This window comes from Pseudoalteromonas sp. MB47 (genome assembly GCF_011319765.1).
GTDB lineage: Bacteria > Pseudomonadota > Gammaproteobacteria > Enterobacterales > Alteromonadaceae > Pseudoalteromonas > Pseudoalteromonas simplex.
In genome coordinates this window covers 1-52557 of the sequence record NZ_VFBD01000007.1, presented here as the reverse complement: position 1 = coordinate 52557, position 52557 = coordinate 1, and the positions used below count along the sequence as shown (strand labels likewise).

The 52557-nt window shown below is 42.2% G+C and carries 50 protein-coding genes; 19 read left to right on the top strand and 31 right to left on the bottom strand.

The features are described from left to right. Positions 1 to 276 (top strand): integrase core domain-containing protein (locus tag IMPJCBKJ_RS04040; RefSeq protein WP_166338917.1); only part of this gene is annotated, 276 nt, incomplete at its 5' end. Positions 277 to 476: 200 nt separating this feature from the next. On the opposite strand, the gene typA is transcribed toward IMPJCBKJ_RS04040, so the two are convergent. After that, entirely contained in the window at positions 477 to 2300 is a 1824-nt protein-coding gene (gene typA / locus IMPJCBKJ_RS04035; protein WP_054552393.1) for a translational GTPase TypA, read from the bottom strand. Positions 2301 to 2807: 507 nt separating this feature from the next. Between typA and glnA the strand changes: the two genes are divergently transcribed. From glnA to IMPJCBKJ_RS04010, 5 genes are all read left to right on the top strand, one after another. Beyond that, the gene (glnA, locus tag IMPJCBKJ_RS04030) at positions 2808 to 4214 is read left to right on the top strand and encodes a glutamate--ammonia ligase (protein ID WP_054552391.1); all 1407 of its coding nucleotides are present in this window, start codon (positions 2808 to 2810) and stop codon (positions 4212 to 4214) included. A gap of 133 nt (positions 4215 to 4347) precedes the next feature. Then, positions 4348 to 4869, top strand: coding sequence for a DUF4124 domain-containing protein (locus tag IMPJCBKJ_RS04025; protein WP_235372566.1), 522 nt, complete (start codon positions 4348 to 4350; stop codon positions 4867 to 4869). Positions 4870 to 4949: 80 nt separating this feature from the next. Beyond that, the gene (glnL, locus tag IMPJCBKJ_RS04020) at positions 4950 to 6020 is read left to right on the top strand and encodes a nitrogen regulation protein NR(II) (protein ID WP_054552389.1); all 1071 of its coding nucleotides are present in this window, start codon (positions 4950 to 4952) and stop codon (positions 6018 to 6020) included. 18 nt (positions 6021 to 6038) lie between these two features. Beyond that, positions 6039 to 7424, top strand: a complete 1386-nt coding sequence (ntrC, locus tag IMPJCBKJ_RS04015) for a nitrogen regulation protein NR(I) (protein ID WP_054552388.1) — start codon at positions 6039 to 6041, stop codon at positions 7422 to 7424. A gap of 24 nt (positions 7425 to 7448) precedes the next feature. Then, complete coding sequence (locus IMPJCBKJ_RS04010; RefSeq protein WP_138599054.1) at positions 7449 to 7907, top strand: cyclic nucleotide-binding domain-containing protein; 459 nt, start codon at positions 7449 to 7451, stop codon at positions 7905 to 7907. Here IMPJCBKJ_RS04010 and IMPJCBKJ_RS04005 read toward each other — a convergent pair. Together IMPJCBKJ_RS04005 and IMPJCBKJ_RS04000 are read right to left on the bottom strand one after the other, a co-directional pair. Next, positions 7904 to 8566: a hypothetical protein gene (locus IMPJCBKJ_RS04005; protein WP_054552386.1), complete on the bottom strand. Its 663-nt coding sequence runs from the start codon at positions 8564 to 8566 to the stop codon at positions 7904 to 7906. The genes IMPJCBKJ_RS04010 and IMPJCBKJ_RS04005 overlap by 4 nt on opposite strands. Before the next feature lie 57 nt (positions 8567 to 8623). Beyond that, positions 8624 to 8911, bottom strand: a complete 288-nt coding sequence (locus tag IMPJCBKJ_RS04000) for a hypothetical protein (protein WP_062566674.1) — start codon at positions 8909 to 8911, stop codon at positions 8624 to 8626. A 235-nt stretch (positions 8912 to 9146) separates the two neighbouring features. Between IMPJCBKJ_RS04000 and IMPJCBKJ_RS03995 the strand changes: the two genes are divergently transcribed. From IMPJCBKJ_RS03995 to IMPJCBKJ_RS03980, 4 genes are all read left to right on the top strand, one after another. Next, complete coding sequence (locus IMPJCBKJ_RS03995; RefSeq protein WP_138599152.1) at positions 9147 to 9521, top strand: RNA-binding S4 domain-containing protein; 375 nt, start codon at positions 9147 to 9149, stop codon at positions 9519 to 9521. A 70-nt stretch (positions 9522 to 9591) separates the two neighbouring features. Further along, on the top strand, positions 9592 to 10011 hold the full coding sequence (locus IMPJCBKJ_RS03990) for a hypothetical protein (protein WP_054552384.1): 420 nt from the start codon (positions 9592 to 9594) through the stop codon (positions 10009 to 10011). Positions 10012 to 10231: 220 nt separating this feature from the next. Beyond that, a complete protein-coding gene (gene acnA, locus IMPJCBKJ_RS03985) occupies positions 10232 to 12982 on the top strand; it encodes an aconitate hydratase AcnA (RefSeq protein ID WP_166338915.1) in 2751 nt (916 codons plus the stop codon). 386 nt (positions 12983 to 13368) lie between these two features. Next, positions 13369 to 13614 carry a hypothetical protein gene (locus IMPJCBKJ_RS03980; protein WP_054552382.1) on the top strand — a complete coding sequence of 82 codons (246 nt, stop codon included), beginning with the start codon at positions 13369 to 13371 and terminating at the stop codon, positions 13612 to 13614. On the opposite strand, the gene IMPJCBKJ_RS03975 is transcribed toward IMPJCBKJ_RS03980, so the two are convergent. The 5 genes from IMPJCBKJ_RS03975 to IMPJCBKJ_RS03955 form a co-directional block, all read right to left on the bottom strand. Further along, a complete protein-coding gene (locus IMPJCBKJ_RS03975; RefSeq protein WP_166338913.1) occupies positions 13611 to 14153 on the bottom strand; it encodes a DUF4124 domain-containing protein in 543 nt (180 codons plus the stop codon). The genes IMPJCBKJ_RS03980 and IMPJCBKJ_RS03975 overlap by 4 nt on opposite strands. A gap of 12 nt (positions 14154 to 14165) precedes the next feature. Further along, positions 14166 to 14894 (bottom strand): transporter substrate-binding domain-containing protein, encoded by a 729-nt coding sequence (locus IMPJCBKJ_RS03970; RefSeq protein ID WP_054552380.1) that lies wholly within the window; start codon positions 14892 to 14894, stop codon positions 14166 to 14168. Positions 14895 to 14994: 100 nt separating this feature from the next. Continuing rightward, complete coding sequence (locus IMPJCBKJ_RS03965) at positions 14995 to 15735, bottom strand: phosphoadenylyl-sulfate reductase (protein ID WP_166338911.1); 741 nt, start codon at positions 15733 to 15735, stop codon at positions 14995 to 14997. A 38-nt stretch (positions 15736 to 15773) separates the two neighbouring features. Beyond that, positions 15774 to 17471: an assimilatory sulfite reductase (NADPH) hemoprotein subunit gene (gene cysI / locus IMPJCBKJ_RS03960; RefSeq protein WP_138599061.1), complete on the bottom strand. Its 1698-nt coding sequence runs from the start codon at positions 17469 to 17471 to the stop codon at positions 15774 to 15776. Positions 17472 to 17518: 47 nt separating this feature from the next. Then, complete coding sequence (locus tag IMPJCBKJ_RS03955) at positions 17519 to 19333, bottom strand: assimilatory sulfite reductase (NADPH) flavoprotein subunit (protein WP_166338909.1); 1815 nt, start codon at positions 19331 to 19333, stop codon at positions 17519 to 17521. Positions 19334 to 19682: 349 nt separating this feature from the next. On the opposite strand from IMPJCBKJ_RS03955, the gene IMPJCBKJ_RS03950 reads away from it, so the two are divergent. Then, positions 19683 to 21323 (top strand): endonuclease, encoded by a 1641-nt coding sequence (locus tag IMPJCBKJ_RS03950; protein WP_166338907.1) that lies wholly within the window; start codon positions 19683 to 19685, stop codon positions 21321 to 21323. A 43-nt stretch (positions 21324 to 21366) separates the two neighbouring features. Here the strand turns inward: IMPJCBKJ_RS03950 and IMPJCBKJ_RS03945 are convergent, their stop codons facing one another. The 14 genes from IMPJCBKJ_RS03945 to rpsJ form a co-directional block, all read right to left on the bottom strand. Next, entirely contained in the window at positions 21367 to 21957 is a 591-nt protein-coding gene (locus IMPJCBKJ_RS03945; RefSeq protein WP_166338905.1) for a hypothetical protein, read from the bottom strand. A gap of 72 nt (positions 21958 to 22029) precedes the next feature. After that, the gene (locus tag IMPJCBKJ_RS03940; protein ID WP_166338903.1) at positions 22030 to 22320 is read right to left on the bottom strand and encodes a hypothetical protein; all 291 of its coding nucleotides are present in this window, start codon (positions 22318 to 22320) and stop codon (positions 22030 to 22032) included. A gap of 65 nt (positions 22321 to 22385) precedes the next feature. Further along, positions 22386 to 23021 carry a hypothetical protein gene (locus IMPJCBKJ_RS03935; RefSeq protein WP_166338901.1) on the bottom strand — a complete coding sequence of 212 codons (636 nt, stop codon included), beginning with the start codon at positions 23019 to 23021 and terminating at the stop codon, positions 22386 to 22388. Positions 23022 to 23244: 223 nt separating this feature from the next. Beyond that, the gene (rpsQ, locus tag IMPJCBKJ_RS03930; protein ID WP_054552372.1) at positions 23245 to 23502 is read right to left on the bottom strand and encodes a 30S ribosomal protein S17; all 258 of its coding nucleotides are present in this window, start codon (positions 23500 to 23502) and stop codon (positions 23245 to 23247) included. Beyond that, a complete protein-coding gene (gene rpmC / locus IMPJCBKJ_RS03925) occupies positions 23502 to 23693 on the bottom strand; it encodes a 50S ribosomal protein L29 (protein ID WP_054552371.1) in 192 nt (63 codons plus the stop codon). Before rpmC ends, rpsQ begins: the two co-directional genes overlap by 1 nt. Then, positions 23693 to 24106 (bottom strand): 50S ribosomal protein L16, encoded by a 414-nt coding sequence (gene rplP, locus IMPJCBKJ_RS03920; RefSeq protein WP_036974208.1) that lies wholly within the window; start codon positions 24104 to 24106, stop codon positions 23693 to 23695. The genes rpmC and rplP overlap by 1 nt, the downstream gene beginning before the upstream one ends. 12 nt (positions 24107 to 24118) lie before the next feature. Beyond that, positions 24119 to 24820, bottom strand: a complete 702-nt coding sequence (rpsC, locus tag IMPJCBKJ_RS03915; protein ID WP_166338899.1) for a 30S ribosomal protein S3 — start codon at positions 24818 to 24820, stop codon at positions 24119 to 24121. An 11-nt stretch (positions 24821 to 24831) separates the two neighbouring features. Beyond that, positions 24832 to 25164 carry a 50S ribosomal protein L22 gene (gene rplV / locus IMPJCBKJ_RS03910; protein ID WP_004588690.1) on the bottom strand — a complete coding sequence of 111 codons (333 nt, stop codon included), beginning with the start codon at positions 25162 to 25164 and terminating at the stop codon, positions 24832 to 24834. Positions 25165 to 25178: 14 nt separating this feature from the next. Further along, positions 25179 to 25457: a 30S ribosomal protein S19 gene (gene rpsS / locus IMPJCBKJ_RS03905; RefSeq protein WP_010376377.1), complete on the bottom strand. Its 279-nt coding sequence runs from the start codon at positions 25455 to 25457 to the stop codon at positions 25179 to 25181. A 16-nt stretch (positions 25458 to 25473) separates the two neighbouring features. Next, complete coding sequence (rplB, locus tag IMPJCBKJ_RS03900; RefSeq protein ID WP_054552369.1) at positions 25474 to 26298, bottom strand: 50S ribosomal protein L2; 825 nt, start codon at positions 26296 to 26298, stop codon at positions 25474 to 25476. Positions 26299 to 26315: 17 nt separating this feature from the next. Continuing rightward, positions 26316 to 26618 carry a 50S ribosomal protein L23 gene (rplW, locus tag IMPJCBKJ_RS03895; protein ID WP_054552368.1) on the bottom strand — a complete coding sequence of 101 codons (303 nt, stop codon included), beginning with the start codon at positions 26616 to 26618 and terminating at the stop codon, positions 26316 to 26318. Continuing rightward, positions 26615 to 27220, bottom strand: coding sequence for a 50S ribosomal protein L4 (gene rplD / locus IMPJCBKJ_RS03890; RefSeq protein WP_062568199.1), 606 nt, complete (start codon positions 27218 to 27220; stop codon positions 26615 to 26617). The genes rplW and rplD overlap by 4 nt, the downstream gene beginning before the upstream one ends. Before the next feature lie 17 nt (positions 27221 to 27237). Beyond that, positions 27238 to 27873, bottom strand: coding sequence for a 50S ribosomal protein L3 (gene rplC / locus IMPJCBKJ_RS03885; protein WP_036974218.1), 636 nt, complete (start codon positions 27871 to 27873; stop codon positions 27238 to 27240). A gap of 27 nt (positions 27874 to 27900) precedes the next feature. Beyond that, entirely contained in the window at positions 27901 to 28212 is a 312-nt protein-coding gene (gene rpsJ / locus IMPJCBKJ_RS03880) for a 30S ribosomal protein S10 (RefSeq protein ID WP_002957900.1), read from the bottom strand. A 431-nt stretch (positions 28213 to 28643) separates the two neighbouring features. On the opposite strand from rpsJ, the gene plsB reads away from it, so the two are divergent. Next, positions 28644 to 31094 (top strand): glycerol-3-phosphate 1-O-acyltransferase PlsB, encoded by a 2451-nt coding sequence (gene plsB, locus IMPJCBKJ_RS03875; RefSeq protein WP_166338897.1) that lies wholly within the window; start codon positions 28644 to 28646, stop codon positions 31092 to 31094. On the opposite strand, the gene tesB is transcribed toward plsB, so the two are convergent. Next, entirely contained in the window at positions 31091 to 31948 is an 858-nt protein-coding gene (tesB, locus tag IMPJCBKJ_RS03870) for an acyl-CoA thioesterase II (protein ID WP_054552365.1), read from the bottom strand. The two genes, plsB and tesB, sit on opposite strands and share 4 nt — an antisense overlap. Before the next feature lie 79 nt (positions 31949 to 32027). Here tesB and IMPJCBKJ_RS03865 point away from each other — a divergent pair, with 79 nt between their 5' ends. Beyond that, positions 32028 to 32489, top strand: coding sequence for an EVE domain-containing protein (locus IMPJCBKJ_RS03865; protein WP_166338895.1), 462 nt, complete (start codon positions 32028 to 32030; stop codon positions 32487 to 32489). An 85-nt stretch (positions 32490 to 32574) separates the two neighbouring features. After that, positions 32575 to 33606 carry a cytosolic protein gene (locus tag IMPJCBKJ_RS03860; RefSeq protein WP_166338893.1) on the top strand — a complete coding sequence of 344 codons (1032 nt, stop codon included), beginning with the start codon at positions 32575 to 32577 and terminating at the stop codon, positions 33604 to 33606. Between the two features lie 26 nt (positions 33607 to 33632). Here IMPJCBKJ_RS03860 and IMPJCBKJ_RS03855 read toward each other — a convergent pair whose 3' ends face one another. Further along, positions 33633 to 33845, bottom strand: a complete 213-nt coding sequence (locus IMPJCBKJ_RS03855; RefSeq protein WP_054563926.1) for a hypothetical protein — start codon at positions 33843 to 33845, stop codon at positions 33633 to 33635. A gap of 6 nt (positions 33846 to 33851) precedes the next feature. Next, positions 33852 to 34916, bottom strand: a complete 1065-nt coding sequence (locus IMPJCBKJ_RS03850; protein WP_138600963.1) for a potassium channel family protein — start codon at positions 34914 to 34916, stop codon at positions 33852 to 33854. A gap of 145 nt (positions 34917 to 35061) precedes the next feature. Between IMPJCBKJ_RS03850 and IMPJCBKJ_RS03845 the strand changes: the two genes are divergently transcribed. Both IMPJCBKJ_RS03845 and IMPJCBKJ_RS03840 read left to right on the top strand, forming a co-directional pair. Continuing rightward, positions 35062 to 36015 carry a chemotaxis protein CheV gene (locus tag IMPJCBKJ_RS03845; protein ID WP_054554500.1) on the top strand — a complete coding sequence of 318 codons (954 nt, stop codon included), beginning with the start codon at positions 35062 to 35064 and terminating at the stop codon, positions 36013 to 36015. 115 nt (positions 36016 to 36130) lie between these two features. Then, positions 36131 to 37444: a TIGR00366 family protein gene (locus IMPJCBKJ_RS03840; RefSeq protein ID WP_054554501.1), complete on the top strand. Its 1314-nt coding sequence runs from the start codon at positions 36131 to 36133 to the stop codon at positions 37442 to 37444. A 668-nt stretch (positions 37445 to 38112) separates the two neighbouring features. Here the strand turns inward: IMPJCBKJ_RS03840 and IMPJCBKJ_RS03835 are convergent. Next, positions 38113 to 39129, bottom strand: coding sequence for a site-2 protease family protein (locus tag IMPJCBKJ_RS03835; protein ID WP_166338891.1), 1017 nt, complete (start codon positions 39127 to 39129; stop codon positions 38113 to 38115). A 173-nt stretch (positions 39130 to 39302) separates the two neighbouring features. On the opposite strand from IMPJCBKJ_RS03835, the gene IMPJCBKJ_RS03830 reads away from it, so the two are divergent. After that, positions 39303 to 40523: an EAL domain-containing response regulator gene (locus tag IMPJCBKJ_RS03830; RefSeq protein WP_054554503.1), complete on the top strand. Its 1221-nt coding sequence runs from the start codon at positions 39303 to 39305 to the stop codon at positions 40521 to 40523. On the opposite strand, the gene IMPJCBKJ_RS03825 is transcribed toward IMPJCBKJ_RS03830, so the two are convergent. Continuing rightward, positions 40520 to 41584 (bottom strand): hemolysin family protein, encoded by a 1065-nt coding sequence (locus IMPJCBKJ_RS03825; protein ID WP_166338889.1) that lies wholly within the window; start codon positions 41582 to 41584, stop codon positions 40520 to 40522. The two genes, IMPJCBKJ_RS03830 and IMPJCBKJ_RS03825, sit on opposite strands and share 4 nt — an antisense overlap. 144 nt (positions 41585 to 41728) lie before the next feature. On the opposite strand from IMPJCBKJ_RS03825, the gene IMPJCBKJ_RS03820 reads away from it, so the two are divergent. Next, positions 41729 to 44224 carry a S9 family peptidase gene (locus IMPJCBKJ_RS03820; RefSeq protein ID WP_166338887.1) on the top strand — a complete coding sequence of 832 codons (2496 nt, stop codon included), beginning with the start codon at positions 41729 to 41731 and terminating at the stop codon, positions 44222 to 44224. Positions 44225 to 44389: 165 nt separating this feature from the next. Beyond that, positions 44390 to 45094, top strand: a complete 705-nt coding sequence (locus IMPJCBKJ_RS03815; protein ID WP_054554505.1) for a response regulator transcription factor — start codon at positions 44390 to 44392, stop codon at positions 45092 to 45094. 7 nt (positions 45095 to 45101) lie between these two features. On the opposite strand, the gene IMPJCBKJ_RS03810 is transcribed toward IMPJCBKJ_RS03815, so the two are convergent. The 4 genes from IMPJCBKJ_RS03810 to IMPJCBKJ_RS03795 form a co-directional block, all read right to left on the bottom strand. After that, a complete protein-coding gene (locus IMPJCBKJ_RS03810; protein WP_166338885.1) occupies positions 45102 to 46613 on the bottom strand; it encodes a YifB family Mg chelatase-like AAA ATPase in 1512 nt (503 codons plus the stop codon). Between the two features lie 39 nt (positions 46614 to 46652). Beyond that, a complete protein-coding gene (locus tag IMPJCBKJ_RS03805) occupies positions 46653 to 47267 on the bottom strand; it encodes a trimeric intracellular cation channel family protein (protein ID WP_138600951.1) in 615 nt (204 codons plus the stop codon). Between the two features lie 304 nt (positions 47268 to 47571). Next, positions 47572 to 51558, bottom strand: coding sequence for a two-component regulator propeller domain-containing protein (locus IMPJCBKJ_RS03800; RefSeq protein WP_166338883.1), 3987 nt, complete (start codon positions 51556 to 51558; stop codon positions 47572 to 47574). Positions 51559 to 51979: 421 nt separating this feature from the next. Further along, positions 51980 to 52557: EF-Tu/IF-2/RF-3 family GTPase (locus IMPJCBKJ_RS03795; protein ID WP_240920994.1), on the bottom strand; the 578-nt coding region annotated here is incomplete at its 5' end.

The following is a 52557-nucleotide window of genomic DNA, read 5'->3' as shown; positions in this document are numbered from 1 at the left end:
CAAGGAGCTCAGTATGTCGCAAAGGAAACAGTGAAGTGGTTAACGAATAGAGGTGTCACAGTGAGTATGTCTAGAAAAGGCAACTGCTGGGATAACGCGTGCTCAGAAAGCTTTTTCGCGCAGTATAAAAAGGAGTGGATAAAGAATTTAAATGAACTGAGTCGTAGTGAAATGACAACACAAACGTATTTTTATATTGAAAAATACTACAACTCAGTAAGAAGGCATGGCACCCTAGGGTATAAAAGTCCCATGCAGTACGAACAAGTTAATTAAACCCTGTGTCTACTTTATCGGGGTCAGATCAGACGGCTGACGGCTGACGGCTGACGGCTGACGGCTGACGGCTGACGGCTGACGGCTGACGGCTGACGGCTGACGGCTGACGGCTGACGGCTGACGGCTAATCATTACAACAAAAAACCGCCGTATTTTTCAATACGGCGGCTTCTATTTTGCAAAACTAAAAGACGTTTTTAGTCTTTAGCTGCACGGCTCGCACGCTTACGCTCACTTTCAGTTAAGTGACGCTTACGAATACGGATGTTCTCAGGTGTTACTTCCACTAACTCGTCATCATCGATGAACTCAATCGCTTGTTCAAGCGTGTAGTTTAGTGGTGGAACAAGCGTTTGTGCTTCATCTGTACCCGATGCACGAACGTTTGTAAGTTGCTTACCTTTAAGCGCGTTTACAGTTAGGTCGTTGTCACGGCTGTGGATACCGATAACCATACCTTCGTAAACTTCAACACCGTGACCGATGAATAACTTACCACGGTCTTGTAAGTTGAATAATGCGTTAGTAAGTGCTTTACCAGTTGCGTTTGCAATCATTACACCATTCTTACGAGCACCGATAGTACCGCCTTTATGTGGACCGTAGTGATCGAATGTGTGGTAAAGAAGACCAGAACCAGACGTTAATGTCATGAATTCAGTTTGGAAACCAATTAAGCCACGGCTTGGGATCATAAAGTCCATACGTACACGGCCTTTACCATCTGGAGACATGTCTGTTAGTTCACCCTTACGAAGACCAATTTGTTCCATGATAGAACCTTGGTGCTCTTCTTGACAGTCGATTGTAAGTGTTTCGTATGGCTCTTCTTTTTGGCCATCAACTTCACGAAGGATTACTTGTGGACGAGATACCGCAAGCTCGTAACCTTCACGACGCATGTTCTCGATTAAGATACCTAAGTGTAACTCACCACGACCAGAAACACGGAAGCTATCTGGGTTGTCAGTTTCTTCAACACGTAATGCAACGTTGTGAACAAGCTCAGCTTGTAAACGCTCAAGAATGTTACGTGACGTTACGAATTTACCTTCTTTACCAGCAAATGGTGATGTGTTTACAGAGAACGTCATTGTTACTGTAGGCTCATCAACGCTTAGTGGTGGTAATGCTTCAACGGTATTTACATCACAGATAGTGTCTGAGATTTTCAGCTCACCAAGACCAGTGATTGCAATGATGTCACCTGCGCCTGCAGATTCTGCTTCATGACGCTCAAGGCCTAAGTAACTCATTACTTGGCCAACTTTACCGTTACGCTTAGTACCGTCTGCGCTTACAACAGTCACCTGTTGGTTAGGACGAACAGTACCACGCTTGATACGACCTACACCGATAACACCGATGTATGAGTTGTAGTCAAGCTGAGAAATTTGCATTTGGAAAGCACCTTCAGGATCTGCATCCGGTGGAGATACTTCGTCAACGATCATCTGGAACATTGGTTCCATGTTATCTGATGGCTCGTCTAAATCCATTGTTGCCCAGCCGTTGATAGCTGATGCATAGATTACTTTAAAGTCTAACTGTTCGTCAGTTGCACCTAGGTTATCGAATAAATCGAAAACTTGGTCCATAACCCAGTCAGGACGTGCACCAGGTTTGTCGATTTTGTTGATAACAACAATCGGCGTTAAACCTTGTGCGAATGCTTTTTGCGTTACGAAACGCGTTTGCGGCATTGGACCTTCTTGAGCATCAACAAGTAGTAATACTGAGTCAGCCATCGAAAGTACGCGTTCTACTTCACCACCGAAGTCGGCGTGTCCTGGGGTGTCTACGATATTGATATGGTAGTCGTTCCAAGAGATAGCTGTGTTCTTAGCTAAAATGGTAATACCACGTTCTTTCTCAATGTCGTTTGAGTCCATTACGCGCTCTTCGTTACCGCCGCGCGTTTCTAATGTGCCTGATTGCTCAAGCAGTTTATCAACCAAAGTTGTTTTACCGTGGTCAACGTGGGCGATAATCGCTATATTTCTTAACTTTTCGATGCTCATATTTTTTCTCAGAGAAATTGAATCTCATTGATCCTGCAAGATCTACGCAGTCACCTGCGTTTTCACCAGATGTCCCAGCATAGGATTTAAAAGGGCGCATATTATCCCTTAATAATGGCATGGATGAAAGTTTATCCAATATAAATTTATAAACTTTCTTCAGGCTTTTTATAAGTATCTGTTTTATAAATGACAAATTTATGAAAATTAAAGTGAATCTGAGCTCAAAACTGGCGAAATTTTAGTTTTTGAACCATATTTTGGCACTAAATCGTGTTCATGACCGAAAAATTGGCACGCTCAATAATTGTGCAAAACAAGGTCGCACTTTTTACGCACCAGAATGATCTTTTTACGCACCAACTTAGTGCAACAAAAGTTAACAAAACGAAGCCCTGTTCACTTTTTACAAGCCTAAACAAGGTGTTAAAAACATGGCACGAAACCAGCTTATATAAGCGAAAAGCAATAATGCAGCAAAAATAAAACCCAACAATTGGAGGACACATGTCACAATCGGTTTTAGATTTTATCAAAGAAAATGACGTTAAGTTCATTGATTTACGCTTTACTGATACCAAAGGTAAAGAACAGCATGTTTCTATTCCTCATCATCAAATTGATGAAGATTTCTTCGAAGACGGCAAAATGTTTGACGGCTCTTCAATTGCTGGCTGGAAAGGTATCAACGAATCAGACATGGTACTTATGCCTGTTCCTGAGTCTGCTAAAATGGACCCGTTTTCTGAAGAAGCTACACTAATCGTACGTTGTGACGTCGTTGAGCCTTCAACACTTCAAGGTTACGAGCGTGATCCACGTTCTGTTGCAAAACGCGCTGAAGAGTACATGCGCTCTACTGGTATTGCTGACACTGTATTATTCGGTCCAGAGCCAGAATTCTTCCTTTTTGATGACGTTAAATACAAATCAGACATGTCTGGTTCTATGTACAAAATCGATTCTGTAGAAGCAGCTTGGAACTCAGATAAAGATTATGAAGGCGGCAACATGGGTCACCGTCCAGGTGTTAAAGGCGGTTACTTCCCGTGTTCACCTGTTGATTCATCACATGACTGGCGTTCAGCAACTTGTTTAGTTCTTGAAGAACTAGGTCAAGTAGTAGAAGCTCACCACCACGAAGTAGCAACTGCAGGTCAAAATGAGATCGCAACTCGCTTCAATACAATGGTATTAAAAGCTGACGAAATCCAAGAGATGAAATATGTTATCCATAACATGGCTCACTTATACGGAAAAACAGCGACATTCATGCCTAAACCAATCGTAGGTGATAACGGTTCTGGTATGCACTGTCACCAATCTCTAGGTAAAGATGGCGTAAACATCTTCGCTGGTGACAAATACGCAGGTCTTTCTGAAGAAGCACTTTACTACATCGGTGGTATCATCAAGCACGCTAAAGCAATCAACGCATTCGCTAACGCGTCAACGAACTCATACAAGCGTTTAGTACCAGGCTTCGAAGCTCCTGTAATGCTTGCATACTCTGCACGTAACCGTTCTGCTTCAATCCGTATCCCTGTGGTACCGTCTGCAAAAGCACGTCGTATCGAAGTACGTTTCCCTGATCCAACTGCGAACCCATACTTAGCATTCTCTGCAATGCTTATGGCTGGCCTAGACGGTATCAAGAACAAGATCCACCCTGGCGATGCAATGGACAAAGACTTATACGATCTACCTGCTGAAGAAGCAGCTGAGATCCCACAAGTTGCATCTTCTTTACAAGAAGCACTTGCATCATTAGACGCAGACCGTGAGTTCTTAACTCAAGGTGGCGTATTCACTGATGACCTAATCGATGCATACATCGCGCTTAAGAGCCAAGAAGTTGAAAAACTTAACATGACAACTCACCCAGTTGAGTTCGAAATGTACTACAGCGTGTAATACACGCTGTATCAGAATTATCTAAAAGATAATAAATGTGTGTTCTCAAGCCCGCTCTGCGGGCTTTTTTAATGGTAATTGAGCGGGTTCTACTCTACAGTTTTAGTTAAGTAAAAAAATGCAGGGTCGCAGGGTGAAAAGCACAACCTTATTGGTATTATCGTTATTATTTGCAAGCTTTTTTGGTTATACAGCAGCACAAAAAGTCTATTCTTGGAAAGATGAGAATGGTGTATTAGTATTTTCTGATACTCCTCGCCCCGGTGCTACTGAGGTCAAGTTAAATACCCAAAACCTTACAATGCCTGCAGCTGATACCAGTATTCTTGATACTGCTCCAAGTGCAGTCCCTGTTAACTTTAAAGTGTCAATTGCAGCCCCCGCAAATGAAGAAACTGTGAGAGAAAATACAGGTTCTGTTTATGTTACTACACGAATCAGCCCCCGTTTTGAAACTGGTTTCAAAGTTCAATTACTCGTTGATGGTTCACCTCATGGCGCACCAAGTAATAGCACGACCTTTGCTCTAAGAGAGGTCTTTCGAGGCGAACACACATTACAAGCGAAACTTTTTGATGCAAATAATAAACTCGTTTCAGTTAGCCCAGTCAGCACTTTTTTCATGCACAGAACTTCAATTAATAACGGAAATTAGAATTTTCGACATGATGTCTCGCAAAGCAAAAAGAGTATGCTAAGCTGCACTAAATTGAAACGCACTAAAATGGTGCAACCATGCTCAGAGATCTACATTTTAATTCTCAATTACTCGACAGTATTTGGAAAAATTTAAGTACTGCTGTTATTTTACTCGATCATGATTTTAAACTGGTTTACGCAAACGATAGCGCCAGTGAGCTTTTAGGTTTAGGCCCAAAACGTATCATCAACCAACCGTTCGACAACCTATTTAACTACCACTCGATAGATTTAAAACGTATTGCTCAGTATTCGTTGTTTGACGGTGTCGATTGCCACCAACATAGAGCTGACGTGGTGTTCGTCGATTCTCGCCATGCCAAGTTAACTATTAGCACACGCCGAATAAGTAGCAACGATGAAAATTATATCCTGTTCGAATGCCGCCAAATGGATGATGAAATTCGCCATGACCAAGCTTCGAATCAAATGCATCAATATCAAGCTGCCCGTAACCTTATTCGTGGTTTAGCACATGAAATTAAAAATCCTTTAGGTGGAATTCGCGGAGCGGCGCAATTATTGCAGTATGAGGTTGATCAGCAAGAACGTGATCAATGTGCCGAATTAATCATTGAACAAGCAGACCGTTTACGCGAGCTTGTCGACCGTTTACTTGGTCCGAATCAACTGCCACACAAATCCCATGGCAATATTCACCAAGCGTTAGAGTCGGTGATTAAACTGAGCATGTTAGACAACAATGCCAATATCACTTTAGTGAAAGACTATGATCCAAGTATACCGAGTGTATACATAGATCAGAGTAAAATTCAGCAAGTGGTACTGAACATTATTCGTAATGCACAACAGGCACTTGTTGATGGTGGCGAGATAAGGATAAAAACTCGCATCAATCATCAACACAGGCGCCCGGGTAAGGCACCGAAAAAAACCTTGCTGATCCAAATTTCGGATAACGGCCCAGGTATAGACAAGAGCTTACGTGAAACCTTGTTCTACCCAATGATCACCAACAAAGAAAATGGATCAGGGCTTGGTTTATCGATAGCGCAAACCTTGGTTGACCAACATGACGGCCACATTGATTGTGACAGTTGGCCAGGCCATACAGAATTTAATATCTATTTGCCTTTTACGGATTAATGGTTTTTTGGAGTAGTCATGAAAACAGTCTGGTTAGTTGATGATGATGCCTCAATTCGCTTTGTATTGGAAAAAGCGTTGGCACGTGCAGGATTTGACACTGAAAGCTATGCAAACGCACAAGATGTGCTTAACGCATTAAAGTTTAGCCAGCCCACGGTATTGGTATCTGATGTGCGTATGCCTGGCATGGACGGCATGGCGTTACTCGAAACAATTGCCGAGCAAAATCCTGGCTTACCTGTTATTATCATGACAGCTCACTCGGATTTAGATTCGGCGGTAAATGCCTTCCAAAAAGGGGCGTTTGAGTACCTCGCCAAACCGTTTGACTTAGACGAAGCCGTGGCACTGGTAGAAAGCGCATGTCGCGCTAACTCAACGAAGAAAACTAAACGCAAACAAGCACCACAAACCAATGCGCATATCATCGGTGAAGCACCTGCAATGCAAGAGGTGTTTCGCGCGATCGGTAAATTATCAGCATCAAGTATGAGCGTGCTGATTAATGGTGAGTCAGGGACAGGTAAAGAGCTAGTTGCAAGCGCCCTGCATAACCACAGCCCACGCAAAGAAAACCAATTTATAGCTCTGAATATGGCTGCCATTCCTAAAGAATTAGTTGAGTCAGAGTTATTTGGCCACGAAAAAGGCGCATTTACTGGAGCCGACAGCATTCGTAAAGGCCGTTTTGAACAAGCGAATGGCGGCACCTTATTTTTAGATGAAATTGGTGATATGCCACTCGACGTTCAAACACGTTTATTACGCGTGTTAGCCGATGGTGAGTTTTACCGCGTGGGCGGCCATCAAAGTATTAAAGTTGATGTACGTATTATTGCTGCAACGCACCAAAACCTCGAAGACTTGGTAAAACAAGGTAAGTTTCGTGACGACTTATTCCACCGCTTAAACGTAGTGCGTTTACGCTTACCCGCGCTGCGTGAGCGTACGGAAGATATTGAACGACTAGCACAACACTTTTTACATAAAAGTGCCAAAGAGCTGCAAGTTGACAGCAAAATTTTAAGCCCAAAAGCCACTGAGCAACTACGCCTATTTAACTGGCCAGGTAACGTGCGCCAATTAGAAAACACCTGCCGTTGGTTAACCGTTATGGCGCCGGGTGAACTTATTAGTGAACAAGATTTACCACCTGAAATCGTCGCAGTTACACCAATCGAGCAAGAAGGCGACTGGCTAGATGCATTTCAACAATGGCTTAACCTTGAACTTAAACAAGGTAAAGAGAATATTTGGCCTGCCATTCAAGCACAACTCGAGACTCGCTTGATTAAAACTGCTCTTGCCAACTGTGCTGGGCACAAGCAAGAAGCCGCAGTGAAGATCGGCTGGGGTCGTAATACATTGACCCGCAAGCTAAAAGAGCGCAATATTAGCTAATTTCGCGCAACCCAATGTGAGTCAATGAATTTAATCGAGCACATTCCACTAATTAAACAAATGGAAATTATTAACAGATTACCATTTTTTAGAGAGTTCACATTAAGCGAACGACAAGTGTTATTAGAGTCATTTAGCCATTTATATTTGGTCAAGCAGGGCCGCGCTGTTTTCAAACAATACGATACTGATAAGCGGCTTTATATTGTGCTAAGCGGCTCACTGATGGTATTCAAACAAAGCCATCTTCTTGAACTTGGCACGATTGAGCCTGGCGAATTTATCGGTGAAGGTGCTTTTATCAATAACCGCGAGCACAGTACGAGTGCGCGCGCAAAAGTTGATACCATTTTGTTAGCTATCACCCCTGAAGCACTTACCCGCTTGCCGAATGTGATCCGCGAGAAAATTAAAGATCGCATAATCGAAGGTATGAGTGAACGTATTACTAAGTTAAGCACTTACCTTGAGTCACGTAGCTAGTCCATATACACAATTTGAAATGAGCAATTTAACCAACTTGGGCTATTAACGCGAGCCGTGTAACGGTAAGTGTCTGATGGTTTCATACCAAAAGGGGTACTCACTTCTGGCGTTAAATGGCTGTAACTTTGCGAATAGTTTTTATAATAAATGACTAGGTGGCCGTATAAGTATTCCCAATCAAGAGTAACTTTACTACCGCCAGCAAGAGTAAAGTGAGCTTGCTTATCACTGAATGTAACAACAAGATCATTATACTTGTCTTCAACACATCCTGTGGTGAGTACACGAGCCGGCATAGTAAAATTAGTGGTAGTATTTTTAGCTTTTAAATAAAAGCCAATATTGCCATGATTGTAAAAGTGGTTGGCATCTGTGGTGTATTTGATTTCAACTTCATAACCCAATCCTTGCATAATTTCAGCAAGTTGCTCAGTTTCATGAGTGAGGATTTTATCACTCGATAACATTAAGGTTGCATCCGCAAACTCTCTTGGCACTGGGAGCTGAGTGTATTCATAGGGTAAGCTTTGCTTATTTAATGCTTGCTCTAATGATTGCAACTGCGACTGATCAAGATTTTCTGTGTATACGTAGACTGTAGCTTGCTGACAACCAGCCAAAATTAAAAATATGGCTGCCGAAATTATCCTTTTCATATTCTTTCTCACTTTAGATTACAAATGTAGTCTAAAGTGAGAAAAACAATAAATCAATTAATTAAGATGTTTTTTTAGCCAACTATTAACACTTTGACGGGTATATAAAATATCTTTAAATAAACGGTGAGTTTGATGCTGAAGCAGTTTTTCTTTATTTGTTTCCCCTGAACTCAGCTGGCTATGGTTATCATTAAAACGCGAAATTAACGCAAAACCTTGTTCTGACTTTTCAGGCTGAGATTTAATTGTTTGCGTTAACAAAGCTCGCACATCATCTGCAGCAAGCAATGACGAATCTTGCAAACCCATTAACTCTTTTCTTAGCGCTGATCTTACGCCCATTACAACTTCTCCTGAACGAATAAAAAATGAAACGGACATGCATTTAGCAATTTGTACACCAATTCCGAACGCGCGCAGTGTACCCAGTAAATACTGCAGTTTTTTTACTGTTTATAAAAATGTCAGATTTTTTATTGCTGTAAATTTTAACCGCCTGAAGAGCTTAAAAATTTAATCTTGGTTCAATTGAGTGCTAGGCTTTATAATGGCTGCGATTGAATTAAGAGAGACCAACATGAACGAAGATTTCATCGAAATTGAACTAGAAGAAGAGCCAATAGAGTTATGCAACTTGTTAAAAGTGCTCGACCTAGTCGAAACTGGTGGCCAAGCAAAAGCCTTAATTGGTGAAGGTTATGTTGGGGTTAACTATGAAATTTGTACAATAAAACGGAAAAAATTATACAGTGGTGACGTGTTGGCTTTCGATGGTGAGTTGTTCCAACTTACTTTAAGCGAAGATGCAACACCGAATCCTCGCCCACCGGAACCTGTACAAAAAGCACAACCACAAAGCACTGAAGAAGCGCCAAAAAAATCGAAGCGTAAACGTACTAAAAAACCAAAAGTAGACGAAAAAACCGGTCGCCGCCCTATCTCTTTTGGTTAACTAGAGCTTGCTTAGTTAGCATAAATCACCTTTAATTGAACCAGATAATAACAACAATAAAAGGTGATTTATGAATCCTCCAGCTTGGCTCAAGCCACTTGCTTGGGCAGCCCTTGTTTGGAATCTTTTAGGTGTCATTGCGTTTATAATGCAACTGTTGATCACACCCGAAATGATTAACCAACTCCCCGAAGCACAACAAGCCGCATACCGCGACATACCGCTCTGGTCAACGGCTGCCTTTGCGATAGCCGTGTTTGCAGCAAGCTTCGCGAGCATCTTATTACTGGTAAAAAAAGCCCTTGCGCGCGAGTTATTTTTAATCTCGTTTATCGCCGTATTAGTCCAGCAATATTATAATTTTGTGGTGATAGATAGCCTTGCTATGTTTGGTACTAGCGCATTAGCAATGCCATTGTGCGTGATCGTTATTGGTTTACTATTATTGTTTATTAGCCATAAAGGTAAACAACAAAACTGGCTTAACTAAAAACACTTATTTCTGAGGGTAGTTTAAAGTGACTACCCTTTTTATCTGCCCCCTTCCCTTGAAATAAATCACATCAGCAGCAACTATATTAGGTAGCATATTTTTTCATCAGCTAGATGAATTTCTCAGCTGGTATTAAGTTTGCAATAACACTGTGTCTATTTCGAAAAGGAAACAACAAAGCAAGCCAAATTGCTTGCTCAAACCACAGGGGCAAATAATGAATAACAGTTTTGATACCCAAAAGCAGCTTACGATTAATGGTGAGCAATATCATATTCACTCTTTACAAGGTTTAGGCGACAAAGCAAAACGTCTACCATTCTCTCTAAAAATCTTACTTGAAAACCTGTTGCGCAATGAAGATGGCGTTAATATTAAAAAGCAAGATATCGATGCCTTATTAAACTGGGCCCCTCAAGCGAAACCATCAGCAGAAGTCGCATTTACGCCTGCTCGCGTTGTAATGCAAGATTTTACCGGCGTACCCGCCATTGTCGATTTAGCCGCGATGCGTGATGCCATGGAAAAACTTGGCGGCGACCCTGCGAAGATTAATCCGCTGTCGCCTGCTGAGCTTGTTATTGACCACTCAGTACAAGTTGACGGCTACGGTGAAGATGGTTCATTCGACTTAAATGCAAAACTTGAATATGAGCGTAACAAAGAGCGTTACGAATTTTTACGCTGGGGGCAAACTGCCTTCGATAACTTGAAAGTCGTGCCACCAGCAACCGGCATCGTACACCAAGTTAATTTAGAATATTTAGCCCGCGTGGTATTTAACGATAGTAAAAATGGTAAATCACTCGCCTACCCAGATACCCTAGTCGGAACCGATTCGCACACCACCATGATCAATGGTCTTGGGGTACTAGGCTGGGGTGTCGGTGGTATTGAAGCCGAAGCCGCAATGCTTGGTCAACCGATTAGCTTACTCATTCCACAAGTGGTTGGCTTTAAGCTCAATGGTCGCCTGCCAGAAGGCACAACTGCAACCGACCTTGTACTAACCGTGACAGAAATGCTGCGTAAGCATGGCGTAGTAGGTAAATTTGTTGAGTTTTATGGTGATGGTCTTGCTGATTTACCGCTTGCAGACCGTGCAACTATTGCAAACATGGCGCCTGAGTATGGTGCAACCTGCGGTATTTTCCCAATTGATGATGAAACCATCAACTACCTACGTTTAACTAACCGCGATGACAAACAACTTAAACTCATCGAGGACTATGCTAAGCACCAAGGTTTATGGCGTAACCCTGGCGATGAAGCTCATTATACCGACACACTAGAGTTATCACTTGACGATGTTGTGCCAAGCCTTGCTGGACCTAAGCGCCCGCAAGATAGAATTGCCCTTGATAAAGCAGGTAGCATCATTGGTGAGCATTTAAAATGCTTTCAAGAAGAACGTATGCAACATCGCGATAAAAGCGATGTTCAAGAAGCGCGCATTGAAGACGAGGGCCCAACCACTAACCCTGATGAGCCAGTAAACGAAGCACAGTTTATGGGCGCAGCTAAGGTTAACTTTAAAGGCGAAGAGTTTGAGCTTAATGATGGTGCTTGTGTCATTGCTGCAATTACAAGTTGTACAAACACGTCAAACCCAAGTGTTATTTTAGCTGCTGGCCTAGTGGCTAAAAAAGCCAAACAATTAGGATTAAAGGTTAAGCCATGGGTTAAAACCTCACTTGCTCCTGGCTCACAAGTTGTGACTGATTACTTGAAAAAAGCCGACTTAATGGATGATTTAGATTCGTTAGGCTTTAACCTTGTCGGTTATGGTTGTACAACCTGTATCGGTAACTCAGGGCCTTTAGCTGATGAAATCAGTGAAGCTATTCAAAAGCATAAACTAGTTGTAAGCTCTATTTTATCGGGTAACCGTAACTTTGAAGGCCGTATTCACCAAGATGTGAAAATGAACTTTTTAGCGTCACCACCGCTTGTGGTTGCATACGCAATTGCGGGTCGTACAGATATAGACGTGTATAACGAGCCGCTTGCGCAAGACCCTAATGGTAATGACATTTATCTAAAAAATATCTGGCCAAGTGTTAGTGAGGTAAACGAACTCGTCCGCGAGACCGTGACCAAAGAAATGTTCGCATCAAGCTATGGCAATGTGTATAAAGGTGATGATCGTTGGCAGAAAATTCAAATTCCTGATGGCAAACTTTATGATTGGGATGATGCGTCAACCTACATCAAAAAAGCGCCATTCTTTGATGGTATGGAGATTGAGCCTCCTGGTATTCCGAGCATTAGTGGTGCGCGCTGTTTAGCAAAATTAGGTGACTCAGTTACCACTGACCACATTTCGCCAGCAGGTGCGATTAAAGCAGATGCCCCAGCAGGTCTTTACTTGCAAGAGCACGGTGTGCAAAAAGCGCAATTTAACTCGTATGGTTCGCGTCGTGGTAACCACGAAGTGATGATGCGCGGTACCTTTGCTAATGTGCGTTTACGTAATCTATTAGCACCGGGTACCGAAGGTGGTGTGACCCGTATGCAACCAAGTGATGAGCTCGCCAGTATTTATGATGCAGCGATGCAATATCAGCAAGATGGTACGCCACTGATTATTTTAGCGGGCGCGGAATATGGCACAGGCTCATCACGCGACTGGGCTGCTAAAGGTTCACTTTTACTTGGTGTTAAAGCCGTTATTGCACAAAGTTATGAGCGTATTCACCGTTCAAATCTGATTGGTATGGGTGTTTTACCCCTACAATTTAAAGAAGGTGAGAGCTATGAGTCACTCGGTTTAACCGGCCAAGAGTCGTTCGATTTTGAAGGCTTATACGACAAAACCAATGAAGTCAGTGTGATTGCCACTAACAGCGAAGGCAAACAAATTAGCTTTAGTGTTGATGTACGTATAGATACCCCGAAAGAATGGGACTACTACAAACATGGCGGTATTTTACAGTATGTTCTGCGTAATATGCTGGCTGAGCAGTAATTGCTTTTAAGTTAACTAAGGGGCTGAATTTTCAGCCCCTTTTTTGTTTAGAACACCAGTAATACCAATCCGCAATAATACTTAATCATTTTGAGGGATTAAACCTGTCGCTACCTGCGTTAAAAATTTCTGATTTAGAACAAACTAAATAACGAAATTTTTGCCTTGTTATCAACGAGGTTTTATTGCCTCAAAATAGACCACTTAATTAAGCGAATTGGTATAAATTACAGTTTAGAGCAACACACTTATTTACAAAAAATGAAAAGCGCATAAAAACCAGCGCGTTAAAATTAGACAAATAACCGACACTTGCTTGATTTAGAACAATCCTCTTAATGACAACAGTACCTACACTTTAATTAAGGCTAAAGTGAGGTGCTTGTATGACTGAACAAACCATCATTCGAATCTTAAAAACCTTTATTATTTTAGGTATTTGTCTAATCATTTTGGGGCATTCTTTATTAGCCGGCAATTACTTAAGTGATAGCATGGGTATACATGGCATTATGATAAGCGCAGCGTGTATTGCTGTTGGTGTGCTGTTCTCGTTACCCACCAAAATTTATCTCACTATTTTACTGATGAAAATGGAAAGCGATCTCACAGCTCAAAACAAACAAAGCTAATTCCCACCTTGCTCTTTGAGCTGCTGCTCAAGTTGCTTGTTACGTTGCTCCATAAGCTGTTTTACTTGCTCAGCATCTTGCATCATCTTTTGTACATTTTTAGGGTCGTATATCCCAAGCGCTGAAGGTACTTCGTCAGTTTTAACTGTTGCAGCTTGCTTTTCATCAGCTTGAAAAGTCTCTGCAGGTAACACAGTTATATCGTTCGGATCCAAAGTTACTGTAGTACTAACGTAATTAGGGTGAGGGGTATCAGCATAGTGCCACTGACCATGTTCATCTTGCCATTTATACACGACGACAGGTGCATCCGCGTTTTTGCTAAAGCTCAACGTCTCAGTGAGCTTTTTTGCTTGGCTGGTCAGTGTATCGGCACCTTGCGAAGCAAAATCACTCACATCACCACTTACTTTTTCTGCGTAACGCTCGAACATGCTCAGCTCTAGGTAAGGTTTACCGTCTGGCTTTTTAATGTAAAACAGCAGGGCAACACTGGTCAGTAGCAACATAACCGCAAGATAACAAAAACGCTTAATCATTCCATTTACCGATTATTGGTAGTTACTCTCAATCTTAGCAAATTCACCGGATGATTTAAGATTTTTCATAAATTCGTTAAATTGCTCGCTCATATGCTTACCTTTTTCATTGTATGTAAACTGTAATTGCATCGGCGCTCTACCCACACTGTAATCACTTACCGTGAATTTCTTAAAGACATGATTTCTTGAGGCATACCACTGCAATGTGTTTTTTGAGATGACGGCAACACGTTGATTTTGCTGCATATCGACTAAAGCATTCAACATATCTATTTCAGAGTAAAAATCTTCACGATGCAACTTGCCAGCTGCAAACAATGCTTCAAATTGCGGGTAAGTGTAACCAAAGCGAGCCATCAACACATAGCCGCCGAGCTCATCAATCGCTGGAATATGACAACCTCTGGGCATAACTAAAATATCTTCAACAATCGCAATACTATCACTCCAATAATATTGATTATCTCCACGATACCATTGCTCAGACTCTAAACGAACGTCAACCTGACCCTCATCAAGTAAATGCTGCGAACGCACTTCTGGTACCAGCATGTACTGAAGATCATAATTATATTTTTCGGCAAAGCGGCTTAATAGGTCAGCGACTAGGCCTTTTTGACCGCTATCAACAAAATGATAAGGTGGGTAATCCGTGTCATACAACGCAACACGTAAAGTTTCTGCTCGCACTAAAGGCGTAATTAATAGCAATAATAAAAAAACAACGGCACGACTCATAATTTTCTCTCATAAAATTGAGCCAGGGATTGTATATAAATAGCACAAAAAAAGCGCAGGCTAAGCTGCGCTTTGAGAAAATTCTGATAGGAATTTAGGATTAGATACCGTCACCATCAATATGTAAGCCACATTCACGGTTTAAACCGAAGAAACGCGTTTCTTCTTCTGTCATGCCAGGCTCAAGTTTACGGGTGGTGTGAACATCACCCATAGACACATAACCTTGCTCCCAAAGCGGGTGATACGGCAAATCATGCTTAGTTAGATACTGATAAATATCGCGGTTATTCCACTCGATAAGTGGGTACACTTTCACTGTGCCACGGCTAATTTCAACAATTTGCTTATCAGCACGGCTTGATGACTGATCACGGCGCAAACCACTAAACCAGGTGCCTGCTTCCAGCTCGTTTAAAGCGCGAGTCATTGGCTCAACTTTATTCAGTTGATTGTATTGCTTAATACCTTCTTCACCTTGCTCCCAAAGTTTACCAAACTTTGCTTCTTGCCACGCTGGGCTAAGCTGTGCTTTATAAACTTTCAGATTAAGCGAAAGTCGCTCCGTCATTTGTTCAATGAACTGATAAGTCTCAGGGAACAAATAGCCCGTGTCAGTCAGTACCACAGGAATATCTGGCTGCTTTGATGTCACTAAGTGCAACATCACAGCCGCTTGAATACCAAAGCTAGACGACAAAAAGTGCGTGCTTGGTAAGTTTTCAAGTGCCCACGCAACACGCTCTTCTGCGCTTTTATCAGTCAGAAGACCATTAATATCAGCCAGCATGGCTGTTTGGTCTTCTTTGCTCATCGTTAAGATGTCTTTAAATTCACTCATGGTTAATTCCAAACCTTAAAGCGGTGTCGCTTATAAAATTATGCGTGAAAATCGGTTACTGAAACTTTAACTTCAGCAACAATGCCTTTGCGAATTACAAAATCACCAAAACACTCGCCTTCATTACGCTCACTTGCCCATTGGCCAATTAGCTTATCGAATGCGTCTAGGTATACGTCTTCGCCGACATTTTCTAAATACAATTTTGGAATACGCGTGCCTTCGCGGTTACCGCCTAAGTACACGTTGTATTTACCCGGACCTTTACCAACCAGACCCGCTTCTGCCAACATGGCGCGGCCACAGCCATTCGGACAACCCACGACACGCATAATGATGTTGTCATCGCTAATGCCGTGCTTAGCTAATAGCGCTTCTGTTTTCTCAATTAAGCTTGGTAAATAACGCTCTGCCTCAGCCATCGCTAGCGGACAGGTTGGTAATGCCACACACGCCATTGAGTTTTTACGCTGCTCTGTATGGCTGTCATCAATTAAGCCATGGTTGCGAGCAATTTCTTCGATTACCGCTTTTTGATCAGCCGGAACACCTGCGATGATCAAGTTTTGGTTTGCAGTCATGCGGAAATCACCTTGGTGAATTTCAGCAATTTTACGACAGCCTGTTTTAAGTGGTTGGTTTGGGTAATCTAAAATACGGCCACTTTGGATAAACAGCGTTAAGTGGTGCTTACCATCAATACCTTCAACCCAACCGATACGGTCACCACGGTGAGTGAACTCATACGGGCGGCTCTGCTGAAATTGAACACCGGCACGTTTTTCAACTTCAGCTTTAAATACATCAGAACCTACACGGTCTAGTGTGTATTTAGTTTTCGCATTTTTACGATTTGAGCGGTTACCCCAATCACGCTGTACAGACACCACGTGCTCAGCAATTTTTAACGTGTGCTCAAGTGGAATGAAACCAAAGTCATCTGCTTTACGAGGATACGTTGCTGTATCACCGTGAGTCATCGCAAGACCACCACCCACTAACACGTTAAAACCAACTAACTTGCCGTTTTCTGCAATTGCCACGAAGTTTAAGTCGTTCGCATGCACATCCACTTCATTGTTCGGTGGAATTGTCACTGTGGTTTTAAACTTACGCGGTAAGTAAGTTGAACCTAAAATTGGCTCTTCAGTGGTTTCACTCTTTTCACCATTTAGCCAAATTTCAGCGTATGCTTTGGTTTTTGGTAATAGGTGCTCAGAGATCTTCGCTGCCCACTCGTACGCTTCTTGGTGAAGCTCAGATTCAACTGGGTTCGTTGTACATAATACGTTTCGGTTTACATCGCCCGCCGTTGCAATTGAGTCAATGCCCACGCTATTGAGCATTTGATGCATGCCTTTAATATTTGGCTTAAGTACACCATGGAACTGGAACGTTTGACGCGTGGTTAAACGAATACTGCCATAGCTGGTTTTCTCTTCAGCAAACTTATCAATCGCTAACCATTGCTCTGGCTTGATGATACCGCCAGGCATACGAGCACGTAACATTACGTTATGTAACGGCTCTAATTTTTGTTTAGCGCGCTCAGGGCGAATATCACGGTCATCTTGCTGGTACATGCCGTGGAAACGGATCAGTTGGAAGTTATCAGCAGTGAAACCACCGGTGATCTCGTCTTTTAAGTCTTGCTCAATGGTGCCACGTAAAAAGTTACTTTCTCTTTTCAAACGCTCGTTATCAGAAAGCTTTACGTTTTTGTCTTGTTCGCTCATGGTATTTCCTAAATTTGTTACAGTGACGGCTGTTAGCTTTAACGTGATTAGTACACGTCTTTCTGATAGCGATTTGCGCTACGTAAATCTTTTAAATATTGCTCAGCTTGTTCATCATCTTTGCCGCTATTTTCTTTGATAATGTCTACAAGCGCCTGATGAACATCTTTCGCCATACGGTTTGCATCACCACAGATATAGAAATGAGCACCCGCTTCTAACCAAGCAAATACTTCTTGGCTGTTTTTACGAAGTTTGTCTTGAACATATACTTTTTCCGCTTGGTCACGGCTAAACGCCACATCCACTTTAGTCAGTAAACCTGACTTCAAGTAACCTTGAATTTCTACTTGATATAAAAAGTCTTGGGTAAAGTGTGGGTTACCAAAGAATAACCAGTTTTTACCGCTTGCTTCACGGGCATCACGCTCTTGTAAAAACGCACGGAAAGGTGCAATACCCGTACCCGGACCTACCATGATAATTGGCGTTTCATCGTTAGCCGGTAAACGGAAGTTATCGTTATGCTCGCTGAATACTTTTACTTTGCAGCCTTCCTCAGCACGACGTGCTAAATAGCCAGAACAACCACCTAAGTGCTCGCTGCCGAATGCATCAAACTCAACCAGACCCACCGTTAAGTGAACTTCTTCTTCAACTTCTGCTTGGCTAGATGCAATCGAATATAAACGTGCTTGTAGTTTACGTAAGCAGTCTACTAAGGTTTGTGCTTCAAGCTGAGCTGGGTTTTGACGAATAATATCGAAGATTTGGCGAGGCTCAATGTACTCACGCATTGCCGCTTTATCTTCAACTAACTTTAATAAATCAGGGTTGCCCGTTGCTGTTGCATATTTTTCAACAAAGCCAGGGTATGACTGAGTTAATTCTAATTTTTCGATTAATGCATCACGAATACTTAGTTCTTCGTCGCCGAGTTTAACCGTACTAGATGCATCGATTTGTGTAAGCGTAAGTACTTCATCAACAAGCGCTTCGTCATTTAAGAAGTAAACGCCTAGCGAATCACCCGGTGTATAGGTGATGTCTGAACCTTCTAATGAAATTTCAACATGACGCACATCTTTGGTTGAATCACGACCGGTAATTTTTTGCACAACGCTTAGCTCTGCAGCAAATGGGTTTTGCTTGGTGTATTGGCTTTCTGCTGGTGCCGCGGCACCAAATGGCATCGCCACAACTTGACCACCACTTGCTTGCTGCTGCGCTTTAAGATCAGGTTCAAACGCATCAAGTGCACCGTCAATCCACTTAGCAGCTTCATCATCGTAATCAACATCTAAGTCAGCACGCTGGAAAATAGTTTCTGCGCCAAGCTTGTTAAAACGCTCTTCAAAATCTTTTGCTGTTTGGCAGAAGAACTCGTAGCTTGAATCACCTAAGCCGATCACAGCCACTTTAACACCATCTAGTTTTGGTGCTTTTTTAGTCGTTAAGAATTCATGCAGACTTTCAGCGTCTTCTGGTGGTTCACCCTCACCGTAAGTTGAAACAACAACCGTGATGAACTTTTCTTTTTTCAGGGCAGTTGGTTTGTAGTCAGCCATGTTTACTAACTTAACCGTTAGACCGCGCGACTCTGCTTGCTCTTTTAACTTACTTGCCACGCCTTTTGCGTTACCCGTTTGAGAGCCGTATAAAATAGTTAGCGGCTGTGCATCACCTGCAGCTGGAGCGGCTGCAACACCACCGGTTAATGCACCTGCGTTGGCATTTGCAGCTAAGTAACCACTTACCCACGCTTGCTGAATTGGATTAAGTTCAGCCACTAAGCCTTGCAGCTTTTGTACTTGCTCTTGCGATAGCGGGCTCGCCGCTGCATTTAGTTGACTTAACAACATGAATTTATTCCTCGTAACCCTGAAAAGTTAACTGCGAAACGAACTTGCTACTGTCATTTCGCGAACAATTTTTTCGACTTTAAAGACCTAATAAAAACGCTTTAAAGGTTTATCTGAGCGTGAAGAATAACGAGGTCTGAGGCGATTAAAAAAGAATAGAATCTGCTTTGATATTCCATTTAGTTATTAATTTAGTATTTATCCAAAAAAAACATGTTAAAAGCAAAAATTCCCAAATAAGAAACTTTTGTTAATTAACATTATTGCAACATAAGACAATTAGCCTATACTCGCTGTGTTCATTTTAAGAACAGCAATAACTATTAAAAAATATGAAAAGGAAAATACAATGTCACACGGGACATGTAAAAAATATATGCTAGCCAGTGGCTTGCTGTGCCTAGCGAGTTCAGCATTGGCAAATGTTAATAACGCCAGCTTCGAAAGCTGGTCAGCAAACACCCCTGCAAGCTGGAGCACCATAGATAGCGGTATTAGCCTTAGCGCTAATAGTAATGTGGTTTACTCAGGTAGTTACTCAGCGCAAGTCGTGGTTAATACTGGCACGCAAAGTAATACCGATTTACAGCAGCTAGTTGATGTAGTGGCGGGTGAAACTTATGAGTTTTCAGCTTGGGTTTACCATACAGAAGGCGGCGTAAAAGCTCGCTTAGTGGTTGATGGCTATCAAGGCTATTCTAATTCAGCATTAACTAATCAATGGCAACAAATCAGTTATCAGTACACAGCCTCTGCTACCACATCAATTAATGTTGGCCTGCGCTTTTACGACGTAACTGGTTTTGATGGCAGCGAAGTAGTTTATGTAGATAACTTTGCACCAAGCACTGGCGCAACCCCACCACCTTCGGGCAGCTGCGCCTATAACCAAGTGTCTTTAACCCTCACTACCGATAACTATGGAGAAGAAACCAGCTGGCAAATCACCAATAGCCAAGGTAGTGCAGTAGCATCAGGCGGCAGCTATGCAGCAAATACTCAGTACAGTGAGCAAGCATGTTTAACGGATGGTGACTATAGCTTTACTATTTTTGATAGTTATGGTGATGGCATATGCTGCTCATTCGGCAATGGCAGTTACAGCCTTTCATTAGGTCAAACAGTACTTGCCAGTGGTGCAAGCTTCCAAAGCTCAGAAGCAACGCCGTTTAGCCTAGGCGATAGCTCAGGCGGCGGTGACGGTGGTGGTACAACCCCAACAGAGCCATCGGGATACTATGTTACAACGCAAGGCCTTAGTGGTTATGCACTAAAAACAGAGTTATACAACATCATTAAAGATCACAACTCACAAGGCTATTCTGCGATTTGGAGCTTTTACGATGTTGCTTCACGCGATAAGTATTTTGAAAACGACAACTCTATTTTAGATCGTTATTCAGAAAACCCTGCAGGCCAAGACAGCTACAACTATGTTGCTGTGAGCGACCAATGTGGGACATACAACAGCGAAGCAGACTGCTACAACCGTGAGCATTCTTTCCCGAAAAGTTGGTTTGGTGGAACAATTGAGCCAATGAATTCAGACGTACATCATATTTTTGCCACTGACGGTTATGTCAATTCAAAACGCAGTAACTACCCATTTGGTGAAGTAGCTAGTGCAAACTATACCTCTAGTAACGGCAGCAAAGTAGGTAGTGCAGCCAGCTCATTAAATTACTCAGGAACGGTTTTTGAACCAATTGATGAATTTAAAGGTGACTTTGCAAGAGCGTACTTCTATATGGCAACACGCTATGAAAACGTGATTGGCTCATGGCAAAACAACACAACCTACAGTAACGCTGTACTGAATGGTTCATCTAATCAGGTCTTTGAGAGCTGGGTCGTTACTATGTTATTAAAGTGGCATAACGAGGATCCCGTTAGCCAATTAGAGCTTGACCGTAACCAAGCCGCTTATGAACATCAAGGTAACCGCAACCCATTTGTGGATCACCCAGAATTTGTAGAAATGATTTGGTAACTTCGTTAAGCCAAGGCGCTTAGTTTCGGCTAAGTGCCTTTTTTCAGTCAAGCATAATGACTTTGTTTTCGTGAATTAACTCTGATACATAGCGTTTTTCTAAATGCCACGGATGACGCTTCCAGCCCTGAAAACCAAAACCTGCTATATGCACTTTTGAAAACAATTTAAGGTAGTGAACAATCGCTAAAGTTCCTGAACTTGGGCAATATGGCTTATGTATTGTTGGCCCTAACGTTAATAGATACTCAAGGACTGATTGGCGAAATTGCTGGGTTAACCTTTCTTGCTGCAAGCCTGTGCCATAGTGCTTAAACAAAGCGTCACCATGATCAAGTCGGCCATGACGACGGATCAGTTTGAATAGTTGCTGCATGAATAAGTTTGGCGCAGGATCAGTGACCATAATCTTGTTAAGTCCTTCAAGCGGCATAACAAGTGGCTCTTCAAGTAAACTTTGCGCCTGCCTCCCTCGCCCCAATAACCATAGATCTGTGCAACGCTTACCTAGGTGCGCAGGCATTGCTGCACAGCGATTAAAACGCACAACAGATGGACAATTATCGACCTGCTCAGCAAGCTCGGTATTTATTGGGCCATTACCTATAATAATTATCTGTGGCTGCTCATGCATGATGCAGAAACTCCGTTTCAATCCTTAAAACAGTATTATTTCACCCCACCTTTGTGACCTAATAATGACAGCTCATAATAATTCTAACGAATGTGAAAAGCGCTTATGCGCAACAAGTAAATTATTACCGACTTGAGATTGGGCACTATAGCCAAGAAACTGTAACACCTGCTTTAACAGTGCTTGATGCTGCTGTTGTTTTGAATGGTTTACTACTTCTAATACCTCCAGCATGGCCAGTGCATAGCTAGAGCCTGATTGGAGTGATTGCCAAATACGCGTTTGTATTTCAATAACTTGATAAATTGAAGTTTTATAAGTATTAATCTGCAAACTTAATAGATAGTTTTCTAATGGATTCATTGTAGCGCCCTTTTAAAAACGCCACTTTAAAAGCTCAAGTTAGGTTGAGGTAAAGTGTTTTTTTATTAGTTTTTACTCCACTTATTCATTATTTCTTTAAATAATCTAGCATCCTTGTCTTCACAAGGTCTGGGCGAACCGCTTGGCACTCCAGATTTACCAAACACCGAATTAAAATCGATGCCATAACACATACCATTTAGCACCTCGATGCGCTTGCTGCCATCACCACTCTGCCAAACGACTTTTGCCTTATCTGATACTGTTAATTGCACAGGTACAGAAATCCTGCCTACAGACGAATTATTATTTGCGGCGTTCACCTGACCAAATAGCGATGCATTAGAAGAGTCATTTTCAAACTTAAGCTCTGGAATTGGCGCATACGGGTTGAGCTTTTTAAAGGGTACTTCGGTTGTTTTTGAGTGTTCAGGTGCCTGATCAGGCTTTTCGACCTCAGTTGTCACTTCTTGGGATTCACTAACTGAGTATTCAACAACCCTATCATCGCTTTTCTGCTTAGGACTGCTATGAGGGGTTTCCTTTCTTAGCGGCAAAGCCTTCGCTTCATCAACTGTTTCTGGCGGCTGATCCGATAAAGGTTTGTCTTGAGTCTTCTGCATACTTGGTAGCTTTGTTAAATCGACACTCACATACGCGTTGATTACCTTGGGCGGTTCTGCGACGGCGGGAAGTTTCACAGACTTTCCATATCGAGCTAGTAACAACAAAAGCACAGTATGTAGCGATATCGAGATGATCCATGCTTTGTAATTCCCTTTTAACACCCAAGCGCCTCATTTTTATTTTTAAGAGTGTCAGATGAGTGAAATAGTTCATCAGAAAATGGCGGTAAGCGGTATTTTAAAAACAAAAAGCCCCAGCAGATGCCGGGGCTTTTTAGTAAGGAAACTTAATTAAAAATTAAGCTTTCTTTGGACGCTCAACAACGTCTACTAAAGTCCAAGACTTAGTCTTAGAAATAGGAGCGCACTCAGAAATAGTAACTACGTCACCAGTTTGAGCTGTGTTGTTTTCGTCATGTACGTGTAGTTTAGTCGTACGTTTGATGAATTTTCCATATACTGGATGCTTCACGTAACGTGCGATAGCAACAGTGAAAGATTTATCCATCTTGTCGCTGATTACACGGCCTTGAAGAGTACGGATTTTATCGCTCATTATTGACCTGCCTTCTGGTTAATAACTGTTTTTACACGCGCGATATCGCGACGTACTGTTCTTAGCGTGTGTGTCTGAGCTAACTGACCAGTGCTTGCTTGCATGCGCAGGTTGAACTGCTCACGAAGAAGTCCTAGAAGTTCAGCATTTAGCTCTTCTACGCTTTTGTCTTTTAGTTCGCTAGCTTTCATTACATCACCGTCCGAGTTACGAAAGTTGTTGTGAATGGTAATTTACGCGCTGCAAGGTTAAATGCTTCACGAGCAAGCTCTTCAGAAACACCTTCCATTTCGTAAAGTACTTTACCAGGTTGAATTTCAGCAACCCAATATTCAACAGAACCTTTACCTTTACCCATACGAACTTCTAATGGTTTGTTCGTAATTGGCTTATCTGGGAATACACGAATCCAGATTTTACCTTGACGCTTTACGTGACGTGTCATAGCACGACGAGCTGCTTCGATTTGACGAGCAGTCATACGGCCACGGCCAGTAGCTTTCAAACCGAAAGTACCGAAGCTTACTTTGTTACCGTTTTGCGCTAAACCGCGGTTGCGGCCTTTGTGCATTTTACGGAATTTTGTACGTTTTGGCTGTAACATTACTCGCTACCTCTACTTAGCACTTTTTTTGGCTTTCTTTGGCGCGCGTTTAGCTGGCTTCTCTTGCTCTTGTACTAGTGGTAAACCACCAATAACTTCGCCTTTGAAGATCCAAACTTTAACACCAATGATACCATAAGTGGTTAAGGCTTCAGAAGTTGCGTAGTCGATATCAGCACGAAGAGTATGTAGAGGTACACGACCTTCACGATACCATTCTGAACGTGCGATCTCAGCACCGCCAAGACGACCGCTAACTTCAACTTTGATACCCTTTGCACCAATGCGCATTGCATTTTGTACCGAACGCTTCATAGCGCGACGGAACATAACACGACGCTCTAGCTGTGACGCAATACCGTCAGCTACTAGTTGTGCATCAAGTTCAGGCTTACGAACTTCAGCGATATTAATCTGAGCCGGAACACCTGCAATCTTAGTTACTGCTTGACGTAGTTTTTCAACGTCTTCGCCTTTTTTACCGATAACAACACCAGGACGAGCTGTGTGAATTGTTACACGGATAGATTTAGCTGGACGCTCGATAACGATTTTAGACACAGAAGCCGCTTTTAATTCCTTAGTAAGGAATGCACGTACTTTGTGATCGCCAAAAAGCTGATCAGAGAAATCTTTTGAATTCGCGTACCAGGTAGAAACCCAAGGTTTAGAGATACCTAGGCGAATACCAGTAGGATGAACTTTTTGTCCCATTACTTATACTCCTAGCTATCTGAAACCACAACAGTGATGTGGCTTGTACGCTTAAGGATGCGGTCAGCGCGTCCTTTAGCACGTGGCATAATACGCTTCATTGTAGGACCATCGTCCACAAAGATCGTAGTTACACGAAGCTCATCAATGTCAGCACCTTCGTTATGCTCTGCGTTAGCAATAGCAGACTCAAGTACTTTCTTAACTAATACAGCCGCTTTTTTAGGGCTGTACGCCAGGATTTCTAGAGCGCGATCAACCGGAAGTCCGCGGATCTGATCTGCAACTAGACGTGCTTTTTGCGCCGAACCAGAGGCGAATTTATGTTTAGCTAATGCTTGCATTTATCATTCCCCTCTTAACGTTTCTTCGCTTTCTTATCCGCAGCGTGACCGCGGTAAGTACGAGTTGGTGCAAATTCACCTAGTTTGTGACCGATCATTTCGTCTGTGATGAACACAGGAACGTGCTGACGACCATTATGGACAGCGATGGTCAATCCGATCATGTTAGGTATGATCATTGAACGACGGCTCCAAGTTTTAATTGGCTTCTTGTCACCGCTTTCCAACGCTTTCTCTACCTTCTTCAGCAAGTGTAGGTCAATAAAAGGACCTTTCTTGAGAGAACGTGGCATGGCTATTCCTCAACTATTATTTAGTACGACGACGTACGATAAATTTATCTGTACGCTTGTTCTTACGTGTCTTAGCACCTTTAGTCGGTTTACCCCATGGAGACACAGGATGACGACCACCAGATGTACGACCTTCACCACCACCGTGCGGGTGATCTACCGGGTTCATGGCAACACCACGAACTGTCGGACGGATACCACGCCAGCGATTTGCACCAGCTTTACCTAGTGAACGAAGCATATGCTCAGCATTACCTACTTCACCAAGTGTTGCGCGACAGTCAGCTGGAACTTTACGAACTTCGCCAGAACGAAGACGTAGAGTTACGTATTGACCTTCACGAGCAAGGATTTGAACGTATGCACCAGCAGAACGTGCGATTTGCGCGCCTTTACCTGGTTTTAATTCTACGTTGTGAACAGTCGAACCTACAGGCATGTTACGCATTGGTAACGTGTTACCAGCCTTGATTGGTGCATCAATACCAGATTGGATTGAATCACCAGCTTTTAAGCCTTTAGGTGCAATAATGTAACGACGCTCACCGTCTGCATATAATACAAGAGCGATGTTTGCGCTACGGTTTGGATCATACTCTAGACGCTCAACAACAGCTGGAATGCCATCTTTAGTGCGTTTAAAGTCGATTACACGGTAATGATGCTTATGACCACCACCGATGTGACGAACCGTGATACGACCTTTGTTATTACGACCACCAGACTTAGAGTTTTTCTCTAGTAGTGGTGCGTAAGGTTTACCCTTATGTAGATCTGGGTTAACCACTTTAACCAGGTGACGACGACCCGCAGAAGTTGGTTTACACTTTTGAAGTGCCATAATTCTAACTCCCCTTATTACTCGGCGCCGCCGACAAAGTCTAGCTCGCTACCTTCTTTAAGAGTAACGTAAGCTTTCTTCCAGTCTGAACGACGACCGAAACGCATGCCAGTACGTTTTGTTTTACCCTTAACGTTTAGTGTGCGAACACCAGTTACTTCTACTTCAAAAAGCTTTTCTGCTGCAGCTTTGATTTCAGCTTTAGTTGCATCAGAAGCTACTTTGAAAACAATCGTGTTGTTCTCTTCAGCAGCGATAGTGCTTTTCTCAGAGATGTGTGGAGCAAGGATCACTTTTAAAAGACGTTCTTCACGGATCATGCTAGCGCCTCCTCAAGTTGCTTAACAGCAGCAGCTGTAATAAGTACCTTATCGAAAGCGATTAGGCTTACAGGATCGATACCAGCTACATCACGCGTGTCAACCTTGTATAGGTTACGTGCCGATAAGAAAAGATTCTCATCTACTTCTTCAGTCACGATTAGAACATCTTTAAGCTCAAGTTCTTTAAGCTTAGCAACTAGTTCTTTAGTTTTTGGTGCTTCAAGACCAAACTGTTCAACAACGATTAAACGCTCTTGACGAACTAATTCAGATAAGATGCTTTTGATCGCACCGCGGTACATTTTACGGTTTACTTTTTGGCTGTGATCTTGTGGTTTAGCTGCGAAGCTAACGCCACCTGAACGCCAAATTGGGCTACGAATTGTACCAGCACGTGCACGGCCAGTACCTTTTTGAGACCATGGTTTTTTACCACCACCGCTTACTTCAGAACGTGTCTTCTGAGCACGAGTACCTTGACGAGCACCTGCTGCGTAAGCAACAACTACTTGGTGTACTAATGCTTCGTTAAACTCACGTCCAAAAGTAGCTTCAGAAACTTCAAGAGCGCCAGAAGCGTCTTTAATTGCTAATTCCATCACTAAATCTCCAGGACTTATGCTTTAACAGCTGGTTTAACGATAACGTCACCGCCGATAGCGCCAGGTACTGCACCTTTAACTAAAAGCAAGTTACGCTCAGCGTCAACGCGAACTAGTTCTAAGTTTTGAGTCGTTACACGCTCAGCACCCATGTGACCGGCCATTTTCTTACCTTTAAACACCTTACCAGGTGATTGGTTTTGACCGATTGAACCAGGAGCACGGTGAGATAGAGAGTTACCGTGAGTAGCGTCTTGCATGCTGAAGTTCCAGCGCTTAACACCACCTTGGAAACCTTTACCTTTAGAAGTACCGGTTACGTCAACTTTGTTGATTTCGTTGAATAACTCAACAGTAAGCTCAGCGCCTACTTCAAAATCGCCTTCACCACCATTTAGGCGGAATTCCCACAGACCGCGACCCGCTTCAACACCAGCTTTAGCGAAGTGACCCGCTGCTGCTTTGTTTACACGGCTTGCTTTTTTAGTGCCTGCGGTTACTTGAAGCGCGTTATAACCGTCAGTTGCTTCAGATTTGATCTGAGCAATGCGGTTAGGTGTCGCTTCGATAACTGTCACAGGGATAGATACACCATCTTCAGTGAAGATACGTGTCATACCCACTTTACGACCGACTAGACCTAATGCCATTTTCCTAAAACCTCTCTAATCTTCCGATTAACCCAGGCTGATTTGAACATCAACACCAGCAGCAAGATCTAAACGCATAAGAGCGTCAACAGTCTTGTCAGTTGGTTCTACGATGTCGATCAGACGTTTATGGGTGCGGATTTCGTACTGATCACGCGCGTCTTTGTTAACGTGCGGTGAAGTTAGTACAGTAAAACGTTCAAAGCGTGTAGGTAGTGGGATTGGACCACGTACTTGAGCGCCAGTGCGTTTCGCAGTTTCCACGATTTCCGCCGTTGATTGGTCAATCAAACGGTGGTCAAAAGCTTTTAGGCGAATACGAATGCGTTGATTTGACATTCTTAAACCTCAATATAAAGAGCATTTAAAAAGAGCATAAAAAAACGACCGAAACAATCTTAATAACTAAGATGTCGGCTGCTTTCTTATATCTACGATGAATTCCAAATCGGAATTCCTGTTTATTAGCTTGAAATCCAAGCTTAATCTTTCCTTCCAAGTTCCCGAGGGAATTTTGAAAGCCTGCGTATTATAGATAGATTGGTGATAAATGCAACAACTATTTTGAAAATCTCAAAGGTCTAAATTAAATTTTGTTTAATTTTCGAACTTTATCAATAACATTAGCGTCTTTAAATTATACTTGTGCGAGTAAAGAGGCTAGAAAATCGCTTTTAAATGGTCAGTCCAGTTAATAATTGTTATTCTATGCCGCTTATTTTTGACCAGACTCGGTCTATTTAATATCTACTAATAACTTTGGTGAGTTGATGCGTATCATTAATCGTTGTTTAAATTTCATTTCTGCCGGTATGAACCGCTTGTTTGTAAAAAGTAAGGTGCTGCCAGAGAATCCGATTGAACAATACAATCTAAACCCAGCCAACCCTACTTTTTATATTGTTAGGCTAAATGCACGCTCTGATTTAGCAGCACTGGCAAGGGTATGTAAAAAATACGGCTTACCTAACCCGACCGAAGAGCAGTTATTAGGTAATGCAGAACTTAATCGCTTTATCGGTATTCAAAACCCACCACCGCTATTTGGTAACAAAAGCAAACCAAGCAATGCCCTGCAGCAAGGCAAACAAATTATTGACCACCTGATGCAATCAGGTGAGAAAAACGTCCAAGTGATCCCGGTGACTATTTTATGGGGCCGCAACCCAGGCAAAGAAAAGCCAGGTTTAGGTACTTTGGTGTCTCATTCATTAACACCCAGCTGGTTTCGTAAATTCTTTGTGTTGCTATTCTCAGGGCGCGATAACTTTATCCGTTTTAGCCAACCGCTCGACTTATCGTTATTGGTGAATGAAAAAGCCGATGTTGATGAACTACCTCATAAGCTTTTACGTGTAGCCCGCGTGCACTTTCGTCGCCAAAAATTGGCAGCGACAGGCCCGAAAATGCCATCACGTGAGCAGTTATTTAATTCGCTACTTGCCTCACCAACAATAAAAAAAGCAATTCAAATAGAAGCGAAAGAAAAAAACATCAGTCAAGAGCAAGCGCGCCAAAATGCGCTGAAGCTACTTGATGAGATTGCCGCCAATTATAGCGATGCCACCATTCGTGTTGCAGACCGTATTTTAACGTGGCTGTGGAATAAGCTTTATAACGGGATTGATATTAAGTTTTCAGAACAAGTGCATGAGCTCACAGATAAAGGCCACGAGATTATTTATATGCCATGCCACCGCTCGCATATGGATTACTTATTACTGACCTATTCTATTTACCATTTAGGCTTAGTTCCGCCTCATATCGCTGCGGGTATCAACTTAAACTTCTTCCCAGCAGGGGGGATTTTCCGTCGCAGTGGTGCTTTCTTTATTCGCCGCTCATTCGCGGGCAATAAGTTATATTCAGCTGTATTTAAAGAGTACCTGAGCCAGTTATTTATCAAAGGCTATTCAGTAAAGTTTTACACTGAAGGTGGTCGTAGCCGAACTGGTCGCTTGCTACCGCCAAAAACAGGTATGCTCGCCATGACATTACAAGCCATGTTACGTGGCATTGATCGCCCTATTTCAATTGTGCCTGTATACATTGGCTATGAGCACGTAATGGAAATTAATACCTACTTAAAAGAGCTTGCCGGTAACGATAAAAAAGGTGAGTCGGTATTAGGGATTTTTAAGGCGATTAAAAACCTGAAAAACTATGGTCGTGGTTATTTAAACTTTGGCGACCCTATTTCGATAAACCAATACCTCAATGACCAACAACCTGACTGGCGCGAGTCTATTCACCCAACCGACGTGCAAAAGCCACAATGGCTTGGTCCCCAGGTTGCCAACCTTGCTGATAAAGTCATGGTTAATATTAATAGCGCCGCTGCACTCAATGCGGTGAATCTACTTGCGATGATATTACTGGTAAATGATAAACACGCATTAAGTAAACCTAAGCTGATTGCTCAGCTTGAGTTTTATCTACATTTACAGAGTAGCGCCAGCTACAGTGAAAAGGTGACCACACCAGACGAAAGCGCCGAGCAGCTACTAGAGCATGCCCTTAAACTTAATAAGTTTGATGTGATCAGTGACGAGTTTGGCGAAATTATCGCTATTAACGATAAAGAAAAAACACTGTTCAACTACTACCGTAATAACGTGTTGCACTTGTTTGCAGTACCGAGCTTATTGGCGCTGCATTTATTCAAAGCACATCAAACTACCATGGCAGATTGCCAAGCCTTAATTGCACGTTTTTACCCGCTATTTGCCAAAGAGTGGTTCTTGCATGAGTTAGATGAAAACTACATTACGCGCGTACTTGCAAGCTTCGTTGATCAGGACCTGATTGAAATTGATGGCGATAATATCAAGATCACTAACAGCAATGACTGCTTAGCGAAACTCGAAATGCTAGGTCGTGCCTTAAGCTTAACATTACAACGCTACGCTATCGTGGTTGGCTTTATTCAAACTAGCAGTGGTATTGAGCGTGAAGAACTTGAACACGAAAGCCAAGTATTAGCAGAGCGCTTGGGCACCTTGCATGGCATTAAAACTCCTGAGTTCTTCGACAAAAAAGTACTTATTGGTTTTATTTCAAGCTTGCGAGAGCAAAAGCTAATTACCGAAACAGAGCAAGGCTTAACGGGTAGCAATGAGCTATGTGAAGTGTATTTATATCTTAAAGCATTGCTGCCAGCACGGGTCTGGCAGTCAATTGACGATATAGTGCAAAGCCAAGCTCAGCACACAAAAGATTAACGCTGACGCATAACCCCTTCTTGGATCGTTGAGGCAACCAAATTGCCTTGGCGGTCAAAGAACTGACCTCGCACCAAACCACGACCAGAGCTCGCACTTGGGCTATCAATCGAATATAAAATCCAATCGTCTAGTCTAAACGGGCGGTGGAACCACATTGCATGGTCAATCGTCGCAACCTGCATATTCGGCTGCATAAACGATACGCCGTGCGGCTGTAATGCAGTCGGTAAAAATTCAAAGTCAGATGCGTACGCAAGTAAGTAATTATGAATACGCTGATCGTCAGGCATCTCACCATTAGCTTTAAACCAAATATGCTTAACTGGCTCCATCACTTGTGGTTTGAATGGGTTATGAAAAGTCACAGGGCGCATTTCAATAGGCACTTCACGAATGAACTTATTCCGAATTGGTTCGGGAATAAGCTCTGCATTTGCTTGGTAAAATTCAAGCGATGACTTTAATTCTTCAGGCTGAGGGACATCAGGCATCTGCGCTTGGTGTGATAAGCCTTCTTCTTCACCTTGGAAAGAAGCGGTCATGTAAAAAATTGGCTTACCATATTGAATTGCTTTTACACGGCGAGTACTAAAACTTTTACCATCACGGATATTCTCTACATCATAGACAATCGGCTTTGCAGCATCACCTGGACGCAAGAAGTAAGAGTGTAAAGAGTGAACAATACGCCCTTGTGGTAATGTTTCTTTTGCGGCAGATAGGGCTTGGCCCATTACTTGGCCACCGAAAACCGCTCTAAATCCTAAATCTTGGCTTTGCCCGCGATACAAGCCTTGCTCAATCTCTTCTAACGACATTAATGACAGTAGGTCATCTAATACTTGGCTCATTTATTTATCCTCAATCCCGACAAGCGTTTAATGATACTATAGACTAATTGGAAGTAAATCTTTGTAAGAGCACCTCATTATGGCTTATTGGCTTTTTAAAACCGAACCCGATGCATTTTCAATTGATGATCTAAAAAACGCACCTGAGCAAACCTCTATGTGGGATGGCGTGCGTAATTATCAAGCCCGCAACTTTCTGCGCGATGGTATCAAGCAAGGTGACTTGGTGATGATTTATCATTCAAGTTGCAAACAGGTGGGTGTTGCAGGTATCGCTACGGTAACTCGCGAAGCTTATGCCGACCCAACACAGTTTGATTTAAATAGCGATTACTACGACGCCAAAGCAACCGCTGATAACCCGCGCTGGTTTGTGGTCGATGTGCAATATCAAGCACACCTTAAAAAGCTAGTGAGCCTGCAGGCGATTAAAGCCAATGATGCAATCACCGAAATCGCCCTTAAAAAAGGCGGCCGATTGTCAGTAATGCCTGTCACCGAACATGACTGGCAACAGATCATCGCAATGAGCGAGGGCTAAGCGTATAAAGTAGCGGCCATTTTTAATGAGCTGCTATTTTTGCTATAATTTCGCCCCTTTATTTTAGAGGTACTAAGGGGGATGTATGAAATTACTGTATTGGTTAGAGGAATGGACCAACCTCCCACGCGATGAGCAACAAAGCCGTGTTCCTATGACTGGCGGTGATTTGCTCGGCGATGTTTATGTAAAATACCATATCATTGATGCCAATAAACCCCTGCTAATTACCTTCTCTCCTGCTGGAACAAATTATCAAGAATATGATATCAATGATGATTTTTCGCCTTGGGCTTATAAGCTCGCGAAAAAGCAAGATGTGAATATTATCGCCTTTCAACATTTAGGCATTAGCAACTGGTTTAGGCACCGTAATCTGTTGTTTTTCATTGAGCAGCTAGCACCACTGATTGGCGGATTCAAAGAGCGGTTAGGTTATGGTTTGAGTCGAGGAGGCTTTGCCGTTGGCGCCTTTGCCAACCTATTAAAGCTTGATAAAGTTTTACTCTTTCACCCTGTTAGCACAAAAAACAAAGAAAAAGCACCATGGGATGACCGTTCAAGCACCGACATCGCGCAAAAATTCTATTGGAACGGTGACTACCACGATTTAGATTTAGGCCATGCAAAGGGTTATATTATTTACGACCCAACTAATCGTATCGACCGAGCTCATGCTAAACGTTACCCACAACTCACCCATTTACGCGTGTTTGGTATGGGCCATAGTGTTCATGCAACATATTTAAATAAGTTTGGCTTTTATAAAGATGTTGCTGTTGACTTTATTAGCCACCAGCAAGTTGATATAGCTCAGTTCCGCCAGCAAACCAGAACGCTACGCTTTAAAGAAGACTATTATCGTCGTCTAAATAAGGCAAACAAGAGTTCGCCACATCGTTTAGCCTTACTAAGCACCGCCCACACAATTTTAGCTGAAGAAAAAGCCGAGCACATGCAAGAGCAAAAAGATGCGATTGATGTGCAACCGCTGATTGATGTTGCAATCAAACATCAAGATGAGCACCCAAACGATGCAATTAAGGTCTTACAAGTGGCTCAGCAACTTTCACCGGATGATCCTGTGATAGACCATAAACTAAAACAGTTGAAGTGATAAAGCAGCTGTAAGCTTAAGGTAAGTTAACCCTTGGGTTTTACTTTACGGTGCTTTTTAACTCGCCCGTGTTTAGGGATGATTGTTAAGTACATTACTAAAGCTAACCACGAAAAGAAGATGATGCCGATTAACCAAGCATTCTTTTCGTGGCCTTGTGTGCGTTTACTATTGAGCACAATGACCACAGGTAAAATGTAGGCACTGAGTACAATAATTAAAAACACAACTTCATTCATAGATCATCATACCAACGCAGACCAATCAACTTCGTCGCTCAAAACTCGTTCAGCAGCGATATAATGCAAAATATCTCCCTCACTCACCACGTAATCAAGCGGCGGGTTTAAGTCCATATTTTTTGCACTCAAATTATGTGCGACACCCAGTAATATAGCATCGTGACTATATTTAAAGTGATGAAACAGTTTGCCAAATTCCATTGCTTGCACGCCTTTTGGAATTGGTAAACTAAATTGAGTATCACCGTGCAATGTCGATAGTAACTCTTCTTGCACGCGACTTGAACCTGGGTCTTGCATTGAACGCACTAATATCTCGGCTGATTTAGCACTGCTACATTCTACATTGTGGCAATGCTCATGTAGCATTTCGATTTTCGTTTCATCAGTAAAGTGTGCACTAATGTGGCACTGTTCATTTACCAACTTGCTAATACGTAATGCCGTTGTAAACGTTTGGTCATCATCTTGGCCATCAATAATAATTTTATCGGCCCGGCCAATCGCAATTCGGTTCAACTCATCTAGGTCAGTAAAGCTAGTTAAGCGTGCAAAATCAACCATCGGGTTTGCTAAAAATGGATGCTCCATTTGCTCCGTAACGGCCAATAAAATACGACGATCTAAACGTTTATGATCGGCCAAGATATAATCGACCATCTTCTTAGTACGTGTATCATGCCAACCAAAGATAATAATGTGATTGTTTATATGTGCGAAGCTTTTATCACCCGTCATAGCGCGCCTAATTAAATAAGTTACTGTTTGCCCTGTTTTTCCTAACAGAACGCCAAATAATGCTAAACCAAAAGGTATTTGCAGTAATGCCACAATCCAACGGCCAAGCTCAGTGCTCGCACTAAAGTCGCCATAGCCAACTGTTGACGTAGTTACTACATAATAATAAAAATAAGTGCCAAGAGGTGTAAGAGCTTGCTCTCCTGCAAGCATAAGCAGCCACCAAATTAGTAGCATATGCAAAAGCGTGGTAAGCACCACAGCCTGCCAACTTACTTGATCAATATGGCTGCGAATAAGAACTACTATTCGATTAAAAAAATAGTGCATGATCCTTGCAATCTATCGTGGGGGAAATTATCGATACGGTACTGTAATGCAGGATATTTAGCAACAGGCGCTAAATTGAACATACATGTCGATGAAAAATAATAGTAGACTATACTATCTCTGTATTAGGTGTTTAGGGTGAAATATGTCAGGTGTTCTTGCTTCTGTTGATAAGCGTACGCAACTGGTCGGTGAAAACCGCTTAGAGCTTTTGCTATTTTACCTTCACAGCCGTCACTTATTTGCTCTAAATGTGTTTAAAGTTAAAGAAGTAGTAAAGCTGCCACCAATTAGCAAGATCCCTCATGCGCACCCAAAAGTATCGGGGGTAGTCAATATACGCGGTGAATCAATTCCGGTTATTGACTTACGCAAGGCGATTAATATGCCTGAAGCTAAAAACATCGAAGATACAAACCTAGTTATCACTGAATACAACCGCACTGTGCAAGGCTTTTTAATTGGTAAAGTTGATCAGATCATTAATATGACATGGTCAGATATCATGCCACCGCCAACCGCAATTGGTAAAAATCACTACCTAACAGCCTTAACTAAAGTAAAACGCGATGGCCAAGAACATCTAGTTGAAATTATCGATGTAGAAAAAGTGCTCGCCGAAATCGTTGAGTATGAAGTACAAATATCTAATGACATTCTTGATAAAAGTATCGTGAATGAATTTGCAGGCCGCAAAATTCTTCATGCCGATGATTCGCCAACGGCTCGTAAACAAGTAAGCGATACCTTGTCGCAACTTGGCATCGAAATCATACCTGCTCGTAACGGACTTGAAGCACTCGAAATGTTAAAAGGCTGGGCTGATCAAGGCAAAGATGTTGAGAAAGAATTACTCATGGTGATCACCGATGCAGAAATGCCGGCAATGGATGGCTACCGCTTAACACACGAAATTCGTAACGACAGCCGCATGAAAAACCTATATATCGTGCTTAACACATCTTTGAGTGGTAGCTTTAATCAAGCTTTAGTTGAGAAGGTTGGTTGTAATGCGTTTTTATCAAAGTTCCAGCCAATACTGCTAGTCGAAGAAGTTCAGGCTCGCTTAAAAGCGGTGCTTGAGCAAGATTCACAGTAATTAATTTTAGCATTTGTTTTTGAAGGCATAAGCTCAAGCAACGACGTCGCAATTTGCCAATCATCGTTATTCATGATTTATTGGCACTATCGATTCGACGACAACAATAAAAACCATGCTAAATCGCGTTGCTAAACCATTCACTAATCTAGTAGAGCGTTATCTACCCGACCCATTTGTATTTGTTATATTACTCACTTTGCTGAGCTTTATCGTTGCGAGCCTCTTTACGCCATCAACGCCCACGCAAGTGCTCGCGGCTTGGGGTGGTGGTTTTTGGAACCTGCTACAATTCGCCATGCAAATGTTGCTGGTGCTGCTAACGGGCTACATGCTAGCGAGTACCCCGGTGATGCGCAGCATACTCAACAAGCTTGCGACTTTCGCCAACAGCTCTGCCAAAGCGATTATACTCGTTACGCTCGTGTCATTATTGGCTAGCTGGCTAAATTGGGGCTTCGGTTTAGTTATTGGCGCTTTGTTCGCCAAAGCAATTGCGAAACAAACCCGCGTTGATTACCGTTTGTTAGTAGCCAGTGCCTATTCAGGTTTTATTGTTTGGCATGGTGGCTTAGCCGGTTCAGTGCCGCTGACCATCGCAACCGATGGCCACTTTGCACAGCAAAGCATTGGGGTGATAGGTACCGAAAACACAATTTTTTCGGCATTTAATATCGCTATTGTTGTGGGCTTGTTTATTATCATGCCGTTGGTAAATCGCTATATGCTGCCAAGCGAAAAAGATAGTGTTTATGTTGACCCCGCAAAGCTTGATGATGAAACGCAGCAAATAGCAACACCCACCCGCCCTGCCGAAGTCATAGAACATAGTCGCTTGCTTGGTATGGGAGTAGGTGCCGTTGGTCTTGCCTATTTATTTTATTATTTTGTGTTAAACGGAGGCGGCTTAAACTTAAATAGCGTGATCGCAATTTTCTTATTTAGCGCAATTTTACTGCATCAAACACCGCATAATTTACTTAGCAGCTTACAGCAAGCAATCCCTAGTGGCGCTGGCATTGTGATTCAATTTCCATTTTATGCCGGGATCATGGCGATTATGGTAAAAACGGGACTTGCTCAACAAATATCTGAAGGGTTTATTGCCATTGCAACAGCCGAAACACTGCCATTTTGGAGCTTTTTAAGTGCAGGGTTTGTGAATATATTTGTGCCATCAGGCGGCGGCCAATGGGCAGTGCAAGCGCCGATTGTCATTCCTGCAGCACAAACACTTGGCGCGGATATGCCACGGGTTGCTATGGCTGTCGCATGGGGCGATGCTTGGACTAACCTTATTCAGCCGTTCTGGGCACTCCCCGTACTTGCTATTGCCGGCTTAAAAGCAAAAGACATCATGGGCTTTTGCCTTGTGCAGCTTATCATCACCGGCGTGTTTATATCGTTAATGCTGAGTTTTTATCCTTAAAAAAGCTTTATAAACATCATCTATTAGAGAGGGGCAAAAGCTCATAGCGAGAGCCCCTCTTCAAAACGGTTTGTTTATCAAAGGTAACCAAAACCCTCAATCTGTAGTGCTTCAATCAGCGCCGAAAAGAGGTCTTCACTCTACCCAAGCAATAGTCTATTACTTAAAGTTAGAATTACTGCTCTCGCTCCTTTTATCTCTTTTTAATACAAAACAAACGATCTTAGAAACAACGAAGTACACTAAAATAAACGCAGATATATCGATAAAATAATCTACCAAGCTACTACTTTTTGAAATAGAAAAATCAAAAGTAAAAAAAGCAACTCTGGTTATGATGTAAGTGATAAAGAAACTAAATAAAAATTGCTTCATGAACAAAACAATCTCCATTTAATTTAATAGATAATGTCTGTGCTAAAGTGATTACACATATTAACTGCTCACTTTGCTGCACAGTCGCCTCCCTTCTGAACAAGCTCATTGCAAAGTCCTTTTACTGTTCCTCTTGGGTTTAAGATTAGCTAAAAATTCTAGGTTCTATAAATCGGAACTTTCTCAAATAGTATCCTTTTTAAATTTAATGCTTAGTCATTTAAATAAGGATTTATATGCACTAACGTGAATTTAAGCACCAAGCGGAATATAACTTAGTGCTTAAATATTAATTAACTTGCTAATATCTTCATTGGTAAGCTTAAGATTGGGCTTTCTGAGTTGGCAAAGTGCATCATCACCGCAACGTGACCAGCAACAACCAGTGCGTACATTACTGCTGAAAAACCTTGCCCGTAAGTATCAAGAGGAATGAGGTGTGAGTAGTGACGCCCGCGCCACTCAAAGATAATCTCAAGGGCCCCTACAAATAAGAAAAACACCAGTAGCATCAAGCCAAAGGTGTAACTCAGCCACAAGCCAAATAACACACCTAATAAACATACACTTAGGCCTATCCATGAACGCATCGAAAAACTAATGCTTTTAAGTACATGGCCACCATCCAAGGGCAGAATAGGTAACAAGTTAAATAGGTTTAACAGTGCACTGAGTACCGCCACACCGGCGAATATTTCCATTTCAGTGGCGTAGTAAAGCACCACTCCTAGCACTGAGGTAATTAAGCCAAAAGCGGGCCCCATGAGTGAGATCACCACATCTTGCCATCGCGTGGTAATTTTATCATCAGAAACAGCCAAACCACCCACAAAGGGAATAAGGTAAATACCTTTCGTTTTAATGCCAAAATATTTCATTGCGCGCACATGACCGTATTCATGCACAACCAAGCAAGCGATTAACATTAAGGCAAATTCAATGGAAAATAGCCAAGCGTAGCCAGCCACCGAGGCACCCGCTAACGCAGCTTTCACGACTTTTGCACTTTTGAATAATTTAAAGCCCAGTGCCAGCAAACCAATAATGCCGCGTTTTGGTTCGGCTTCTTGCAACTCAGGTAAAGCAAGTTGACTTACCTGCTGCTGATTAACAAAAACCACTAAGCTTTTTTCGTGCACTTTACTGGTATCAAGGCCAATACGCTGCCCCTGAAAATCAAACTCATAAAGTTTTGGCTCTGGATTATCGAAGGCAATTGCTTGTTGTTGATGAAAAAGCTGAATTAACTGTGAGCCGTTTAAATGCAAAATAAAGATTTCATCTGCGAGACTCAACTGAAGTCTGACCATAGTTCTTATAAATACGAATAAAAAGTGCGGCTATTATACTTCGCACAGATAAAATTACGAGTTTCAACCCCTTAAGTGATTGTTCATTTATTATACAAAAAGAAATCAATAAACATGACTTAATGCAATTTTTCTACTACTTTTATAATAGTATTCTCATTCAAGGAATGAATATGGTTAAGTCAAATAGGCACATTCTCGTCGTAGATGATTCGAAAGCAATTTTAATTGTCATGCATGCTATTTTGAATGAGCTCGAAGTCCCTCATATCACCACCAGCCTAAGTGCTGAGGAAGCACTAGAAAAAATAAAAAAAGCCCCGAAATACTTTGATGCTGTTTTTACTGATCTCAATATGCCAGACATGGATGGCATGGAACTTATCCGCCATTTAGGCGCCATGAAATACCAAGGTGCAATTGCCATTATTTCTGAGATGGACCCTAAGGTTATAGACCTAGCTGCTGACTTAGCTCGCAAGCATAACGCTCACTTAATTGGTAATGTTTCTAAGCCAGTACAATTAAATCAAGTTTACTTACTACTTCAAAAGTTGGAACACTTTGCTATTCATGTTGAACGAACTCAGGCGCCTATTTCTGAATCATTACTACTGCATGCTATCAGCCACAATGAAGTGATCCCGTTTTATCAGCCTAAAATTAATCGACATGACAACCGGGTTGAAAGTATTGAAGTATTAGCACGAATCAACACGCGTCAAGAACAAGAAATCATTTTGCCCGAACGCTTTATTTGTGTTGCTGAAGATTTGGACTTGATAAACCTTATTACTTTTCAATTATTTGAAAAAGCCACTAGCGATTTTATTGAAATAAAGGAAAACTTTGATCAAAACTTAAAGCTCGCTTTCAATTTATCACCCTCGCAACTAGAGGATTTAAGCTGCCCAGATAAACTTGCGTTAATCTTACATTTAAATAATTTAACTCCAAGTGAAATTATCCTCGAAATCACTGAGCAGTATGCACTTAGAAGTGCGGCACAGCTCGAAACACTCAACCGTTTACGAATGCGCGGTTTTGGTATTTCGCTCGATGACTTTGGTACTGGCTTTACTAATGTTCAACAACTCAAAACGCTACCGTTTACCGAAATTAAGATCGATCGCACCCTGATTAGCAATATTGAAACCGATCAGTTTTCCCAAGTGATTGTTAGTAGCTTAGTGAATATAGCGATACAAGAAGATCTCGCTATTGTAGCCGAGGGCATTGAGCGAGTGGAAGAACTCGAGTACCTCGACCGCTACAAAGAGTTTATTCTTATGCAGGGCTTTTTGCTGTGCCGCCCGAAAGCCAAAGAAGACTTTTTAAATTGGTCACTTTCATGGCGGCAAATGGTAAAAACTGCAGCAGGACATCGCCGCTAAGGTTTACGCTTATCGTCACTGACGATGGTATTACTCGATGCTAAACGTTGTCGCCAACGCTGTTTGGCGACTTTTTGCATATTAGCTGATTGATCGTGCTCATCAACAATTTCGAGCCCCATTAATGCTTCAATTAAATCTTCAAGGGTGACAATACCTTGCACATCACCATATTCATCAACTACTAAACAAATATGCGTGCGCTCAGACAGTAAGGTTTCAAGTAAGGTCGGCACATGCAAGGTTTCTGGTACGGTGTAAATAGGCTTAACGAGCTTGCTAATTTTATAGTCTTCACCTAGACGATGATAAGCCAGCATAATGTCATTTTTATGCACAAAACCAATAATATCATCACCATTTTTGTCATAAACCAATACCCTAGAAAACGAAGAAGAACCATGCTCCGCCAAGTATTGGTTTACAGTTAAATCTTTATGTACTTTAAAAAGCACCGTACGTGGTGTCATTAAAGTATCGAGTTTGGCATGACGAAAATGCAGCAGGCTGCGAATGATTTCAGATTCATCTTGCCCAAGGGCTCCTGATTCAGTACCAATATCAGCCATGGCTTCAATTTCTTGGCGAATATAATAGGCCTCATCGTAATTACGCCCTAAAAAGCGCGTTAAAATATCTGCAAACCACACAAAGGGTTTTAGAATAAACACTAACCAAATCAGGCTTACACTAACAATGGGTGTTAATCCTCGCCAATAATTAGCCCCTAATGTTTTCGGAATAATTTCAGAAAGCACCAACACCAATAGCGTCATAATTGCAGAGGCAACGCCAACCGCAGCATCTGAAAACACCACTGCAGCTTGTGCGCCAACACCAGCTGCGCCTGCCGTGTGCGCTATGGTATTTAACGTAAGTATTGCTGCCAGCGGTTGGTCTATATTGTCTTTAAGCTTACCAACACGTTTTGCCAGTTGTGGTTGTTGCTTTCTGAGCATGGCAACATAACTTGGCGTAATACTTAACAGTACCGCTTCCATCACTGAGCACAAAAACGAAACCGTAATGGCAACAAACATATAAACAAGTAACAATGTCACTGTAAGCCCTCTTAAAAAGTTAACCTGCTCACCATAGCAATTGAAAACCACAAGCTCAAACCCGACTGCAATCTAACGCAGAGCACTTTTTGGCTAATTTGCAGCGTGCTATATTGGTTTAAATTACCTTCAACAGGCGAAACTATGACACTTTCAACTACTTGGCTAAGCCAATCAGCCAAGCTAAAAACAACATTTAGTGCATTAGCGTTATGTGCGTTAAGCAATACTGCGATGGCCGCTGCCATTGATAAATCAGCGGTGCAATTTATTGGCCCTCTTGGCGAAGATATGCAACTTAAGCCATATCAAACGGATCATCGCGATGCCATTATTGCTAACCTATTACCAAGCTTGCAAAACAGCAGCGATAGCATGCGTGTTTTTGGTAATGAACTTGACTGGCAATCATTCGACAAAGTGAGCGCGCTAACACTCGGTGGTTTACAGGCGCTGAAATTTACCGCCTCAACTGAACGTTTTAGCCAAGGCTCATTAACACTTAAAGGCATTGAAAACGCGCAGCTATTTATTGATGGTGAAAAGCAAACAGAAAAAAATAAAAGCTATGAGCTAGCTTTAAGCCAAGGCGATCATCAGTTTATTATCATCACTGAGCAAGTAGCCAACTGGAATGAGGTTGAGCTTGATTTTACGGCTAAGTCAGAACTAGATGCTGTGCAATTTAGTGCTAAAAAACAACTCGGTTTGTCGGCTAAGCAATTATTCGATGCGCCAACGGTTAGTTATATTTCAATGGCACCAAATGGCGATTACTTCATAACTAGCCAACGTCATTACGAAGATGCAACCGCTAATCAAGCGCAATATGTTACTGAGCTTAAAGACGCAAAAAACAATACACTTTATCGCTTTGAGTCAGCCCAGCCGAGTAACATAACTTGGAGCCCAGATAGCAAAAGCTTAGTGTATTTATTAAATGGCGAGCTTAAGCGTTTAAACCTAAAAAACATGCAACTTAGCGTCATTGCTAAAAACCTCGCGGGTGCAAGTGGCTTTCAGTTTTTTGATAACAACAGCTTAATTTTTAGTTGGTCAAAGTCTCCAACAGACAATGGCAAGCTCACTAAACATTACCAAGGCCTGCAAGACCGTTGGTCTTATGCTCGTACCACGTCGCAAGTCTATTTACTCGATATACCAACAGGTCTTAGCAAAATCTTAAGCCAAGGCCCACTTAGCCATTCACTTGAAGATTTTGACGCTAAAAGCGGCCACGTTTTAATGAGCCGCTCAGCACAAGCAATGCAGCTATCACCACAGCCTGCAACAGAGCTTGTTGAGCTAAACCTAGCTACATCGGCTCTTACGGTACTTGGTCAATACAATACATTTAATCAGGCCAAATATACTGACGACGGAATTTATGTCACTGCCGGACCAGATTTTAATAATGGCTTAGGTCGTAATCTTCCTGAAGGAATGCTTGCTAATAACTATGACGGTCAACTTTATTTACTCAGCCGTGACGGTAAAAAGGCAAGAGCGCTAAGTAAAGAGTTTAACCCGGCTATCGGCCAGTTAAACGTACTTAAAAACGGTGATGCGCTTATTAAAGTGACCGAGCAAGATACCGTACAACTTTATCAATTCGACTTAAGCAAAAAGCGTTTTAATAAAGTGAATACGGGTTTTGATGTTGTTGAGCAAGTTAGCTACTCACACGAACGCACCCCGCGCATTTTGGCTACCGGCACCACAGCGTCAACACCTCAGCAGTTAAAACAACTAAGCTTAGGTAAAGGTCGCGCTAAAGTAGTGTGGGACTCTAAGCCAATTGGCTATAAAAATACGCAAGTAGCCTCACTGGAAGAGTTTAACTTTACTAATAAAGATGGCATTGAAATTAAGGGTCGCGTTTATTTACCCCATGATTTAGATAGCAATAAACAATACCCTGCACTGGTTTATTATTATGGTGGCACTTCACCAGTAACTCGTGGTTTTACAGGCCGTTACCCGTTTAACTTATGGGCTGAGCATGGCTATGTTGTTTACGTTGTACAACCTACGGGCGCAACAGGCTTTGGCCAAGAGTTCTCGGCTAAACACGTCAACGCATGGGGTGAATACACCGCCAACGATATCATCGACGGCACAAAAGCCTTTTTAGATAAATATAACTTTGTAGATAGCAAACGTGTGGGTAATTTAGGTGCCTCTTACGGTGGCTTTATGACCATGCTACTCGCAACTAAAACGGATATGTTCAGTGCATCGATTGCCCATGCAGGGATTTCAAACATCACCTCGTATTGGGGCCAAGGTTGGTGGGGTTACTTATACTCAGCTGAAGCATCTAAAAATAGCTTCCCGTGGAACAATCCTACACTTTACAGCCAACACAGCCCGGTTTTTCATGCTGACAAAGTAACAACGCCGTTATTACTCCTTCATGGTGATTCGGATACCAACGTACCGGTTGGTGAAAGTCACAATATGTACACGGCATTAAAGTTATTAGGTAAAGATGTTGACCTGATTGAGTATAAAGGCGCAGATCACCAAATTTTTGCTCGTGATAAACGCTTTGACTGGTGGAATACCATGCTGGCTTATTTCGATAAAAACTTAAAAGATCAGCCGCAATGGTGGCAATACCTTTATCCTGAAAAGTAGTTTAATCCCTTGGCTGGGCACTGTGTGAGTGCTCAGCTTTCATCCTTTTAAACTATCGCTAAGCCATTAAATTGTAAGAAATAGTTATAAACCTTATCATGACTCTTCTCAGCCTTTGCCATACAGTGCTAACATTACAACAAATCAAGTGTGAAATTAAAGCGAATGACTATTCAAGTTTTATTGGTTGAAGACGACGAACTACTCGTTAAACGCATTCTTAATCATTTTAAAGAAACTGAGTTTAATATTGAGGTAGATTCAACGGGGGCCGATGCATTAAGCATTGTACAATCGCGTGCTTCATCAAAAAAAGCAATCTCTTTAGCCGTTATCGACATTGTGTTACCAAAACGCGATGGGCTTTTGCTTGCCAAAGAGCTTAATGCACTAACAGACATTGGCGTTATTGTGCTGTCTAGTCGTGACTCGCAAGCTGACCGTATTGCAGGCCTTGCACAAGGTGCCGATGACTATATTTGCAAGCCGGTTGACTTACTTGAACTTGAACTAAGAATGCGCGCTCTTTTCAAGCGTATAAAAGGCTCTCAGCAAGATGATGAGAGTGAAGAGTTTATTGAATATGCCGACTTTAAACTGCACCCAGATAACCGCACATTAGTCACCCCTAATGGTGAAGAGTCTCGTCTTACTGAAGCAGAACACAAGGTGCTTATTTGCCTTATTGCAAATGCGGGTAAAGCGACATCACGTGAAAAAATTTCCGAAGAAATTGGTCAGCCTGACTGGAGCCCAAGCGATCGTACCGTTGATGTACTTATTGGCCGCTTACGTAAAAAACTCAGCGATGAAAAAGACCAAAAGCGTATCGTAACCGTTCGCGGTAAAGGCTACATGCTATCAATTTAAAAGCTCACTAAAACTGCGTTAATTGGCTTATTAGCCGTTCAAAGGCGCGATAGTTCAACGCCTCTTTTAATTCATTTAAGGTAATCGCTGGCTGTGCTTTTAAGTCGCTAATGGTGCGTGCAACTTTAATAACACGATGATAAGAGCGTGGTGATAACGCCAGTTTTTCGCTGGCTTTTGCTAAAAACTGCAGCTCAGCAGCTGCCAACTCACAATGAATGCTCATTTCTTTATTATTCAAGCGCGCATTCACTTTGCCTTGCCGGTTGAGTTGAATTGCATAAGCTCTTTCAACTCTGGCTCTTACTTGTTCACTGCTTTCTTCTACTTGCGTGCTCTGTAATTGGCTACTGGTGAGTCTCGGCAGCTCAATTTGTAAATCAATCCTATCGATAAATGGTCCAGATACTCGAGATAAATACCGCAATACTTGATCTGGCGTTGCACGCTTATCGGTATGGCTTCCTGTGGGGCTAGGATTTAATGCGGCGATCAGCTGGAATTGCGATGGAAATTCCATTTGTCGTGCCGCTCGCGATATAGTCACCACGCCCGTTTCCATTGGTTCACGCAATGAGTCGAGCACTTTTCTTTCAAATTCGGGTAACTCATCTAAAAACAGAACGCCATTATGAGCGAGAGAGATTTCACCCGGTTTAGGATTTGAGGAACCACCAACAAGGGCAACAGCAGAGCAAGTATGATGTGGGTTTCTGAAGGGGCGTTCACGCCAATTCGATAAATCAACCGATTGACCAATTATCGAATATAACGCGGCAGTGCTAATTGCTTCATCATCCGACATGGTTGGCATAATCGTTGGCATACGCTGGGCAAGCATTGACTTGCCAGTACCTGGAGGACCAAGAAACAATAAATTATGGCCACCAGCCGCAGCAATTTCGAGTACCCTTTTGGCTCCAGGTTGGCCTTTCACATCACTTAAATCGAGTAGCGAGTCACGCTGCGACTGCTGCTCTGGATAACAAATATTAAGTGGCAGAGGTTGCTGATTTAATAAGTCATTCCAAACATCTTGTAAGGAGTAAACGGCTTTTCGAGAAACGCCCGACACAAGACTTGCGAGATTGTCGTTTTCAGCGGGTAAGAAACAACAGCGACCCTGCTCTTTCGCTCCTAACACCGAAGGCAAAATAGCATTCACCCCTCTTACCTCACCATTTAAAGCCAGTTCTCCGTAGAACTCATAACGATGAATATCGGGGCAGTTTATTTGCCCAGAAGCGACCAAGATACCCACTGCAATAGCCAAGTCAAAACGGCCACCCTCTTTAGGTAAATCAGCAGGCGCAAGGTTGACGGTTATTCGTTGGTCAGGAAAGCCAAACTGTGAGTTTTCGAGTGCGCTACGCACTCTATCTTTTGACTCTTTGACTGACGCTTCTGGCAAGCCAACGATATGAAAAGCAGGTAAGCCGTTGCCTAAGTGTACTTCTACAATCACTTCAGGAGCTTGCACACCTACTTGTGCACGAGAAAATATTCTAGCTAAAGACACGATCCATGATGTCCCTATCATTCATTCTTAATACTAATCTTAGTCGGGATATTTAAAAACGTGTAATGTAAGGTGCCATTTCATTGCAGCTAAACGCAGTGATAAGGTCATAAGCATAGCCAACACCATGGCCATTTCGGTCACTAAACCCAGTGAGATACTTAATGTGTAAACAATCCCACCTGCGATGCAAGTAATAGCATAGAGCTCACCTTTTAACAGCATCGGCATATTTCCAGCCAACACATCACGGATAACGCCACCAAAACACCCTGTGATCACACCCATAATAATCGCGGTGGTATCAGGCATACCGGCAAGCATGGCTTTTTGCGCCCCCATCACCGCAAAAAATGCTAAACCAAAAGCATCTGCCACTTGCAATGCATTAAGTGAAATCGAACGCTGTTTATTGATTAAACGAGTGGTAACAAATACAGAAAGTAATATAGCCCAGAAATAGCTTTGATCATGTAACCAAAATACGGGCACATCTAAAATAACATCGCGCACAGTTCCACCGCCAATAGCAGTGACTGTGGCTAACACAACAACCCCAAAGCCATCCATTTTTTTGTCGTACGCTAATAGCGTTCCAGAAACAGCAAACACGGCTACGCCGATTAAATCAAACCAATGGTAAAGTTCAGTCATGTTTGTAACTAAAAAGTAATGTTAGTGCCGTTGTAACATAAACTTTTCAATCTTTTAAGCGAAGTTGTAATAAAAATTGGCTCTCGCAAATGACAAGAGCCTTAACTCAAGGGAAGTAAAGATAAATGGGGGCTCACTGTCGTCCTTAACCATAATCTGAATTCAGTCATGTTTGCCCGTCAATGATAAACAAAGAGCCCCTAAACTACGAAGATATAACTAGATTAGACAAATTTAGAAATCATGTATGCATTATGCCGACAAAAATGTACTCAAATACGACATTTTCATAATTAACAGCATGTTACATGTAATGACATTGGTACTCTTTCGCCGTCATGCCATATTTTGCTTTGAAAAATTTAGAGAAGTACGAACGTGACGAAAAGCCCACACTGTCTATTACTAAGCTTATTTGTTGGCCTTTCCTAATAAATTCGGCAGCTTTGGTTAGTCGATAATTTCGTAAGTATTCACTGGGAGTAATGTTTAGTAGGACTTTTAACTTGCGTTGTAACTGACGCTCACTCAGCGCTAACTCTTTCGCACAGTTGACCATTGAAAAGCCTTGTTGGTGGTAATGGTCAGCAACATATTTTCCTAAGTTTTCAAGCAACTGTTTATCACGAGGATCAACTGTAATTGATTGCTTAGCTTGAGAATTAAGAGGTAACCCCATAATTTGCTGCTGCGAATATAAGCTAACCCAATGTATCCAGTTCTCTACTTTTAAAAATAACTCTTCTCTATCGAATGGTTTAGTGATCACATCTAGCGCGTGTTGCTGCAAACTACTCACTCGAGTTTCATAATCGCCCTTTGCGGTCAAAATAATTACTGGGATATGGCATGTAACGGGCGAGTTATGTAATGAATCTAACACAGTAAAGCCATCAACTTTAGGCATCATTAAATCAGTGATGATTAAATCTGGCACTTGGCTCAAAGCTATTTGCAATCCAACTTGGCCATCTTGCGCTAATAAAACTTGGTAGCGGTGTTGTAACTCAGATTTAAGGTAATGGCGTAACTCATCGTTGTCTTCAATAATTAATACACTGGCTTTATTCTGCACTTCATTTGATTTTGAACTGATACTTGCAGCAGAAGCTTGAGCTGCAAATTGCGTTGCTTGAAATGAAAGTTTAAAACTAGTTCCTTCCCCTAAGCGACTTGCCAGCACAAGCGTGCCTTTGTACTTATCAACCAAACGCTTAACGATGGCTAGGCCAACGCCACTACCTTCTACATTTGCATGACTACTCACTCTGTAGAAAGTATCAAATACTTTGCCTTTTTCAGCGTCTGCGATACCTTTACCTGTGTCTGTTACTTCTATGTTGGCAAGCTCACCTGATACGCTTACAGTTAAGCTGACTTGACCTTGCTGAGTATATTTAAATGCATTGCTTAAAAGGTTGGTAAGAATCGTGATCACCCCTTCTCGGGTGCTTTCGATAAATACGGCTTCTTCAATATCGACCTTAAAGTCGATAGACTTTTCACCTAACACAGCAAACTGCCCTGCGACCTCTCTGGCAATTGCCGATAGTGACACAACTTTTATAATCTCTTCATGGCGCTCATCATAACGAGTCAGCGTTAATAGCTTATCAACCAAATTTTCTAAACGCCGGCTATTTCGCAATACCAAATTCAGCTGCTCACGCTTTTCAGTAATTCGCTCATCAGCTATTAGCTTTTGCAACGGCGCAATCAACAAACTCAAAGGAGTACGTAATTCATGAGATGCATGCGTGAAGAAGCGTACTTTATTTTCGAGTGAATCACTCAGAGCTTCAGCTTGCTGTTCGATGAGCGTTTTTTGCTCTGCGATTTCGTCGGTACGCTCACTAACAATTTGCTCCAGATAATATTTTTGTTTGCGTATCCTGCGAGTCCAAAGCACTGTGAATAGCCAGACCATCGCCAAAATCAGCATAGCCGCTAACAGATAAAACTCACTAGTTTGCCACCAAGGAGCAAGAACGGTTATGTTTAACAGTAATGGAGTGAGCACATTTGCCCCGCTTTCACTACTAGCATTAACTTTCAACTGATATTTACCAGCAGGAAGGTTAGTATAATCAACAGATAAAAAAGGCCCTGTAGCTTTACGCCATTGCTGTTCAAAGCCCGCTAACTGATAAGAGTACAGGTTAGTCTGTGGCTCAGAGTAGTGTAGGTAACTAATCTGAAAGTGAACCCGTTTGATGCCCGCAGGAATAGTCACTGAACGGCTTTTTTCTATTTGGTATAAACTGCCTAAACGACTGACTCCTTCGTTTACCACATCCTCATCATCAAATTGCAAACTAGTAAGCGCTAACTGGCCACCAATAGCATTGATTTCAAGATCAGCGGGGTTAATGACACTCACCCCCTGTGTGCCACCAAACATCAAGCGGCCATCACGGGCTTTTAAATAAGCACCGGCATTAAATTCATTACCTTGTAAACCATGTCGAGCTTTATAGCTTTTAATGCTCATGGTTGCAGGATCTATTTTAGCGAGGCCGTTGTTGGTACTGAGCCAAACCCAATCTTCATTGTCTTTTAACAATGCATAAACGACTTGATTAGGAAGGCCTTGAGCGACATTAAACTGATGCACTTGCTGATTACTCAAATCAATAATATTTAAGCCGTTCGACGTTGCGAGCCACATTTGCTGGTCAATTTCTAAAAACGCACGCACTGTATTATCAGATAAAGCCAAGTCGCCTTTGCGATAATTAGTGAGAGTATCGGTTGCAGCGTTGTAATGATAAGCCCCATCACCATCTGTGCCTATCCAAAGCTCTGCTTGAGAGCTTTTATATAAACTCGTCACCCGCGCCGTTGGAATTACAAGTTGTGTATTCGCTACAGGCTGTGCAAAACTAATAAATTTGCTGCGCTGCCTATCAAAGCAAAACAGCCCTCCACCATTCGTGCCAACCCAGACATTATTTTTCTCATCGACTAAAAGAGCATATATACTGTTTTCAGTTAAGCCATGCTCGCCTTCACCTGCTCGAAAGTGACTGATGCTACCATCGGTATGCAAAACATCAATCCCTTGCTGCCAACTGCCAATCCATATATCGCCATTACGATCTTCGGCAATGGCTTTAATTGCATTGCTACTGATTGAATACGGTGAACTTTCGGTGGTTATGCGCTCTAAACGATTTAATTGCTGATCAAGAATATCGATACCGCCACCCCAGCTGCCATACCAAATACGTTGCTTTGAGTCTTCAAATAGCGCCCACGCATCGTTACTTGAAAGTGGCGCTGGCTTTTTTAACTTACTAAATTGCAATGATGCTGGGTCGAGCTTACTGATCCCATTTGCAGTACCGAACCACATAATGTCGCTACTGTCTCGGTAGATACTATAAACCCGGTTATGAGCAAGACTATATTTATCAAATGGGTCATGTGCTAAAACGGTGAAGCTTGCATTAATTGGATCGTAAACATTAATCCCGCCACCTCGCGTTGCCAGCCAAACTTGGCCTTGGCTATCAAACTCAATATCACGAATTTCATTACTGCTAAGCCCAACACCGCCATCATTAGAGGTAAGCCACTGCGTCATTGTTTTAGTGCTTAACTCAATCTTGTATAAGCCACCACCCTGACTTGCCAACCAAATACTGCCATCAGCTGCCTGTTTGATAGCAAAGATACTGGCATGAATATCTACTGGCTCAGCAAAGCCAGAAAAAATAGTATTAATTTGTTGTTTATTAATAAGATCATAATGAAGTAACCCAGCTCCATGGGTACCAATCCAAAGGATGTCGGCAATTTTTGATAGCGCATAAATAGGCTTTTTTAAGTCTGTTATTAACCTTTCAAGTTGCTGTGTTCGCTTATCGTAACGAAACAGGCTGCCGTCGTAAGTACCAATATAAACGTGCTGTTGCGCTACCAATAAACTGGTGATGCGACGCTCTTTTAAGAGTGGCTCAGAAAATTGATCATTATGTAATGCAAGTTGGTTTACACCACTATTTCGCGTACCTATAAACAGCTGTGATTCGCTATCAAGTGCCAATGGATAGATATAGTTATTTGCTAGGCTATTTGCCTCATCAGAGGCTGTGAATACGGTAAACTTATTGCCATCAAAACGGTTTAAACCTGCCTGCGTCGAAAACCACATAAAACCTTGCTGATCTTGCACAATATCGAACACAACACTTTGCGATAATCCATCCTCAATATCGTAATTATGAAATGCAGACCAAGCTGAAGGTAAGAACAGAAGTGCTAACAGCGCTATTAAAAAACGGATCATCCCTAAATCTACACATTTATTATTAGTTATTAATCAAGCGTAGTTCAGTTCAGCTAACATTCATAATCATTTCCCAATTTAGGGATGAATAACCAAGATAGATATCAAGGGGTTGGATTTAGATGCGAGTTAGCGAGGGTAAAGGCTCTAGGTTATAGGTCAAGCGTAACCTTGGGAGTGTTTTATGGTGGTTTGGCTTTACCAAAGAAAAGGTTTACATGGATTGTGTTGGGTTTCGCTGCGCTCAAACCAACCTACCCGAAGAATGAACAGGCAGAATGCTGAGTGAGATACCACACTAAACAACTCCATCGTTCTAATCTGACGTCTGAAAGCTGACAGCTGATAGCTTTTTCACCCATAAAAAAACCCGAGACTAAGCTCGGGTTTTTCTTAATGCTTAATGCATCACTATAGTTGATTACTCAACGATAGTTGCAACAACACCAGCACCAACTGTACGGCCACCTTCACGGATAGCGAAGCGTAAACCTTCGTCCATCGCGATTGGGCAGATTAGTTCTACAGTCATCTTGATGTTATCACCAGGCATTACCATTTCAACGCCGTCTGGTAACTGTACGTCACCTGTTACGTCAGTTGTACGGAAGTAGAACTGTGGACGGTAACCTTTGAAGAATGGAGTGTGACGACCACCTTCATCTTTAGAAAGTACGTATACTTCTGAAGTGAACTTCGTGTGTGGAGTGATTGAACCAGGCTTAGCTAGTACTTGACCACGCTCAACGTCTTCACGCTTAGTACCACGTAGAAGTGCACCGATGTTCTCACCCGCACGACCTTCGTCTAGAAGCTTACGGAACATCTCAACACCTGTACAAGTTGTCTTCGTAGTTTCTTTGATACCTACGATTTCAACTTCGTCATTCACGTTGATGATACCAGCTTCAACACGGCCTGTTACAACAGTACCACGACCTTGGATTGAGAATACGTCTTCGATAGGCATGATGAATGGCTTATCGATGTCACGCTCTG

Excerpts from the sequence above, each read along its gene's own strand:
- rplV (WP_004588690.1), bottom strand. The coding sequence starts at position 25,164 with ATGCAAGCATTAGCTAAACATAAATTCGCCTCTGGTTCGGCGCAAAAA.
- IMPJCBKJ_RS03975 (WP_166338913.1), bottom strand. The coding sequence starts at position 14,153 with ATGATTAAGCGTTTTTGTTATCTTGCGGTTATGTTGCTACTGACCAGT.
- IMPJCBKJ_RS03865 (WP_166338895.1), top strand. The coding sequence starts at position 32,028 with ATGGCTTATTGGCTTTTTAAAACCGAACCCGATGCATTTTCAATTGAT.
- IMPJCBKJ_RS03835 (WP_166338891.1), bottom strand. The coding sequence starts at position 39,129 with ATGGTCAGACTTCAGTTGAGTCTCGCAGATGAAATCTTTATTTTGCAT.
- rplP (WP_036974208.1), bottom strand. The coding sequence starts at position 24,106 with ATGTTACAGCCAAAACGTACAAAATTCCGTAAAATGCACAAAGGCCGC.
- IMPJCBKJ_RS03840 (WP_054554501.1), top strand. The coding sequence starts at position 36,131 with ATGCTAAATCGCGTTGCTAAACCATTCACTAATCTAGTAGAGCGTTAT.
- tesB (WP_054552365.1), bottom strand. The coding sequence starts at position 31,948 with ATGAGCCAAGTATTAGATGACCTACTGTCATTAATGTCGTTAGAAGAG.
- IMPJCBKJ_RS03970 (WP_054552380.1), bottom strand. The coding sequence starts at position 14,894 with ATGAGTCGTGCCGTTGTTTTTTTATTATTGCTATTAATTACGCCTTTA.
- IMPJCBKJ_RS03820 (WP_166338887.1), top strand. The coding sequence starts at position 41,729 with ATGACACTTTCAACTACTTGGCTAAGCCAATCAGCCAAGCTAAAAACA.
- plsB (WP_166338897.1), top strand. The coding sequence starts at position 28,644 with ATGCGTATCATTAATCGTTGTTTAAATTTCATTTCTGCCGGTATGAAC.
- IMPJCBKJ_RS03950 (WP_166338907.1), top strand. The coding sequence starts at position 19,683 with ATGTCACACGGGACATGTAAAAAATATATGCTAGCCAGTGGCTTGCTG.
- cysI (WP_138599061.1), bottom strand. The coding sequence starts at position 17,471 with ATGAGCGAACAAGACAAAAACGTAAAGCTTTCTGATAACGAGCGTTTG.
- IMPJCBKJ_RS03990 (WP_054552384.1), top strand. The coding sequence starts at position 9,592 with ATGAATCCTCCAGCTTGGCTCAAGCCACTTGCTTGGGCAGCCCTTGTT.
- acnA (WP_166338915.1), top strand. The coding sequence starts at position 10,232 with ATGAATAACAGTTTTGATACCCAAAAGCAGCTTACGATTAATGGTGAG.
- rpsC (WP_166338899.1), bottom strand. The coding sequence starts at position 24,820 with ATGGGACAAAAAGTTCATCCTACTGGTATTCGCCTAGGTATCTCTAAA.
- IMPJCBKJ_RS04005 (WP_054552386.1), bottom strand. The coding sequence starts at position 8,566 with ATGAAAAGGATAATTTCGGCAGCCATATTTTTAATTTTGGCTGGTTGT.
- IMPJCBKJ_RS03855 (WP_054563926.1), bottom strand. The coding sequence starts at position 33,845 with ATGAATGAAGTTGTGTTTTTAATTATTGTACTCAGTGCCTACATTTTA.
- IMPJCBKJ_RS03850 (WP_138600963.1), bottom strand. The coding sequence starts at position 34,916 with ATGCACTATTTTTTTAATCGAATAGTAGTTCTTATTCGCAGCCATATT.
- IMPJCBKJ_RS03965 (WP_166338911.1), bottom strand. The coding sequence starts at position 15,735 with ATGAGTGAATTTAAAGACATCTTAACGATGAGCAAAGAAGACCAAACA.
- rplW (WP_054552368.1), bottom strand. The coding sequence starts at position 26,618 with ATGATCCGTGAAGAACGTCTTTTAAAAGTGATCCTTGCTCCACACATC.
- IMPJCBKJ_RS04010 (WP_138599054.1), top strand. The coding sequence starts at position 7,449 with ATGAATTTAATCGAGCACATTCCACTAATTAAACAAATGGAAATTATT.
- IMPJCBKJ_RS03860 (WP_166338893.1), top strand. The coding sequence starts at position 32,575 with ATGAAATTACTGTATTGGTTAGAGGAATGGACCAACCTCCCACGCGAT.
- IMPJCBKJ_RS03945 (WP_166338905.1), bottom strand. The coding sequence starts at position 21,957 with ATGCATGAGCAGCCACAGATAATTATTATAGGTAATGGCCCAATAAAT.
- rpsQ (WP_054552372.1), bottom strand. The coding sequence starts at position 23,502 with ATGAGCGATAAAATCCGTACTCTTCAAGGCCGTGTAATCAGCGACAAG.
- IMPJCBKJ_RS04000 (WP_062566674.1), bottom strand. The coding sequence starts at position 8,911 with ATGGGCGTAAGATCAGCGCTAAGAAAAGAGTTAATGGGTTTGCAAGAT.
- IMPJCBKJ_RS03955 (WP_166338909.1), bottom strand. The coding sequence starts at position 19,333 with ATGTTGTTAAGTCAACTAAATGCAGCGGCGAGCCCGCTATCGCAAGAG.
- IMPJCBKJ_RS03995 (WP_138599152.1), top strand. The coding sequence starts at position 9,147 with ATGAACGAAGATTTCATCGAAATTGAACTAGAAGAAGAGCCAATAGAG.
- rplD (WP_062568199.1), bottom strand. The coding sequence starts at position 27,220 with ATGGAATTAGCAATTAAAGACGCTTCTGGCGCTCTTGAAGTTTCTGAA.
- typA (WP_054552393.1), bottom strand. The coding sequence starts at position 2,300 with ATGAGCATCGAAAAGTTAAGAAATATAGCGATTATCGCCCACGTTGAC.
- IMPJCBKJ_RS03980 (WP_054552382.1), top strand. The coding sequence starts at position 13,369 with ATGACTGAACAAACCATCATTCGAATCTTAAAAACCTTTATTATTTTA.
- IMPJCBKJ_RS03830 (WP_054554503.1), top strand. The coding sequence starts at position 39,303 with ATGGTTAAGTCAAATAGGCACATTCTCGTCGTAGATGATTCGAAAGCA.
- rpmC (WP_054552371.1), bottom strand. The coding sequence starts at position 23,693 with ATGAAAGCTAGCGAACTAAAAGACAAAAGCGTAGAAGAGCTAAATGCT.
- IMPJCBKJ_RS03805 (WP_138600951.1), bottom strand. The coding sequence starts at position 47,267 with ATGACTGAACTTTACCATTGGTTTGATTTAATCGGCGTAGCCGTGTTT.
- rpsS (WP_010376377.1), bottom strand. The coding sequence starts at position 25,457 with ATGCCACGTTCTCTCAAGAAAGGTCCTTTTATTGACCTACACTTGCTG.
- IMPJCBKJ_RS03800 (WP_166338883.1), bottom strand. The coding sequence starts at position 51,558 with ATGATCCGTTTTTTAATAGCGCTGTTAGCACTTCTGTTCTTACCTTCA.
- rplB (WP_054552369.1), bottom strand. The coding sequence starts at position 26,298 with ATGGCACTTCAAAAGTGTAAACCAACTTCTGCGGGTCGTCGTCACCTG.
- IMPJCBKJ_RS03845 (WP_054554500.1), top strand. The coding sequence starts at position 35,062 with ATGTCAGGTGTTCTTGCTTCTGTTGATAAGCGTACGCAACTGGTCGGT.
- glnL (WP_054552389.1), top strand. The coding sequence starts at position 4,950 with ATGCTCAGAGATCTACATTTTAATTCTCAATTACTCGACAGTATTTGG.
- IMPJCBKJ_RS03815 (WP_054554505.1), top strand. The coding sequence starts at position 44,390 with ATGACTATTCAAGTTTTATTGGTTGAAGACGACGAACTACTCGTTAAA.
- IMPJCBKJ_RS03940 (WP_166338903.1), bottom strand. The coding sequence starts at position 22,320 with ATGAATCCATTAGAAAACTATCTATTAAGTTTGCAGATTAATACTTAT.
- rplC (WP_036974218.1), bottom strand. The coding sequence starts at position 27,873 with ATGGCATTAGGTCTAGTCGGTCGTAAAGTGGGTATGACACGTATCTTC.
- rpsJ (WP_002957900.1), bottom strand. The coding sequence starts at position 28,212 with ATGTCAAATCAACGCATTCGTATTCGCCTAAAAGCTTTTGACCACCGT.
- glnA (WP_054552391.1), top strand. The coding sequence starts at position 2,808 with ATGTCACAATCGGTTTTAGATTTTATCAAAGAAAATGACGTTAAGTTC.
- ntrC (WP_054552388.1), top strand. The coding sequence starts at position 6,039 with ATGAAAACAGTCTGGTTAGTTGATGATGATGCCTCAATTCGCTTTGTA.